This is a genomic window from Enterococcus durans NBRC 100479 = LMG 10746 (genome assembly GCF_001544215.1).
Taxonomy (GTDB): Bacteria; Bacillota; Bacilli; order Lactobacillales; family Enterococcaceae; genus Enterococcus_B; species Enterococcus_B durans.
In genome coordinates, this window is sequence record NZ_BCQB01000006.1 from 57,672 (window position 1) to 99,139 (window position 41,468).

Sequence of the window (41,468 nt, forward strand, 5' to 3'; positions counted from 1 at the left end):
GTTCGCTGAAATTGATTCACCAAGGTCACTTTCATTGTTTCGATCTTATTTTTTTCTGTCTCATCCAACGTCAATTGATGCTCTTGTATGTATGATTGAAGCACACTGTCTATTTTTTCTGTTACCTCCGTTGTTTCACTTATCTTACGTTTGCTCCCTGTATATGTATCATGGATGAATACTTTGATCGACTGTTCGATAAACGCTTGTGGGATCGAAGTAGCGATGACTTCTACATATTCACTTTCTTCCAAATTATCTTCTCGAAAATTTTGACTGATTTCATTTGCAACGAGTTGACTGTACTCTGTTTTTTTCGTTTGTTCGAGCAAAAAAGACTGATTAAAAAAAGTTCCTTTGACAATTCCTAAAGAAATCGTTCCTAATAACGAAACCGTACAAATCAGTAATAAAACACCTAACCTGATACGGGATGTTTTCTCTTCTTCCATCGATTCCCTCCTTTTATGGATATATATTTGATCATAAACGTTATTTTAATAAAACAAATACATCTATCGTACTATTATACTAGCATTAATTTGTTATCTCAATCATAACAAAGTTATTTTAATTATCACTTTCTATTTTGAACAAGCATTTTATTATCAATATGGTCAAGCCTCCTTTAGAATGAAAGTAGATTACACCTAGAAATAATGATTGGTTGCTACCTGTTCTTGATGAGAGGAGATTTTTTTATGAAAGCTGTTACTTGGCAAGGCAAACAAAAAATGGAGATTCGAAATGTTGAGGATCCCAAAATTTTAGAACCCACCGATGCGATTATCCGTATCACCGCTACAGCAATTTGCGGCTCCGATCTGCATCTTTATCATCATGGTGAAGCTGTTTTGGAAAAAGGATATGTCGTAGGTCATGAACCGATGGGCATCGTCGAAGAAGTTGGTTCTGCTGTTACCAAGTTAAAAAAGGGCCAACGTGTGGTCATCCCCTTCAACATCAGTTGTGGCCATTGCCACTTTTGTCTGAACGAGATGGAAAGTCAGTGCGACCGCTCGAACTCTGATCAACTGTATGGTGGATTATTTGGTTTTGGTAGTCTGAATGGCAACCATTGGGGTGGACAAGCAGAATATCTTAGAGTACCTTTTGCAGATACCACTTCTTTTATCGTACCAGACAACGACCTAGCAGATGAAAAAGTTCTTTTCTTATCTGATATTCTTCCTACCGCTTATTGGAGTGTCCAAAATGCGGGTGTGAAACAAGGCGATACAGTGATCGTCTTAGGGTCAGGCCCTGTCGGATTATTTGCACAAAAATTCGCAACGATGGCAGGCGCTTCTCGCGTGATCGCAGTTGACCCTGTACAACATCGAATCGATAAAGCAGGAAGATACAACAATGTAGAAACATTTCTCTTAGAGGATGTTCAAAATGCAGGTACTGACCTCTATGAATTAACAAAAGGCGGTGCGGATGTCATTATAGACTGTGTGGGAATGGATGGATTAGAACCGGTCAAAGAAAAGGCGAAAAATCTAGTTAGCTTACAAAGCGGAACGATTTCACCGATTCAGATTGCTGCAAAAGCAGCGAAAAAATTTGGAACTGTCCAAATCACAGGCGTTTACATGACTCCTGCTTCATCGTATCCTTTACAAGAATTTTTTATGCGAGATATTACTGTGAAACATGGTCAAGCGCCAGTCGTTCACTTGATGCCAAAAATCTACGAGATGATTGCTGATAACCAGTTTGACCCAGCACAAATCATCACACATGCAATGCCATTAGCAGATGCCGCACGCGCATATGAAATCTTTGACAAAAAAGAAGATAAAAATATCAAAGTTGTTTTGAAACCTTAGTTTTAATCAATAGTTAGGTGAGTTAAATGCCAGAAATCAAGCGAAATACGCACGAAATAGATATTGGAAAAGAAGAAGATATCGAGATACGCGGTCAACGATTCCGTCTTTATTTTCAAAATCGTTATACTTTGCTTTCACTCGCAGTCGTTTTTTGACAGGAATCTTCTATATTTTTGGAAGTGTTGCTCTTCTGACAAAGATACCCGATCGTTACAGTACCTACTGCTATCTTGCAGGAGCGGTCTTTTTGACAGCACGCCCTATCTTAAAAATCATCCGTAATGTCTTTATCTACGATGAAAAAAAGAAAGAAAAACTTCAGCAAAATAAAACCTAAGTTTTTATTAGAGGGAAAAGCTGCGTGTCACACTTATCCAGAATGGATAGCTATCGTTCTCTTGTTTAAAAAAAGCACTTCTTTCCTTTATAAACAAGTAGCCGTCTAATCTCGAAAGAGGCTAGGACAGAAGTGTTTAACTCCGAGAAATAAGCCGAAATCCACGAAAATTGCTTTTCAAATTTTTGTGGATTTCGGCTTATTTAAGAAGGAGTTGCTTCTGCTCCCACCGTTTATTTGTTTTTAAAGAATGAGATAAAAGTGTTTCTTACTTTTGTCCCACACCCTACGCGTTTTTTTTAGGCTAAGCTTTGCTATACTTCTTTAGTCTTCGGCAGTATCGATTTGATACATACGCACTGGTATTCCTTCGTTATCTTGAACCATCGCTAAAAAATCCCAATCATATCTTTCATAAAAATCAGTGTGATCCGTCACGAGATACAACCGTTCGATCCCCATATTTTTCATGTCTTTTCTAGCTAACATTAAAATTTCTTGTGCAATCCCCTGATTCCGATACTCTTTTTCTACAAATAAAGCACACAGATTAGGCGTTAAATCCGGACGATCATGAAAATCATTGTCGATGATCCCCGCACCAGCGATGATTTCTTCGTCTTCATTTAATACGATATACCACTGAGGAACTGGTTGTACTTTTGAGATGGCTTCATCAATACTTTCTTCATATACTGAATAGGGCAGATGCCATTTAGAAGCAAACCATTCCGCTGCCTGCTTTTTCCATTCGGGTCGTTCCCTTAACTTTATTAGTTGGTATCCTTTCATATTTCTCCCACTCCCATTCACATTTGCCCTATTATAGCATGCTTATTCGTGAACAACTCCCCTGTTGCTTTTTCCTACTAAAAAGCAAAGAAGATGAGATAAAAGTAAAGATCACTTTTATCTCATCTTCATATAAACTAAGCTATCGTAATGCTCGATAACCAACTATTTAAGCGCTTAATTCTTCTTTTCGTCTTTCTTGGATCGTCGCTACTTTAACGAACGGTAGGTAGATCAAGACCGACAATAGCAAGTTGACTGCGGCTAAGATACCGCCAGAAATACTTTTCGTTGCTAAGACCCCGCCAATGATTGGTGGTGTTACCCATGGTGGCATAACTGTAGCTGCTGGAACTAGACCAGTAGAAGTTGCAAAGTAAGCTACAGATACTAAAACCATTGGTGTCAAGATGAACGGAATGAACATGATCGGGTTCAATACGATCGGCAAACCAAACATTGTTGGTTCATTGATGTTGAAGATACCTGGTGCGATCGACAAGTTCGTCACGACCATGTATGGTTTGTTTCTGCGGCCAACTAAGTAAATCGCTAATAGAAGACCTAAAGTAGCTCCTGTACCACCTAAGTTAACAAAGCTGTCAAAGAAAGGTTTGTTAACGATGAATGGTGCGCTGTGTCCTGCGGCAATTGCATTCACATTTGCTTCAATTGCTGGTGCGTTGATTGTTTGCATCAATGGATCGACCATATTTGCACCATGTAAACCAAAGAACCATAAGAATGGTGTGATGAAAGCTAAAAGTAGTGCTGATGGGTAAGAGTTTGCTAATCCCATGAATGGTTCTTGAACAAGTGTATAGAATGCACCAACGATATCAGCCACGCCGAATGCAGCAAAGATTGCAGCAACCAATGCAAAGAATGAGATCGTGATCATTGCTGGTAATAGTGAAGCAAAAGCTTTCGCAACTGCTGGTGGTACACCATCAGGCATTTTGATGATCAATTTTTCATTTCCACTTAAACGAACAAAGATTTCTGTTGAAATAATCCCAACAATAATAGCAATAAATAAACCATTTGAGCTCATGCCCAAAGCTCCGCCTAGAGCGAAGAATGATCCTAAAGAAATAACACCGGCAGATACGCCGTCTTTACGATAACCGTTTGCTAAATGATAAGCGAGTAAGAAAGCAATCAAAACAGAAAGGATCGCAAAAGTTCCGTTCCAAGCTGATGTTCCGAATCCTTTCCAAGCTTCTCCACCAAAGATGGAATTCATCAATTCTTGGAATCCTGGAATCGGTAAGTTATTGATCATTACCGCCAAAGCACCCAAGATCATTAATGGCATACTAACCATAAATGAGTCACGGATCGCAACTAAATGTCGCTGTGCCCCAATTTTAGATGCGACAGGTATAAAATGTTTCTCCATAAATGCAACAAATTTATCCATGTTTCTTTCCTCTTTTCTATTTTACCATTTCGATTTATGCGTCTAAGCGACGGTATAGATCGATAATTTCTTTTGCTAAATCAGTAAAAGCAATCGAAGTCATCAGGTGATCTTGACTATGAACAGTCAATAATGTTACTTCCACATGATTCCCTTGAGCTTCTTGTGTCAGCATTTCTGTTTGAGAATGATGCGCTTGTACTAATGATTCTTCTGCATCTTTGATTTTTGCATCGGCTAATTCAAAATCGCCTTTTTTCGCAGCGGCAATCGCTTCCATCGCATCGCTTTTTGCATTCCCACCAAACATGATCAAACCCATGATGGCTTCAAGATTTTTTTGATCTTCCATTGTGATTCCTCCCACTCTTCTTATTTATTGATTAATGATTCTGCTTGTTCCAGTACTTTTGCACCATTCATCATTCCGTAATCTTGCATGTTGATAACATCCAAAGGAATACCTTTAGGGGCAAGTTTTTCAGCAAATTGATTTTGCATGAATCGTACTTGTGGGCCTAATAATAAAACGTCTACATTTTTTGATTCTAATTGATTATCTGCATCGGATGCTGATACAGCAAAGATATCCGCTTCGACTCCTTTTTCTTCGGCTGCTTTTTGCATTTTTGTTACGAGTAGACTAGTACTCATTCCTGCTGAACATACTAACATAATTGTTTTCTTTTCCATGTGGAACACTTCCCTTTCTTGTTTCTTACACTTTTATATAAAGCAAGTATCGTGCCAACTTTTAAAGCGCTTCACCATTGATATAATAGCGTTTTCAACATTTTAGAGTGTACGTCCACATCTGTTCTTCCTTTACACACTAAAAATAGTGTGCAAAAAAAGAGATTTAGCCTCTTTTTGCGCCAATCTCCTCACACTATCTATCAATACTTTTCAGCTACATGTGTGTTCTAGTGATGTTTTTCTTTCTATACTCACAAAATCAGTACTCTATGATAGTACTCCGGCAAAAAAATATCGCTAATTCATATAGCACGTTAAATGAAATAAACTACGCCTCGTCAATTTTTTTAAAATTCCACTTCATAACCACGACAAAAAGAGGTTGGGACAGAAGTGTTCAACTCCGAGAAATAAGAAGAAATTCACGAAAATTGCTTTTCAAATTTTTGTGAATTTCGGATTATTTAAGAAGGATTTACTTCTGCTCCCACCGTTTATTCGATTTTAAAGCATGAGACAAATGTATTTCTTACTTTTGTCCCACGCTCAAACTGATTACTTTAGTCCTGTTGTAAAATCGTTTCGATTTTATCCTCTTCTTCTGGTGAAAAATGGAGATTGTCCATCATTCGAACACTTTCTTGTAATTGACTTAGACGACTTGCTCCCACAAGCACGCTCGTCACTGACTCTTGCCTTAAATTCCAAGCTAATGCCATCTGCGCAAGAGACTGATTTCTTGTCTCAGCTAATTCTTGCAACAAAGTGATTTTATGCAAAGTAGGCGTTACTTGATCTTCTGAAAGAAATGGGATCTCTTTACGATGCGCACGAGAATCTTCAGGAATCCCATTCAAGTAACGTTTTGTCAGCAGACCTTGAGCTAATGGGCTAAAAGTGATTGCTCCAAGGCCATTTTCTTCAAGGACAGGGGCTAGATCATCCTCTAGCAATTCTCTTGAAAACATGTTGTAACGCATTTGGTGGATGATAAAAGGCGCCTCTTTTTTTCGAAGAATCTCTGTCATTTTCTGCGTATCTTCTCCATTATAGTTAGAGATCCCAACATACAGCGCTTTTCCTTGGCGAACCAGTTGTATCAATGCTTCTGCAGTCTCTTCCAAAGGTGTTTCAGGATCTGGACGATGGTGGTAAAAGATGTCCACGTAATCAATCCCCATTCGTTGCAAGCTTTGGTCACAACTTGCAATGATGGATTTACGTGAGCCCCACTCACCGTAAGGACCTTCCCACATATGGTACCCTGCTTTATTTGAGATGATCATTTCATCACGGTAAGCAGTAAAGTCTTCTTTGAAGATCCGACCAAAGTTCTTTTCTGCAGCTCCAGCCGGTCCACCATAATTATTTGCTAAATCAAAATGAGTGATCCCCATATCGAACGCGCCTCTTAAAATCTCGCGTTGATTACTGATTGGATCATGATCTCCAAAATTTTGCCATAGCCCTAAGGACAATAGTGGCAGCTTCAATCCAGATTTTCCCGTTCTTCGATACGTCATTTTTTCGTAACGATCCTGTTTTGCTACATACATTGCTATCTCTCCTTTATCTTTTTTAGCATAGCCACTTTAAAAAAGCGCTATCATTTTATTTATTCATCGGTTTTTGATTTACCAATGGCACCTCTGTCAAACAGCGTTCATCACCCTCCTATATAGACTGAGTGATTCTAGTTCAACTGTTACAGTTAATTATACCCTTTGGAACCAAGCATTACTAATTTTTACAGCAACTATCATCTTGTATGCTTGCTATCTGCTGAAAAACTTTTTCCAACAGCATGAATTTCTAGCAACACTCCATTAGTCACTATATATAGTAGGATTCTTTAAAAAAATTCCAGAATTTAAGTAGGTAGGTAAAACTTGATCGGTGCTTTTCAAATGAAGAAGCAGATTTATAATAGAAATTAGTGACTTTGATTCCTTCTCCTTCTGTATCTCATTTTTTCCGTTTAAAGAAAAGATAGAGTTCATGAGAATGCTTCATCTTTTTGTAGCGTTTAGGCTGTTTAAGATAGAAACGTTGATGGTAGTTTTCAGCAGGCCAAAAAGTTGTCGCATCGCGAATCTCAGTGATGATTGGCTGATTGAATCGTCCTGATTGGCTTAATCGTCTTTTTGATTCTTCTGCTTCGGCCCGTTGTTTTTCATTTTCAACAAAAATAATCGAACGATATTGTTTGCCACGATCCTGAAATTGTCCAAACGCATCTGTTGGGTCTGAAATTTGCCAGTAGATGTCCAGTAATTCAGTATAGCTGATCTTTCGTGTATCAAACAGGATTTCCACCGCTTCAACATGTCCTGTGTAGCCTCCGCTGACCTGATCATAACTAGGATGTTCAACCTCTCCACCTGTATAGCCCGATAAAAAAGGAAATGATTCCTTCTCTCGTTTCAAAAGGTTCGACCATACACCAAAAACAACCTCCAGCAAAGATGGCTCTTTCTTGATACGTTGGATCGGTGAGCTGGTGTTTAGAAAAATCATAGATCGTTTCTTCGTCTTGTTCTCCCGTAATTTCCGCATAAAAATCCATGACATCAGGGGTTAAGTTTCTACGAATGGCTAAAGGACGCAAATCAGCCTCTAGTTTTTCTACTTCTTGTTTGACAGAAGCCTTCTCCCCCAGCCGTTCTTTTGTCTGTCGAAGTAGCGTCCTTTCCCATTCCCGCGTGCTAGGGTTCAAGATCAAATTATAAATAGTTGCAATTACTTCTTCTTCATCCAACATCATTCACTCCCCATTTCTGTTATATGCTTTATCACTTTTTTGAAATGATTTTATTGAAATTTAGCATAAAGAACAAGTTTACGCGAATAGTTGGTTTCTATTGGGATTATTGAAAAAGACTTTGGCGATATCCACTCAGGAAATAGCATCAAAGTCTTTTTTATAATAGAATGAATGTCTTATCTAGATAAACGTGCGCCATTCCCATTTTGGGCAACTTGATTGATTTCTGCTTCTGAAACTAAATTCAAATCTCCAGTGATCGTCAACTTCAAGACACTGGCAGCTAAAGCAAATTGGATCATTTTTGCTTCATCAAATCCGCTAACAAGTCCATGGATCAAGCCAGCACCAAATGCATCGCCGGCTGCTACACCTTCCATGACATGCATATTATAAGTCGTAGTTTCGTAAAATTTGCCTTCTGACAACATTAGTGCCGTCCATTGGCTATCTTCTACTGAATAGATATTTCTCAAAATACTTGCAACTTTCTTACAGTTCGGGAATTTTTTTGTCACTTGCACCATTGCTTTTTTAAAGTTTTCTTTTTGATCGATGCCTCGGGAATCATCACCATCGAACGCTTTGATACCTAAAGTTGCTTCAAAATCTTCATCATGTGCAATACAAACAGTGACAAATTCCATGATTTTAGAAATCGTTGCTTGCGCTTGTTCTGGCTCCCACATCTTACGGCGATAGTTCAAATCAGAAATAATCTCAATCCCATGTTCTTTACAATATTGACAAGCTTCTAAGACGATTTGTTCCAACTCTTTAGAAATTGCCGGAGTAATCCCTGAGAAGTAAAAGTAATCGACATCTTTAAAAATTGCTGACCAGTCAAATTCCGTTGCTTTGACCTGCGCAAATGAACTATAAGCCCGATCATAGACAACATTCGTTGAACGGATACTTGCACCTTTTTCAAAGAAATAGATCCCTAAGCGGTCACCGCCTCGCAAACATTTTGCTGTATCTACTCCATATTTTCTCAACGTATTTATAGCGCTCTCCCCTAAAAGATTTTCAGGAAATTTAGATAAGTATTCTACTTTATTGCCTAACAACGCTAAGGAAACGGCTACATTTGCTTCCGCTCCACCGTATGTGGCTTCAAAATTTTGTGTTTGCAGAATTCGTTCATTGGTTGGCGGTTTCAGCCGTAACATCATTTCCCCAAAAGTTAATATTTTCATCTTTCATCCACCTTTTCGCTTTTATAAGTTATACCTTACGAATGCTCTTCAATTTGTCGGCATATTGTGTGGCTACTTCAGTCACTTTTTCGAAATCGCCTGTAGCAGCTGGTGCTAGTAGGTTGCCGCCAACGCCTACAGCAACGACACCTGCAGCAAACCAATCCTGCATATTTGCCAGACTGACGCCACCAGTTGGCATGATATTCAAGTGAGGGAGTGGCGCTTTGAATGCTTTGACAATGCTAGGACCAAAAGCACTGCCTGGAAATAATTTGACGATATCTGCACCATAAGTGAGTGCTGTTTTCATCTCTGTAATGGTCATACACCCTGGTAAGTATGGGATTTGATATAAGTTACAAATTTTAGCTGTTTCTTTGTCAAAACAAGGGCTGACAATGAATTCCGCTCCAGCCATGATAGCTAATCGTGCGGTTACTGCATCAAGTACAGTACCTGCACCAATAACGATCGTGGGATCTTTTTTATAATTTGCAGCTAATTCTGCAATCGCATGATCAGCATTCGGAACTGTAAACGTCAATTCGATCCCAGTGATTCCACCTTTAACAATCGTATTGCTTGCTTTGATTGCTTCTTCCACAGTTTCCCCACGGACAACTGCGATCACTCCGGCATTTTCTAATTTATTTAAAATAGCTGTTTTTTTCATAATTTTCTCTTCTTTCTATTTATCTGTTTGCCACACCAAAACCAATCACTTATTTGCATAAAAAATTCGCCAATACCCACGATCGCGCCTTTAGAAAATACTCTTATTCACTTATTCACAAATCATTTTTAGTACTAAGCCTTAAACTCCCAAAAAGAATACGTTTTTTGAAAGATCAAGGCTCACTATTTTTACTATTTGATATTTATGGTTGTTTACCGATGTATGCCAAAATACCACCGTCTACATATAAAATATGCCCGTTAATAAAATTGGAAGCATCTGAAGCAAGGAAGACTGCAGGACCTTGTAAGTCATCTGTGTTTCCCCAACGTGCAGCTGGTGTTTTAGAGATAATAAATTGATCGAATGGATGACGAGAGCCATCAGCTTGGAGTTCTCTTAATGGTGCAGTTTGCGGTGTAGCAATATAACCAGGACCAATTCCGTTACATTGGATATTCGCATCCCCATATTCAGAACAGATGTTACGAGTCAGCATCTTCAATCCACCTTTTGCAGCAGCATATGCACTTACTGTTTCACGTCCTAACTCACTCATCATCGAACAAATATTGATGATTTTTCCGTGCCCATTTTTGATCATTCCTGGGATGACCGCTTTAGAGACAATAAAAGGCGCATTTAAATCTACATCGATCACTTGTCGGAAATCTTTAGCACTCATTTCTAACATTGGAATTCGTTTGATGATGCCAGCATTATTCACTAAAATATCAATCAAAACAACCTCATCTTCTACTTTCTTGATGAAATCAGTAACTGATTCTTCATCCGTCACATCACAAACATATCCATTTGCAATGATCCCATTTTCCTTATAAGCGGCAATTCCCTTATCAACTAATTCTTGTTTGATATCATTGAATACAATCGTTGCACCTGCTTTTGCAAAAGCTGAAGCAATCGCGAAACCGATTCCATAGGAGGCTCCAGTGACTAATGCTACCTTTCCTTTTAAGCTAAATGAATCTAACGAAAAACTTGACATAAAAATTCCTCCTCTTTTTAAATTTCTTATACAGAAATTATAATTACCTATTAGGAAATCAAATGTTTATTATAGGACTAGGTTTTCCCTTTTGCAATCGCTTTTCAATTAAATAATCGAGGTTACGCTTTTTTTGATTATCCCTCTCCATGAAACCGTTATTCCATTTAAGTTCTTCCTATTCAAAAAAAATATAAAATAACCAAAATCCTTAAACGCTCTTGTTTTTTACCTATCAGAATAAAAAATACACAAAAAAAAGGTTGGGACAGAAGTATTTAACTCCGAAAAATAAGAAGAAATTCACGAAAATTGCTTTTCGAATTTTTGTAAATTTCGGCTTATTTAAGAAGGAGTTGCTTCTGCTCCCACCATTTATTCGTTTTTAAAGAATAAGACAAAAGTGTTTCTTACTTTTATCCCACGCTCTTGGAACAATTCTAAAAATCAGTTCTGCTACAGAGTCTCGAATAAACGGCGTCCAAAAGTCAGGTTTTTCGGAAATTTCAAAAAAAAACGAGCAATACAAAAAGCGTATTGCTCGTTTTTTTCTCCAATTCCTCAAATCGAAATAACTTTTGTCTCGACCTCATTACAAATTTATTTAGTTTGATTCGTTCACTCTTTTTAGCGATTAGATGGTTTCATAAAATGACTTCTCCAAAGTTTTTTCACATCGCTACTTTTACCTCAGAAAAGGCTGCACTGATGATTTCAACAATCCGTTCACTGGCATGACCATCACCGTAAAGATTTTCTTTTTGAGACATTTCTTCCTGGATTTCTGGGTGCAGCAAAATATTTTTTGTTTCTTCATAAACAGATGTTTCATTGGTTCCAATCAGCTTGAGTACACCAGCTGCGACACCTTCTGGTCTTTCCGTAGTATCTCGCAACGCGAATACAGGCACGCCTAATGATGGAGCTTCTTCTTGGACACCGCCAGAATCAGTCAAAACTAAGTAACTATGGGCAGCGAAATTATGAAAATCAAGTACATCCAGAGGTTCGATCAACTCGACATTTTCTAAAGAACCTAAGATTTCTTCAGCTGGTAGGCGTACTTGAGGATTCTTATGCATAGGGAAAATGATCGACACATCAGGAAATTCTCTCACGATCTTAGCCAATCCCCTGAAAACATTGCGCATCGGTTCTCCGATATTTTCGCGGCGATGCATCGTCACTAAAATAATTTTTTCATAATCTTTAGGCAAACGCGCATGCTGATAATCCCCTGTAATCGTATAATTCATTGCGTCAATTGCCGTATTTCCAGTAACAAAAATCTGACTTTCTGGATGATTTTATTTTAGTAAGTTATCCCGACTCAAATTAGTTGGTGTAAAGTAAAAATCGGCTAATACATCTGTCAATTGCCGGTTCATTTCTTCGGGAAAAGGCGCGTATTTCTGCCAAGTACGCAACCCAGCTTCCACAAGACCGATTTTTATTTTTTGATAAAAGGCTGCTGTTGCTGCGGCAAAAGTAGTAGTAGTATCGCCGTGGACTAAAACCAAATCTGGCTTTTTTTTTTAAAAATCGGGAAAAGTTGTCGTAATATTTTAGTAGTGATATTAGTTAATGTCTGGGTGGTACTCATAATATCCAGATCATAATCAGGGGTTATATCAAAAATTTCTAAGACTTGATCCAGCATTTCGCGATGTTGAGCAGTAACTGTGATGAGTGAGTCAAAACGCGGATCATTTTCGAGAGCTTTTACTAATGGGGCCATTTTGATTGCTTCTGGTCGAGTACCAAAAACAGACATTACTTTTATTTTCATAAAATCACTTACTTTCCTACTTGAATAATTTCAAAAATAAACGCTACTGATTATTTTCTAAAAACTTGTACAGTTAAAACTACTAGATCATTACACGATGATAGCAATCGGTCTGATATCAAAGTAAAAACATGGCGTGTAACTCTTATCCTAAACTCACCCTGTTATTCTTCTTTTATTTTTCTCAGGCTGCTGTTTTTTGAATAAAAACCAAGAGCTACAAATGAGGCCAAAGACAAATATAGCGGTACTTGATAACGTGATTGGATTTCCACGATCAGGTAAAAAACGATGATTGCTACATAAAGCATTTCAAAATAAAACAATCCATTGTCATTGTGGGAAGAAAGTCGTGGATGTCTATTCCAAAACAGTCTTTTTAGTAAAGCTAGTAAACTTGCGGCAATGAATAGCAATTGATTGCTAGTGATGATAGCATCCCAGATCTTGACACTCTTTTTTTGAATAAATACTTCATCTGAAGGATATAATTTGATATTTTGATAAATCAAACGTACCCAAGTTTCATCAGTCGCAAAATTTTTCATTTTTGCTTCTAAAAAACCTGTCCATTGTCCGAATGTTTTCCTTTGCGCAAATTGATTGTCACGATACTGGATCAAGTACGTTTGCATCTCATTAAATCGTTTGGCTTGGCTGATTGTTGTATCTTGTTTTATTTTTTCTAGTTGCTCGATGATTTTTTCATTGTACATACCATTTTTGTCACTATTTTGACCTGTAGCGATCGTGTAATCGATCCCTACATTGGCATTAGCCACCGGTAACTGATACCACAAACGATCTAGCTGAGTTTGAAATCCGCTAACCACCAGAAAGGCTCCTAAAATAATCGCGGAGGTAGCGATCCGCTTTTTAGCCGAGTAACGCTGCGATGCTCGATCATTTCCATAACTAAAAATAGCGTATAAAAAGTTCGCAGCAGCAATGATCAACATCATCGGGCGAAATAGATTTCCCACGAGCAGACTAGCAATCACTGCCGCAGTAAACGCCCAATATTGGCGCGTAGTCCGCTCATATTCAGGCCTAAATAGCTTATTGAAGAAGAAGACACTCAATAAAACAAAGGTTAACCAAAGAGGTTCAGCACCGATCAATCCACTGTAGATATAATAATTCGGGATCAAGTAAAAAAGTAGGGCAGCGATGATGCCTGCACGTTTTCCACCCCAAAATTCAATGATGTAGTAAAGTAAGATTGCATCAAGAAATGTCAACGTGATATTTAAGAATTGTAAAACCAAAACATTTTTCATTACTACCCAATAAAAAGCCCCAAACAGCGAACCAATATGCAAAACATGCGGATAAATCAAATCTAGATCCAACATTCCTCGTTTAAGCAATATAGGCCAGCTAAAGCCCGAAGCTCTGAGATCGGCTAACACATTGTAAGACCACATATCTGATACCGGTTCAAGTGGATAGATAAATATCATGATGATTTTAGGTATAGTCAGAAGAAACAATACCAGCAATAGCCAGCCTAAATAGTTTTTCTCTAACACTTTACTGATTTGTATGATCGCGATGAAAACACCAATACTAATTACACCGCCTATCACCAGCCATAGCCAATCAGCACGTGCATTTTCAAAATAAGCTTGCCACACGATCCAAAGAGAATTTCCTAAGACTACAAATGTCAAACACAGACCAAAATAGTGAACGATTTTTTTTAACCCTAATTCTTTTTTCACTTTACTTCCCCCAGTTCTTTGGAAGATTGACTGCCATCGTGACTGGTTTTTTCCCAATTGTTTTTACCTATCACTAAACGGAAAAAAGCGATGTAAGCTACTGGTGACAACAGCCATGTATACAAAAGATTGCCATAAGCAAACTTTAGAATCGATAGTTTATTGTCCAGTGTTTTATCCACTTTTAACACATAGGCAGTCGAATAATACACTGTAAACGCAATGAGTCCGTTGATCAGAAGGATGCCACAAAAAATGAAAAAAGTAGATAACGGATAATGGAAGAATAGAATGATCATTACAATGATCGATACCAATGATGATGGAAAAATCAGCATCGAAAAAAAGGCAGAAATCATAAAAGCCACAATATCCGATTTTAATTGCGGACTGATCATTTTACTTTTGAAAACAGATTTTGTGTACCGAAAAAAGCATTGCATGCCGCCTTGACACCAACGAACGCGTTGCCTGATCAACTTGTGATAACTCAAAACTCCTTCTTGTGGAACCAGTGTTTGGGGTAAGAAACCACCATAATACCCTTTCAATAAACCATTGATAGAAAAATCCAAATCATCTAGCAATGTTCCTCGCCAACGAATTTCACTAGTCATTTTCAATGTCATGAATTGCCCATTTCCACTTGCCAAAGCTGAACCCCAATCGTTACGAATAATCTGTGACAACAAATTGATAATCTCAAATTCAAACTTTTGCATCAATGTTAAAAAGCTGTTGGCATTGACGATTTGAACGCCAGTTTGGATCAAATCATAGTTGGAATGAATAAATGCTTGGTAAACATTTGAAAAGAGTAAAATATCCGGGGTACTGTCACTGTCGATGACCCCAACGATTATTTTATTTTCATCTAGACCTAGCGTTTCGATCCAGTCTAATCCTACATTTAATGCTGCTCCCTTCCCTTCTTGTGCATCAGGTAGTTCTCGTGTAATCACTTTTAAATTGGGATATCCCTGATAATTAGCAAGTACTTCGGCGGTTCCATCTGTTGAGGCGTCATTGATTACCACTAAGGTAATGGGAATCTCATTTTTTAGCTTGTTACTGATTTCCACTAAATTCTCAATCATCGCCCCGATTGTTTCCTTTTCATTTAGCGTAGGTACGAGGACAAACATTTTATCAAACGAACGTAAAACTTCTTTGACATAATGTTCTTTTGAACGTTTGTGGCGCAGGGCTAAAAAAAGCTCCCATATCCCATAACCACTAACGGCAAACAATGAAATAAGCAATGGAATAAACAGATAGTTGACATGTAACTGTGACATAGGTTATTTCCTCCATAATTGAGACATACCATTTTTAACTTTGTGATTATTTCATGGTGCGTTGTGAAAAAATTTATGAAATAAGTTGTCCAGTTAATTCCTCATAAAATCGCCTTCTTATTATGTATATACAATATACTTACTTTGTGTAAGCCATTATAATCCTAGTCACTTTTTTCCGCTAGTAAAAATACTTTTTTCACAAAATCCGGAATATCGGTAGCGTTTCAATAAAATCGATTAGGAAAAATCACCCAAATAAGTGAACTCAAAAGGAAAAAAAGTGAAAGAAAAAAATAGGCAATTTTAATGGACAAACAGTGACAAAAAGCTAATCTTATGTTAAATTTTATGCCGTTTATTTTCCTTGATCTATGACACGTTTTATTACAAGGAGAACAAAATCATTCTTCTCTATATACATGTACAATTTTTCACGATTCGATGCAAAATAGAACCTCCCAAAAATAGTGATCACTACTTTCGGGAGGTCCCATTGACTTTTCGACTTATATTTTTTACAAGCGCACTTGTATATTTATTCTATTTATTGATAATACACTTCATCTAGAAATAGTCCTTGCGCAGGCACTGTTTCACCCGCTTGCTTTCGTATTTTGTTTTCAAAAATCTCATCGATTTCTGTGACTTGCATTTTGCCTGTTCCGATATCCAGCAAAGTTCCCATGATGATCCGCACCATCTTGTACAAGAAACCATCACCTACAAATGTAAAGTGCAACATTTGTCCTTCTTGTTCGATCGATAGTTCTTGAATCGTCCGAACCGTTGATTTTTTCGTCTTTTTCAATGCCGAAAAACCAATAAAATCATGTGTGCCTTCCAATTTTTGGCAAGCTGCCTTCATTTTAGCAAGATCTAACGTTTGGGGAAAATAAAAACTATGATTGCGTTCGAAAACTGTTGGAATTGTTTCATTCCAGACATAATAGCTATATTTCTTACCTTTTGCGTTGTAGCGTGCATGGAAACGTTCAGGCATTTCTTCGATTTGTTTCACCACGATATCTCTTGGCAGATAGCGATTCAAAAAAGCAAGCATTTCCTGTAATGCCATCTCCGAGGAAGTTTTAAAGTTTGCTACTTGTCCCCTCGCATGTGTTCCAGCATCTGTTCTGCCAGAACCAATGATTTCGATTGTTTCACCAGTCATCTTTGCTAACGTTGCTTCGATTTTTCCTTGGATCGTTTTATCGTCATCACCTAGCCGTTGCCAACCAGAGTATCGTTTACCATCATATTCGATCGTTAATTTTATGTTTCTCATCTAAATTTATAAGCTCCCTCATGGAATTTTTTATGCCTTAGTCGATTCATCTTATCATTTTGAAACTCAAAATCAAGGTTTTATTTGCAAGATACTTAATATTCCAATCGGCAAATAATTGAAGAAGAAACTAAGTCGTTGCCAGAAACCTAATTGATTCAACAGTGGCAACCGATTCACCCCAGGTATCCTAGCTAAACCGTACCCACTAGCAACTAAAAAGCTAATGATCGTCAACCCCAAAAAAAGCTGACTGAATTGCGTATTTCCCATTGTACGATAAATGAGAAAAACAATTAAGGGAAAGAGTAGGAAACCAGCATAACCGATCCCTGAACCTATATTGTGGACCCAAGTTGACAGATTCCATGAGGATTCGTTCGTATCCACACTGAATAGTCCAGTAAAAATACAGTCACATACCCCATAAAAACCAATAGCTGCAGCTAGTATCAAAGCCAATGGCCTTGATGCCGCTACAAAAGTCTGATACATGGCAGGGAGTGCTAGAACAAAGAAACAGCCTGAAACAACTGACCAAATCAAAAAAGCTTTTCTAACAGGACTGCCCACATCGCCAAAAACACTGATCACTGTGGTCATTTGATTTAATTGAGGATAGAAAAACCCTAAAATATAGGGTGTCAAAAAATCACTCACGACACCCGCTAACAAAAAATAAAAACCATATCTACGTAAAAACTCCATATTCTCCCTCTTCTCGTATCTAAGAAAAACAATCTCAACCAGTTCATTTAAAGATTGCCTTACCTTACTCTATGGAAATTGTATCTAACTATGGAAAATTAGACAAGTTTCACTATACTCGCTTTTGGTTGCATTTTTTCTTGCACTTATTTCGAAAGAAAGAATATGGAACAAATCTAAAAATCAGTTTTGCTACAGACTCTCGAATAAACGGCGGGAGCAGAAGCAACTCCTTCTTAAATAAGCCGAAACTCACAAAAATTTGAAAAGCAATTTTCATTCATTTCTTCTTATTTCTCGGAGTTAAACACTTCTGTCCCAACCTCTTTTTTTCCAATTTCTCAAACCTAAACGATTTTTGTCTCGATCTCAATCTATGGAGTTGTTCAACCTCGTTCTTCTCGGTAATCTTTTGGAGATTTGCCTACGATCTTTTTGAATAGTTTAGAGAAATAAGTCGTGTTATTATAACCTATCTCAGCAGATATCTCATTGATATTCTGATTGCTGTGGAGGAGCAGCCACTTTGCCTGTTCGATACGCAAATGATTGAGGTAGGCAGAAAAACTTTTTTTCGTTTCTTTCTTGAATAATTGTCCAAGATACATGACATTCAAATGCAAGTTCTCGGAGACATCTTTCAAGGTCAATGGTTCTTTGAACTGTTCATGTAAAATCGAGATCACTCGCTCAACATTCTCACTATATTTTTTTTGTTTTTGTTGGGCTTTGATCAGAGACAGCAATAATTCATGGAGTTCTTGCACTGTTTTAGCCTGATTGATGTACTGTATCCCTTTGAAGTATTCCTCATCTTCTAAACTGATCAATTCTCTTTGGATATCCATGAACAGTAAGAAGCTAAAATGCCGGATATCTTCTGGCGTCATGACGGCTGTCTGAAACTGCTCAAAAAAATCGGTCACCATCTGTTGTGCTACGTCCAGTTGACCACTTTGAAGTGAGCGGCTAAACGAAGAAAAGTCAATGGCCTGTTCTTCCGCTGCGGCTTGCTCTGCAAAAAAGATTTGTTGGTCTTTCTCCCCATAAAACTGGTGCAACTGTAGATTATCCTTTGCATGTTGGTAACTTTCAGGTATCTTATCTGGATCTGCTGTTTCATCCCCTATACTGATGAACCACTCTTGATCGGTACACTGGTTTTGGATAAAACGACAAAATCTTGAAATAGCTGTTTCATTCAGCAACAGTGTAAACAGAAGCATCTCACCGAAATTTCGTTGTGAATAAAAGGATTCTTGCTGATTTCTCAGCCACTCATAGACTGGTTTTTCCATCGTCCGTGGGAGCTGGGCCAATAAAATACGTCTTTGCTCTCCCCCTATTTTTGCTAACAGCTCTTCTTCGCTTGATTCATCAAGTTCCTCATTGAGCCATTGACTAAAAAGGACTTCTTGATAAATCTCTTGCTGGTTTTTTTGCTCATTTTGTTGATCTAACCGTTGCTTCACTTTTCTCAGGCTGTCACTTAGTTCTGCTTTATTGACTGGCTTCATCAGGTAATTGACCGCACCTAGTTGCATCCCGCTCTTTAGATAATCAAATTCCTGATAACCAGAAAGTATCATAAATTCAAATGTATGGTGTTCTTTTTGTGCCGCTTCGATAAATTCAAGACCATTCATCTCAGGCATCGTCACATCTGTTATGACTAAATCGATTTTCTGGTTTTCTAGTATTGATAGTCCTTGCATAGCATTTTCGGCAGTTGCTACCACTTGAAATCCTAGACTTGGCCAGTCAATGATCTTTTTTAGTCCAGTCAAAATCATATATTCATCATCTACTAATAACACTCGATACATCTTTCTTCCCCTTTTCCTTGAATGTGATAGTAACCGTTAGACCTCCTTCTTTATTTTTTGTCAATCTCATTTGATAACTACTGCCAAAGCTAGCACGTAACCGTTCATTGACATTTTGCAAACCAATCGATTGGTAAAGTTCGACTTTGGGTTGTGCCAGTCTAGCTTCGATCTCTTCAATGCGTTCTGGTGTGATCCCTTTACCGTTATCTTTGACGACGATCATTACTCGCTGCCCTTCATGAAAGACTTTGACACTCAATGCATTATCAAAACGAGTAAAGTCGATCCCGTGTTTGAAATAATTTTCGATCAAAGGTTGGATCACAAACTTGGGCACTTCGATTTTTTCTAGCTCGGGAGCAAGAGAAAAATGATAGGCAATGCGGTTCGGATAACGCATTTGATATAAATAGACATACTTTTCACAAAAATCCAGCTCTTCTTTTAAACTGATCGTTTTTTCCTGGTTTGTATTGTTCCGTAACAACGCCGAAAATGCGTAAACTACATCAGCTAGTTCTTCGCTTCCTTCACTTAGGGCATACATTCGGATATATTCCAGTGTATTATATAAAAAATGTGGGTTGATCTGCGCTTGCAGTGCACGCATATGCGCATCTTGTTGTTTGATTTCCAATTTATAGATGTCTTCCACAAACTGATTGATACTATCTAGCATTTCATTGATACCGACCGACAGATCCTTCAATTCATATTCTGTCAAAGTAGTATCGATGCGTGTATCCAGATTTCCTTTCGCAGTTTCATCCATTGCGGACATCACGATATCCACTTGTTGCGAATAACGTTTGAACGTGCGGTACAAAAAGTAAAGGAGGACGCCATCTAAAATGATCACTCCAACCACTAAAGGTGCAAGATTTCTGGCAATTGCCTGCCAAACGGACTGGCGATCCAAAGTAGCTAATACTCGATAATCATCTGGCAATCGCTGATAGCGGACAAAGTTGCGCTGATTCAACTCTTCGATCGGCAATGTAGAATTTTTTTGGAGGCTCTTTAGGATCGTCTGCTCTTGCATCGTCAATACTGTTTTAGGCATACCCTTGTCATGGAAAGTATAGAGCCGATTCGTCGTTCCTGAAATCATATACAACGACAACCCGTTGAAAGAATTCAGGCTTTCCAAGGTAGCGTCCAGTTCTTGTTTATCAAAGCCAACAAAGATACTCCCTACTTCACTCCCACCTTGTGTGATGGACAGTTTAATATAAAATGCATCTGAAAGCTTTGGCGTACCACTGTGAATAGTACCTCCTTTGTTCTCCCTTGATGATTCAAAGTATTCAGGCAGTTGGCTAAAAACGACATACAAAGTACTGACTTCTTCATAATTCACATAGATATCCCGCATTTGATTGGGAAAGGATTGAAAATCTGCTATGTTTTGCTGTTGGTCATAGGCATACATCAAATACTGATCGATGGGTTTGGTCAAGTAAGTGGTCGCATTCTCGATTTTTTCTGAATTTCCGAATAACTGATCTTTGATGATTTTACTTAGGGTAGTTTTGTCGTTCAGTGTCCGACTTGTGCTTTGCAGTGCTTCATTCGTCATTTGTTCTGCTTGTGCTTGTGTTTGCATCCAAGTATGGACACTAATGATCCCTGTCGCTAACATCGTCAATAAGATCATGACCAGCGCATACTTTCTCAGCAACCGATTCAACAATGTCCCCTTCGCAAATAAGATACTTAGCTTACTCATAACTTTCCAATTGCGTGTCTAACTTTTCCCGCCACTGTTTGGTCACCAAGCCGTTCCAAACGGTGAGCAGTCCGATCAAACCGAAAAGAATCAATCCCTTGTAATTCCAAGTGATCCAGAAAATGATGCCCCCGCCGATCAGTAATTTTAAAAATGCGGGAAAACTAGAGAAACTAGAGACAAAACTTAATTTTAGTAAATTAGGTAGCGAGATTTCATATTCACTATCTAAGATCAAACTATATTGATACGTTGCATAAGCATAAAGCAAGGCAAAAATAAGTACAAAATCGATCACTAAAAACAAGATTCCCTTGATTTGAACGGATAGATACAAATTATAACCAAGCAAAAGTGCAACGACTAAAAATAAACCAAACAACAGATTTCCTCGCTTAAACGATTGCTTGAAAATTTGCCATCCTCGTTTAAACGTAATTTCTTTATACTCAAACTCGTACGTATAAAATAGTTCATTCACAGCCTTGCATGCTGGACCAATCCCTAGAACGATCCCTCCAAGTACTGTGTATGCCCAAAAATATAACGTCAGTTTCATAACGACCCAGACTCTGATAAATAATGTTTCCAATGCTTTCCCTAACATAACTATCCCCTCCAAGAACGACTTGTATTCCTTTTCATTATACAAGAGCAACGTATAAGTAAACCACACTTTTTCTACGATACCCTAATTTATTTTTCTTTTTATAAACGTTTACTTTACTAAAAAATAAGCAGAATCAACCAAAAATCTGAAGTGCAATTTTCGGAAAAATTCTGCTTATCTTTAGGAGCTTAGCACTTTGACTTAGCTTCTTATTTATTTACTTTCTTTTTGAAATGCATCGTATTGTTTTTGCATTTCCGTCAACACTTTGTCATAACCTGCTTTATCTAAAGCATCCATCAATTTAGGTAATGTTTCATCTGGATCAACTGTTCCTGTATTCAAGCCATCCAAATATTGGTTCATGACATTTGAAATGTTACTCATTTCTGTTTTCACGTTATCTGTATTGAAGCTGAATCCTAAGATTGGTGATACTTCTGCATCCGCAATCGATTGATCTCTTTTAGCGATCATTTCATCTGTGATCGTGTCTTGTGTGTAAAGGATCTTGTTGTTTCCTGTATTCCAAGCAGACATATGCATATTTGGTTGGTAGCCATCTAGCAATTTGATCTTGTCATTGCCATCTTTCTCCCATGCATCGCCTTCGATTCCCCATACTAAGCCATTCAACAGTTCTGGATCACTGTTTAGTAATCCCAAGAATTCAACTGCTTTTTCTTTGTTCTTAGAGGTATTAGAAACAACGAAGTTTGCCATTTGTGCTTGTGCTGTTGATTTCAATGGTACAGTGATTGCTTTTGAAACCAATTCTTGTTTTGCTGCATTCGTTAAGATCGTATCGCCATAATCGTAAGGTCCTTGTGTTTCTCCACGCATCAACCAAGTGTTTCCTTCTAAAGGATAATCTTTGTTGCTTGTTGCAGCATCACTTGGGATCAATCCTTGTTTGTACCAGCTGTGCATCGTACGTAACATTTCGACAAATGATTCATTTTCATATTGATTGATGATTTTTGTTTTATCTCCGTTCAAGTCAACAGCAAACGGTGATACATTTCCTAATGGATAATCGAAATCTCCTTGGACTCTGAACCCTTGTCCAATCGCAAACGCTGCTGTGTTTGGTTCTTTTTCGTGGAATTCTTTCAAGACTTTTTCTGCATCTGCATATGTTTCAATTCCATCAATAGATAAATTGTATTTATCAAGCAACGGTTTATTGAATGTCAATACTTGTTGGGCAAAGACATTCCCGTTAACTGGCATGGCATACAATTTCCCATTGACTAAGTTTCCTTTTATATATGCCTCATCTAAAGAGTCATACGCTTCTTTTGCATATTTTGGTGCTAGATCTGTTAAATCGGTGAATGCGCCTTTTTGAGCGTTCGATACATAGTTATTGGCATAAGCAATATCATAATTTTCACCTGACGAGATGATGACGTTCATTTTTTTCTCGTAATCGCCCCAACCAATGTAGTTGATATTCACTTTCACACCGATTTTATCTTCAATTCTCTTATTTGCGACATCCATCAATTGATCAAAATTATCTGGTTTGTCCCCAATTTGATACATTTGTAGCGTGGTTGAGTCACTTGCATCGGCCTTATCTTTTGAACCTGATCCGCAAGCTACCAACGTTCCTACCATCAGTGCGGAAACCCCTGTAAAGGCTAGTTTCTTCCATAACTTCATTTTTCTTCCTCCTAAATAAGTTTTTATTTTTTGTTGCATTATTCTTTTACTCCACCAATCGTTAAACCCTTAACAAAATGTTTCTGGAAGAATGGATAGCTGATTGCGATCGGCAATGTTGAGATAACGACGATAGCCATTCGAGCTGATTCTCCCGGAACAGAAGCAAGTCCGCCTGATAATTGACTCCCCGCTCCTGAATTTTGTGTCAAATATTGAATGTTGCTTTGGATCTTCATCAATAAATACTGTAAAGGAACTAATTTATCATCTTGGATGTAAAGCAAGGCATTAAACCAGTCGTTCCAATACCCTAGGGCTGCGAATAAACTAATGGTCGCAATCCCTGGAATCGCTAAAGGTAAAACAATCTGAACGAAAATCCTTAATTCAGTCGCCCCATCGATCCTAGCTGATTCAATGATCGAATCAGAGACTGAACGCTTGAAGAAGGTACGCATCACAATAATATTGAATGGGCTGACCGCCATCGGTAAAATCAATGCCCAGATGGTATCTTTTAATTGTAAAAGGTTCGTCATGACCAAGTAGTTCGCTACCATCCCTGGTGAAAACAGCATGGTGATCAAACAAAAAACGGTAAAGAAGCGACGGAATGGAAAGTTCGATCGTGAAATCGCATATGCGTATAACGAAGTTGCGGTACTGTTGATCAACGTTCCTAGTACCGTTACGAGAATCGTCACGAACAAGGCTTGGAAAATCTTATCTTGCATTTGCCCGAAAAGATAGGTATAGCCAAATGTACTGAATTTTTCTGGCCAAAAACTATATCCATTTGTGGATAGTGCTGATTCGTCGGTAAAAGAAATAGCAACAACAAACAGAAATGGCAAGATACAAGAAAGAGCAAAAATTGCAATCAATATATTGGAGAAGAAATTCGCTGTTTTATTAAATGAGCGAATTTGGACTCGTTCAACTTTCTTTTTTTTCATTTTTTCTCCCCCTTAGAACAATGCAGATTCGCTATCGAAGCGACGTGCAATCGTATTTGTGATCATCAATAAGACAAACCCTACAACCGATTGATACAGGCCAGCTGCGGCAGTCATCCCAAAGTCACCTGTAGAGGTCAAGCCATTATAAATATAAGTATCCAACACTTGTGTTACATCATAAAGTGCCCCCGAATTTCTCGGAATATTGTAGAACAAACCAAAGTCTGCACGGAAAATGTTTCCGACAGCTAAGATCGTCAGGATCGTCATTAATGGTACTAATTGAGGCAGTGTCACATGCTTGATCTGCTGCCATTTGCTTGCGCCATCGACCATCGCTGCTTCATAGTAAGTTGGATCGATCCCCATTACTGAAGCAAAGTAAATGATACTGTTATATCCGATACCTTTCCATGTTCCAATAAAGACTAAGATGAATGGCCAATACTTCGGTTCGTTATACCAATTGATTGCTTCGCCACCATGTCCCGTGATCCATTGGTTGAAGATCCCTTTATCCGGACTCAAGAAAGCGTAAACAAAATAGCTGATAATGACCCACGATAAGAAATATGGAAGTAACGACATCGTTTGATAGACTTTTACTAAACGTTTATTTCTCAACTCACTCATGATGATAGCAAATACAACGGAAATCAATAAGTTTAATAGAATAAATGTCACATTATATAGAACGGTGTTTTTAGTAATCAAGAAAGCTTGATCCGAAGAGAATAAAAATTTGAAATTGTCCCAACCGACCCACGGACTCTCTCGCAAACTAGCTAAAAATCCGTCAGCTGAAATATGGAAGTTCTTGAAAGCTACAACATTGGCTAATACGGGGATATAAAAGAAAAAAATCATCCAGAGCATACCCGGGATCGCCATAAAAACTAATGCTTTATATCTCCATAAATTAGCAAAAAAATGATTTAACCCCTTTCTCTTTTTCATCTTAAAACTCCTTTCATGTCATTCACAACGCAATTATAGCGCTTACAAAAGCAAGAATAAATAAACAAACTATAGATAAAATGAAACAAATTATAGAGAAGCTGTCGGATAGACGTGTTTCACTCTGAGAAATAAGAAGGGATTTATGGGAATTGTTGCTGAACGAATACTTGCTAAAACCGATGGATGTGACAACATAGCTAAGTTGATGGTAAAAAAGCAGAACACCAACGATAGCGCTGACATCCTGCTTTTCTCACTTTATTTATTCTGTTCTTGCAACTGGAGCAATTCAGTTTCTGTCAGTTCCCGATATTCGCCGTTGTCTAATGACTCTGGCAATAGGAAACCACCCATGCGAAGCCGTTTTAAGTAGGTCACTTCTTTGCCGACTGCCTGTACCATTCTTTTTACCTGATGGAATTTTCCTTCATGGAGGATCAAGCGGATCGCTGATGTTTCTTCTTCATGATCGATGGAATCAATGAATAGTTGTGCAGGTAATGTTTGCTCCCCTTTGTCAATGACTAGTCCACGTGCGAAACTGTCAATATCTTCTTCTGTCATCACACCTTTGACCTTCGCAAAGTATTCTTTTTCTACATGTTTTTTAGGCGAGAGCAACCGATGGGCCAATTTTCCATCATTGGTGAGGATCAATAATCCTTCGGTATCTTTATCCAAACGCCCTACAGGAAAAAGATCTTCTCGATAATCCTCATCGCTTAACAGATCCATAACTGTTTGTTCATAGTTGTCTTGTGTCGCTGAAATGACACCTGCTGGCTTGTTTAAAACATAATAAAAATCTTTTTGATAGACTAACGGTTCATCCAGATAAGTGATTTGATCGTCAAATTCCTTCACTTGGAATTTATCACTTTTGATGACTTCTTCATTGACTTTTATTTGTCCTTTTTTGATAAGCACTTTTACTTCTTTGCGACTGCCGATGCCGACTTCTGCTAAAAATTTATCTAAACGCATAGACTCACTTCCATTCTTTCATTGAAAAAGGAGTTAACGATAATGACACGCATGATCTTTAACTCCTTTGATTGTTTATTTGATTCTTAAACGATGACGTAACCGGATCATGCTTGGTCCTAATAAGCGTTCTGCTAATCGAAGTTTAAGGGCAAGGTAGGCATAGACAAAACCACCTACTCCTGCAACCAGTAAGATCAACAACAGGGATTGGAACTTGCTTTCTTGGCTCAAGAAGAGGCCGAAAAACAATTTTGTGATCCAGGCTACAAGTAACATCATCATTGTCAGGATAAAGATCAGTAAGGTTCTTCGCCAAACGAAACTTGGTTTAAAATGAGCGACTTGGTGGATTTTTTTCAAAATCAACGTACATGATACGGCAAAGCCGATCATCGTTGCAAATAAAGGACCGTAGACTTCGAATAGACGAATCATTGGGTACTGCAAGACCAGTTTTACGACAAAGCCGATCGCTAAGTAACGGATAGCAGCCGCATTTTCAAACATTCCTTGTAGCATATTGGAAACAAGCATATAAAGCCCTAAGAACAGACCGGCAAAACTTGCTTGGATCAATACATGACTTCCTAATCGATCTGGGGTATAAAACAAAGTATTCAGCGGGTAAGATAAAAGCATTACCCCAAACGTCGCGGGAAACATAAAGAAAGAGAAGAGTTGGAGGTTCCCACTCGTTAGTTTGGCTAGTCCTCGGTGGTCTTTCAATGTCACCGCTTCTGTGATCAATGGTAATCCAGTAGCTGCAATCGATGTCGCTAATGCGATCACGACCATTGTCAGCTTATCGGGGTTTGCACTAAAGATCGAAAAAAGATCCAACAACTGTTCTTTAGAGTACTCGGTAGTGGCAGACATGATTTTGATAAACGTAAACTGATCCACTAATTTAAAAATCGTCACACCAGAACCAACGATGATAAATGGGATCGCTTCTTTGATCGTATCTACCAGTAATTCTTTCGTTGCGATATTTACTTGATTATTGCTGTACTGCACACGGGCAGAGGAATAGCGTTGGTGTTTTTTCAAAAAATAAAGCAGGACGAGGATACTTGCCACCATTCCGATAAATGCGGCAAATGTCGATTGCGTAACTGCAGTGACATAATCCCCCTTCATGACCTTCATGATGATAAACGTCGTGAGTAACAAATAAAAGATCCGCGCCACTTGTTCAACGATTTGTGAGAGCGCATACGGCATCATTTCCTGATTGCCTTGGAAATATCCACGGATCACACTCATACAAGGAAAGACGAGGATAGCTATACTGAGCGAACGCATCGTCGGAATCAGGTCTTCCCCACCGCCAGAAGCATGTGCCAACCAAGGAGAAGCCACATACATAAATACGGAAAATATGATACCTAAGACACCCATCATCTGTAACGCTCGAATAAACAACTTCCGAGAAGTACCATATTCATTCAATGAGTTGTAGCGAGCCGTTTGTTTGGCGATTGCGGCCGGTATCCCAGCCGTAGAAATCAGTAAGAACAATGCATAGATATTGTAGCCCATATTGAATAATCCATTGGCAGCTTTCGCATTTTCGCCCATCCAGGCATACCATGGAATAATATACACAGCCCCAAGTAAGCGAGAAATGATATTGCTAGCAGTCATCCAAGCAGAACCTCTTGCCATCTTCTCTTGTGGGGACAAATCTTCAGTTGCTGATTTTCGTTGAGTATTCATCGATTCGATTCCAACTTTCTACAAAGCATTACCACTATTTTAATTGCAAAAAGCAAAACTAGCAATCTTTTTTGTATGGATTTCCTGACAGCACCTTCAAAATAGATAGCGTTTTCTTATGTCTCTGCTTTTTTATTTTTATATGAAGGGGCTAAAATGGAACGTCCGAAAAATCATCTTGCAAAATTTTGAGAACTCCTCGCTGCTTTCCTGAAAATACTTCGACCCTCTCGCTTGATTTAGCAGGAGATACAAGTGACTAGTATGCCTCCCTCTCCTACTGTTTCTCATCTATCTAGAGAAACTCACTTATTTTTTCTTGCGGCTACCGTTCGCTATTCGCTACATCCAGTGAATTTTCCTACCTGACTTTCGTCATTCTAGCAAGTTGCCTTGAATGTGCTATAATGAATCAAGAAATCCAACGAAAATGAAGTGAGGGATGATCCAGTGAACTTCTCTTTAGAAGATGTCCGCAACTTATTATTGAAAGAAAACCTATTAAAAGAATTTGTTTCTGAAAAAGGGTGGCATTTAGACGCCCCTGATCAGTTTACCTTTAGAAAATTAAGCTATGATTCCCGGCAAGTCGATGCCGAGACTTTATTTTTCTGTAAAGGATTAAACTTTAAAGAAGACTATCTAACAAGTGCCGTCTCACAAGGATTGCTGTATTATGTAGCAGAACAACCTTACGAACAGTCGGCAGTCGGCATCATCGTGACCGATATCCGGAAAGCAATGGCGATCCTTTCTATGGCGTTCTACGGCTATCCACAAAATGATCTGCAAGTGATCGGCTATACTGGGACAAAAGGCAAAACCACTGCTGCCTACTTTACTAAAGCGATCCTAGACTATACAACAGCAAACAAAACAGCGCTGCTTTCCACGATGAATACAACACTGGATGGAAAAACGTATTTCAAATCTCATTTAACAACGCCGGAATCCTTAGATCTATATCGTATGATGGCCGAAGCTGTAAATAATGGGATGACCCATTTGGTGATGGAGGTTTCTTCTCAAGCTTACAAGACACAACGTGTTTATGGACTGACTTTAGATGTTGGGATCTTTTTGAATATTTCACCTGACCATATCAGCCCAATCGAACACCCGACATTCGATGATTATTTTTATTGCAAACGTCAGTTGATCTTAAATTCAAAGCAAGTGATCTTGAACCATGAAAGTGATCATTTTGATTTGCTGAAAGAAACAGCTAATGTCTATGGTATTCCTGCCATTGTTTATGGTCGTTCCACACAAGCAGATTACGAAGTCAAAAGTTTAAATAACGGGACCCATGCCTTCCAAGTAATCAATCATCATGGTAACTTAGCGATCGATACGACTTACACGATCAAATTAGCTGGTGATTTCAATCAAGAGAATGCGACTAGCGCGATCATTGCGGCAGCATTGACTGGTGCCTCTGCCACAGATGCGCAACAAGGTCTAAAAGAAGCCCGTGTTCCTGGACGAATGGATCAACTTGTACAAAAAAACGGCGCCCACGTTTATGTAGACTACGCCCATAACTATCTAAGTTTGAAAACCTTGCTCGAATTTGCTAAAAAGGAACATCCTAAAGGGAAAGTCATTGTCGTACTGGGAAGTCCAGGCAATAAAGCCATTTCTCGCCGGCATGATTTTGGAAAAGTTCTATCTGAAACAGCAGATATCGTCTTCTTGACCGCAGATGATCCTGCATTTGAAGATCCACAAAAGATCGCAGAAGAAATCAATGAGGCAATCACTAATCCTGATTTGGATGTCCATTATGAAATGGACCGCCCAACAGCAATCAAAAAAGCCCTAGCGAAAAGTACCTCCGCAGATTCAGTTGTCATTGCTGGGAAAGGTGTTGATCCCTATCAAAAAATCAATGGGGTCGATGTTCCGTATGAAGGAGATTACGAGGTCGTCAAACGATTGCTTGAAGAGTAAAAAAAGAGAATGGCAACCCTAAAAATCAGGTTTGCTACAAACTCTCGAATAAACGAAAGTCCAAAAGTCAGGTTTTTCGGAAATTTCAAAAAAAAAACGAGCGTGGGACAAAACTAAAAATCAGTTTTGCCACAGACTCTAACTCCGAATAAACGGTGGGAGCAGAAGCAACTCCTTCGGAAATAAGCCGAAATTAACAAAAATTTGAAAAGCAATTTTCGTTAATTTCTTCTTATTTATCGGAGTTAAACACTTCTGTCCCAACCTCTTTTTACAAAATTTGTTATTCAGCTGCTGCTAATTCAGCAGCTTTTTCTCTTTCTTCTGTCAACAATTTGTTGTCGTAGAATTTGATGAATGGCAACCAGATAAAGAAAGCAAGGATTGCACATAGTACAGCTAACACAGCCGCTTTCCAGTCACCACCACTACCAACGAAGGCTCCGATACCAACTGGTGAAGGCCAAGGCATTTGTGCTAACATTGGTTTTACGATCTCAAATTTGATTGCGAAATAAGCAAGTGAAGCAGATGCCATCGGTGCTAAGAAAAATGGCACAGCTAAATATGGGTTATACACGATTGGCATCCCGAAAATAATCGGTTCGTTGATATTAAAGATTCCTGGCACCAGTGAAGCTTTCCCTAACACTTTTAATTGATCGGATTTTGCTAAGAAAGCAATGAAAATGATCAATCCTAATGTCGCTCCTGAACCGCCGACTGTTACATAAGAGTTGTTGAACTCTCCAGCTAGTGGGAAGTTAGCACCTTGTGCATTCGCTGCCATATTCGCTAACACGATTGGGGTCAAGAAGGAAGTGATGATATTTGCCCCATGGATCCCCACGATCCATAACGCATGGATCAAGAAATAGATGACCATGATCCCTAGCCAAGTATTTGTCAACTGCGTAACGAAACCAAATGGGATCGAGATCATTTTAAAGATATCTGTGCCTAATACAATCAAAAGTCCGTTAACGATCATTACAGCAAATGCAATGACAAAAGTAGGAATCAATGCAGTAAATGAACGAGATACACCTGGCGGAACAACATCGGGCATCTTGATGACCCAATTACGTTTGACACACATACAATAAAGTTCAACAGCAATGATCGACATGATGATCGCTGTAAAGATACCTGAAGTGCCTAAACGTTCAACAAATGCGCCCATCCGTATACCACTGACTACAGTTTCAGTATCTGTCACACTTGCAAGCAAGCGAACTTTTCCATCGCTCAAGCCCATTTCAGGAATACACATGAAGAAGGCGAAGACGGATAATAATGCACCTGTCAGCGGATTGACATTCAATCCTTGTTCTTCTTTTTCAATCGAAGTCAGTTCATAAGCAAAAACAATAGCAAAATAAATGGATAAGATCCCCATCGTCATTGTATTAACGATCATATATAAATCACTGACTTTGAAAAAGGTACTATTGAAAAAACCTTCAAGAAACGGAAATGGCAACGGTAAAATATTCAAAACCAAAAACATGGAACCTACGATCGTGAATGGGATAGACGCCATCCCAGCCGCCATGACAGCACGAACGATTTTAAACTGAGCGATTTTCCCCATTGGACCCATTAAGTACTTCTGCAAAAAATTAAACATTAGTTACTCTCCTTTCCTAAATACGCTGCTTGTTCAAATGTTTTGATCCTTTGATACTGACGATCTTTGTTTACTTGGATGCTTTCCAAACGTTTATGACATAGAGCACAAATCAGGCACCCACTCCCTAAAAATACGATCATCCCTAATTTCCCATATAGATTATCGACCATAAACGGAAACATTGAAGTATAAAACGGCGTAAATAATAGACCGCAGAGTAGCCCGTTCATGATCCCTTGCCACTTAAAGTACCGTTTTGTTCGTGGCACAGTGTTTTGATGTTGTCGATAGAGCCGGATTTGTTCACCCACAGCAGGCAAGATCAAACCGATTAGTCCAATCGGAACAATCAGAAAAATACTTTTGCTGACTAATAGAATAATCAACCAGTAAAGATTCATAAAAAAGAAGCCCGCTGTTAGATAACGAATGATCAGATAACGATTGAAATACATGATTTTCAAACTAAACTGTTTTTTCTCTATTTCCAATTGTTTTTTTTCTGCATCTCCCATCTTACTTACCCCTTTATGAATGTTTTTGATACAGATACGCCATCTCAGTTGCCACTTCCAGTAAGGTCATCGTTGTCATCAAGTGGTCTTGTGCATGAACCATGATGATCTCCATTTCGATTTTTTGTCCACTGGCGTATTCCTTCAATAAGTTCGTTTGTGCTTTGTGCGCCTGTAAAATCTCCTCATTGGCTTTAGTCAGCTGTTCATCTGCCTCTTCAAATTTTTCCTGACGCATGTCTTTGAACCCTTCATGAATCAGCGTTCTTGCATTTCCGCTATGAAGAATGATATCGAAAGCGGTTACTTGCAACTCTTCACTACTGATAGTTTCAGACATTTTTTCTCCCCCTTACTCGACCATTTGGCTAAATTGATCATTAAAATTGTGAAATGTAGGTGTTGCTAAAATATGGTGCTGTAAATCAGTCCGATCGATAAAACGGACGATTGCTTTGGTCACTACAGTAATCCCTTCGTTTTCAATAAAAGAAGGTGAGACTAAAAATACAAACTGGATACCTTCATGTTCATCCCAAGTCATGCCTCCTGGAATAAGGGCAACCGCGATTTTAGTAGTTGCTCCGATAGGAATCGCAGGATGAGGAACGACGATATTCTCACTAAAGATGATCTGCCCCATCTTCTCCCGTCTCTTTATTTGTTCCGTCATTTCAAAAAGATATTCATTTGCTTCTTCTTGTCCTAAAAGTTGGAGCAATTCTTGGATCACTTCTTCTTTTGTTGGTTGTTGTGCATAGACAGTGAACCATTTTTCCGAAAGCAACTGTTGGTAGTAGTGTTGCTTTTTCTCAGCTGGTAAACTGATGCTTTCCTTCTTTATACTCTGACAAGGCAGACATTCAGCAATCGTTTCACGAATTTTCTGAATATCTTGGCTATTCAAAAAGACACTGACATGCAAAACTGGTATTTTGAAAAACATGGTAGATAAATCAATCGAAGAGATGATCATATCGGCTTCTTTCAATACAGCTTCATTGATTTCGTAATATCCTTTTACATTCGTTACGACAATCGTTTCACCAAATTCGGACAACACTCGATTTTTGAGTAATTGGGCACTGCCGTAGCCAGTTGCACAAATGATCAATGCATGGATTTTATGCGTGGACTTGATTTTTTCCAATGCTGCCATGATATGCAGCGTTAGATATGCCCACTCATCGTCATTGATTTCATAATTACTTAGTAACGGCATTTGGCTAAAAAGCTGTTTTGTTTGTTCAAACGCTTGCCGATCTTCTTTCATTATTTCTTCTTTCAACGGATTTTCTAGCGTGATTCCTCGTTCTAGTCGGACGAGCATGGGTGCCAAGTGATTCAGCAAGCCGTTTTTCAGTTGATGGTCTTCATTCAACGGACGATGAAAAAATTGAGCGAATTGATTCAATGTAACGGTTAACTCCGCTAGAAGTTCTTGATCGGTCACCTTTTCCTCTCGATTCGATTTTGCCATCAAATGTAGCGCTAGATAAAACACCTCTTCTTCTGGAAATACTACTTGCATTACTCGTTCGATTCGCTCCATTATATTTTTCGATACCTGAAATTCTAAGCGACTCGCAATATCTTCGGTCAATGGGATTCCTTCGATATGAAACCCTTCTCTGACACGCTTGATCGCTAATGCTAAATGCAGTGTTAAATTTTGGATGATAAAATCCGATACTTTTAGATTCACTTCTCTTATCTCATCCAAAATGATGATCACTAACTCTTCAATATTGATTTCTTTAAAAAAGTGACTCGTTCCCAAATATTCTTTGAGTGAATTGGTATAATGGTTCCCAAAAAATATATCCATGATAAAATGACGTTTGTCTTGCTCATGCCCCTCGATCCACATTCCCTGATGCGGTTTCGAATTGATTCTCAATGCATAGGGCAGTAATTTTTTCTTGATTTCATGAATATCATTGACTAGACTTGAACGACTGATGAATAATTCATCTTCTAAGTCTTCAATGAAGATGGCTTCATCTTCCAGCAATAACTTATTCAAAAGATACTTTTGTCGATCTTCTGATTCAAAAAATTCTGTGACTTGCAAATCACTACGAAAAGCAACTTCCCTTTGCTTCAAAAAACGAGAAAATTCCAAGTGATCAAAGATTTCTAGTTGGTAGCCCTGTCCCTGTTTTGCAGATAGTTTTCCGCCATGCTCTTCCACTTCATCTTTGATCACTTTCATGTAATTACGGATCGTTCGATCAGATAAAGACAATTCAGATGCGAGACTCCGACTGGTGACATATTCTCCTTGGTGGTCGATCAACTGTCTCAATAATAATTTTTCTATCTGTTTCATCTTTACCCACTCCTAATTAAATATTCTCCTCAATTAGCCCTGCCAAATTTTGGATGCCAGATGGAATAGGTACATAAGCTTGAAATGGGATGCTTACTACTGGTTTATCCACCGTTTTACCTAGTTTAACAAATTTATCCAGAAACATTGTGGTTTGAGGGCTAATCAAGAATAAATCAAAGTCACTGTTCTTGATCATTTTATCACCTTCGGTAGCAGAAACAGCATCCACCATAATGTCTTCGCCTTTGTCTTTAAATAGTTCTGTTGCCTTTGACGCCATCATAGAAGATGACATCCCTGCTGCGCAAATAATCAATGCTTTTTTCATTGTTCTCCACTCCTTATGTTTTATTCTTTCTATCTAAGAGTTTACAGAGTAAGCGTTTGCTTTTCAAAATAAAAACTTCCGTATCATTAAGGAAAGGAAATACATTTTCTTGAACGTACAAATGAACGTACAAAAAAAGCGTGTGACCACAAGTGATCACACACCTTTTAACAATGTTAGTTTATCGCAAAATTGAATTGTAAAGCATACTGCGGCTTCAACGGATCAGTCAAACTATCAAAATCAAAGTTTTGTCCTACTGTACCGTAAAGTGAAAAGGCAAAGGAACTTGTCTTTTTCGGTAAAGTCACTAACTCTGTTTTCTGTGATAGATTTTGACCGTTCTCAATCAAAGGAATCGTAGCATCGCTGTAGTTATTCGACATTAAAAGATCGATGTCTGTTAGCTTCTCTGTTTGAGACTGACTTGTCATAGACGCCACTGACACAGTCAGTTCTTCATTAGAGTTGTTTTGGATTTGATATTTTGGTGATACGATTCCACCACTTTCTTTACTTTCAGCAAAAGAAATACGTGCTGGGATCGTCACATCGATATATCCTTTCAAATTCATTTGGATCTCTAACTCACCTGAAAGATCTGTTGTATTCCCATATTCATCCGCTAAAGTAAGGACAAATTTATGCGTTCCTACTGTTAAATCAGTGAAATCCGCATTATTTTCATAGGCTACCGTTACTTTGATTGCTTCAGGTGCCGTCCAGTTATCGGAAGGTTCCCCATCTAAATAATCTCTTGCATTTGGTTCTGCACTCCCTTTTTGGAAGGCTAAATTTTCTTTCAGTTTTCCTTGTGGCCCTGTTGTGTCCACAATGTTTGCTGATATCTTCATTGGTGAAGACTTGTTGCCTGCTTCGTCCTCCAGTTGGATATACGCATCAAGCGAAGTTCCTGGATTCATCCCTGCAATAGATGTTGCTGATCCGTCTGCATTGACTAAATGGAATCTTATATCCTTAGATAATGTCCAGTTGTCATTTACGGACGCAAAAAATTGGCGAAGTTCATCTTGGCTTAAATCGCCAGTTCTACGAGCTTCGATATCCATATGCTCATTTTTTACAGTTCCCGTTGGCGCTTTTGTGTCGTTGATCCGAACCAATGCTCTTTCAAAACGTTTGCTATTTTTTTCTTCATCCGTTGCTGTGATTGCTAATATATAATGGTTATTTGCAGTATTTGGACCTAGTGAAGATAAACTACCTGAGCTCTTCAAAGTGATGTCTTCGAGATAGCTCCAGTTATCTGATAACTCTTCAAAAAATTGACGCAATTCTTCTTGCGTGAAATTCCTCGATCGATCTGCTTCCATCGTCACTCTGGCTGTTTTAACTCTTCCTTCTGGGGATTGCGTATCAACGACCGTATAGTTTGTTGTTGTCTGCTGTGTTGCATTTGTTACTTTGTTACGGATCGTAACATTTGCTTGACCTGCTTTCCCTGGTTCCCAGCCATTCGCTGATTCTGGTGTGGAAAAATCATAATGCTCATCGACCATACTAGGTAACCCTTGGAACCATGATTTGATCGTCTCTTTCGATAGTGCAGGCATCCGTTGTGCTTGGATAAGTACATTAGGTTCAATCACAAAAGACGTCAAGAAAAATTGAACAGGATAAGACCGCTTGTTTCCTGCCTCGTCGGTCAATGTCAATGTTGCTTGTTGCAAGCTGACACTTGGTGAAAAATCTACGATGGATCGATCCATTGTAGCTGTGATGTTTTTATGTTCTGACCAGTTATCGGAAAGTTCACCACTAAAGAACGTCAACAATTCTTCTCGGCTCCAATCGCCTTGGGTACGATACTCAAAAGTAGGTATCACAGTGTTCAATGTGCCTGTTGGTGCTTGGGTATCCACGATTTTGAATTCTGCATATCTACTATATTTATTTCCAGCTTCATCATAGATATCGATGTACGCCCAGTTATCACCAGGACCTCTTCCAGCAAGTTGTATGATGCCATGATTATCAGTTGCTTCAATTCGAATATCTTCCGGCAAGCTCCAGTTGTCCTGCAAATCGCCATCAATGAATTTCAACAAATCTTCGCGTGTCCATTCGCCCGTTCTTCGTGCTTCGATTTCCACGCCCTTCGTTTTGATTGTCGCAGTTGGTGCTTGGGTGTCGACAATGCGTATCAAGCTTCCAATTGGAAATGACTGATTTCCTGCTTCGTCTTTTAATCGAAATACGCCCGTTACTGTTTTTCCTGGTGCTATGCCAGCAACAGTTGTTATCCCATCATAGAAGGATAACTGAACCTTCATATCTTCTGGCAACGTCCAATTGTCATTCATCGTCGTGTACATTTTCCGTAACTCTGCTTGGCTAAGGTCTCCGCTTCTACGAGCTTCAACCTCGATATTATCTTTCATGGTTCCTGTAGGGCGTTGTGTATCTACAATGCGTATCAATACACTCATCACTAATGACTTATTCCCCGCTTCATCTTCTAGTTGAAGGTGGAAATTATGCGTACCTGGCGCTTTACCCGCCACGGTTGTTGCTACGCCGTTTGCATCGACTAAATGTATTTTTACATTATTTGTTAATGTCCAGTTGTCACTTATCAACATGACATGCCAACGTAGCTCTGCTTGGCTGAGATTGCCACTTCTACGGGCTTCTGCTTCCACATTATCTCTTGCAATTCCCGTTGGTGCTTGGGTATCTACAATACGGATCGATGTACTCATCCCTAATGACTTGTTCCCTGCTTCATCTTCTAATTGGAGATAAAAAGTGTGCGTACCTGGCGCCTTACCGGCAACAGTTGCTACTGCTCCATTTGCATCAACTAAGTGAACTTTTATATTCCCTTGTGACGTCCAATTATCACTCATTGTTGTGAGAAATCCTCGTAGTTCCGCTTGGCTAAGATCGCCACTTCTGCGAACCTCAATCTCCACCTCACCTTTTACAGTTCCTGTTGGCGCTTGCGTATCGCGAATGTTTAAACTTACTTGATTCTTTGGACCAGGGATCGTTTGATTTCCGAATTCATCCGTCAATAATAAATGTCCTGTAATGACTGTTCCTGGTTTTTGATTGACATCCACCGCAACATAACCAGTTCCTTGAGGTACGACTACTGCCAATGAAATATCAGCAGGGAGTGACCAGTTATCCGAAAGACCGCCATCTACAAATCGAAGAAGTTCTTCACGCGTCAATCCACCAGTTCTGCGAGCTTCGACAGCGATTGTTTCTCCTTTGATTGTTGCAGTTGGTGCTTGCGTATCCTCAATCACAACGGCAACTCTCTCAAAAACGTTACTGTTCTTCTCTTCATCAGTCGCAGTAATGTTTAATATATAATGATTCCCTGAATGATTGGGACTTAACATAGACAAATTACTTGTTTTCAGTTTAATATTCTCAAGCAGACTCCAATTATCCGACAAACTTTGAAAAATCTGACGCAATTCTTCTTGTGTGAAATCCCGTGATCGGTTTGCTTCAAATGTCTGTCTGTATTTTACTGTTCCTTCAGGTGCCTGCGTATCAACGACTGTATAGTTTGTTGCTTTCTGTTGTGTTGCATTGGTTAATTTGCTACGGATCGTAACATTTGCTTGACCCGTTTTTCCTGGTTCCCAGCCATTCGCTGATTCAGGTGTGGAAAAATCATAATGATCATCAACCATACTTGGTAATCCTTGAAACCACGACTTGATCGTCTCTTTCGATAGTGCTGGGAGCCGTTGTGCTTGGATAAGTACGTTGGGTTCAATCACAAAAGACGTCAATAAAAATTGAACAGGATAAGCTTGCTTGTTTCCAGCCTCATCGGTCAAAGTCAATGTTGCTTGTTGCAAGTTGACACTTGGTGAAAAATCTACGATGAATCGATCCATTGTAGCTGTGATATTTTTATGCTCTGACCAGTTATCAGAAAGTTCACCACTAAAGAAAGTCAACAGTTCTTCTCTGCTCCAATCGCCTTGGGTACGATACTCAAAGGTAGGCACTACGGTGTTCAATGTTCCTGTCGGTGCTTGGGTGTCTACGATTTTGAATTCTGCATAGTTGCCATTTTTATTTCCAGCTTCGTCATAAATATCAATATAAGCCCAAGTATTACCAGGTGCTTTTCCTGCAAGCAGATAAATCCCATTGTTATCTGTTGCTTCGATCCGAATATTTTCTGGCAAACTCCAGTTATCCTGTAAATCGCCATCAATGAATTTCAATAAATCGGCTCGTGTCCAATCTCCAATTCTGCGGGCTTCAATTTCAACTCCTTGAGTTTTGACTGTAGCTGTCGGTGCTTGGGTGTCTACAATCCTTATCGTCACACTCGTTCGTGCTGACTTATTCCCGGCTTCATCTTCTAATTGAAGGTAAAAATCATGTGTACCTGGTGCTCTACCTGCAATTGTTGTTGCCGTTCCGTTTCCATCAAGGAAATGTACTTTCATATTTTCTGACAATGTCCAATTATCGCTCATCGTAGAGAAAAATCCTCGTAACTCTGCTTGACTAAGATCGCCACTTCTGCGAGCTTCAATTGTAATATCGCTTTTTACGGTTCCTGTCGGTGCTTGGGTGTCCACAATACGTATCGTTGTGCCCACGCCAATATTTGATGACTTATTCCCTGCTTCATCCTCCAAACGTATGCGGACGTGTACATTAGAAGAAAATGGTGCCCTACCGACAATGGATACTGGGTTACCAGAAGAAGCACCGAATAAATGAATTTTCAAGTTCTCTGGTAATGTCCAGTTGTCGCTCATGTTTGTAACGAATTGACGTAGCTCTGCTTGGCTAAGTTCTCCACTTCTACGAGCTTCAACCTCAACATCAGTTTTTGCAGTTACTTTTGGTGCTTGTTTATCCACTATCTTAAATTCTACATATTCACCATATTTATTTCCAGCTTCATCATAAATATCTACGTAAGCCCAAGTATCCCGAGGGGATCTTCCTGCAAGTGGATAAATCCCATCATTATCTGTTGCTTCGATCCGGATATTTTCTGGCAAGCTCCAGTTATCCTGTAAATTTCCATCAATGAATTTCAATAAATCTTCTCGTGTCCACCCCCCAGTTCTTCGTGCTTCAATTTCAGCATTTTTGAATTTAGCGGTTGGCTTTTGCGTGTCTCTAACAGTGTACCGAGTAGTGAATGTTTGTGTCGAACCATTCGAATTATGTTTCATAACCACTGTAGCAGTTCCTGTTGCGCCAGGTGCCCAACTAGCTGGACCTGTTGCGGAAAACGTGTAGTCATTCGAATTAGACGGCAGTGTAGTAAACCATGATTTGATCGTATCTTGAGACAAAGCGTTCCTAGTAGCTTCTACATCAACGCTGTCTTTGATCGCAGCAGATGGCTTTGGATTTTTCACGATGATCTCTCCGATAACTGCATCAGGATAATTCACATCTGCGATTTTTTTGGAGTAGTTATTGACCTGTGGTGCAACAGCAGTTGTCCCCATTGTTAAATTTCCTAAAAGACGTATAGTATCCTTTTCATTCGTATCAACAGTGGTAGTTTTCATCCTTATGATCAGCACATCGATTGTCACTTGACGACCACTAATAGTAGGTGTTGCCGTAACAGACAAATAAGACGGCACACCGGACCCCCTCAGATTATTCAACGTATATGGATTTGAGAAGGATGGATGATTTCCATAATACATCTGCTGAAAATAAAAATCAGGCGCAGTGCTCAAATTACTAGCAATCCAAGAGATCCAACCATTTCCCGGAGCTTGCACCATCGTATACGCATCAAAAGTGACTGTAAATCTTTGAACTGCTCCTGCTCCTTCTCCTAAAGTCAATTCTCTATTCGTAACTCTCTGCATCTTACCCTCAATATAAGCACTTCTTCCATTATCGACTAAATGATGGCGATATTCGTTAAGGTTAGGTAACGAGTAAGTGCTCATCCGCATCGCTTCTGGCAAGACCATCAGCTGTTCTGTTTCCTCCTCTTTTGGCAAAACTGGCGAAGGTAGTCCATTTCCTTCACTACTTTCTTTCCCGTCTTCTGCAGAAGGAGTGGTCGTCTCTACTGTTTCTTCAGATGTTTCCGGAATAGGTGGTTCCGTAGTCTCTACTGTTTCTGGTTGTTCTGGTTGTTCTGGATTCGAATCCTCTGTAGTTGGTACTTCAGCAGGTTCCGTATGTACAGGTTCTTCTGCGGTCGATTCAGTCGTTGGAGGGTTGCTTTCGATCGTTGGTAGTTCATTTTGCTCTTGTAAACGCTGAACCAATTCCGTGTCAATTTCAACTGGTGCCTCTTCTGCAAAAATGGTGACTGGAAAAAGGCAGTGTTGGAATAATAAGAGCGAAGTGGCTATTGTTCTAAAATTTTTCATTTGCAAATGTTCTGTCCCCCTTTCTAGTTCTAACATCATGAGCCTATCTAAAATCATCTTATCTTAAGGCATTGTTTTTTCTTATTCATTCAAGTGCAGCCACTCATCGAAACGATGACTTACAAAAATCAACGGTTCTCTTATTTTTCATACATCCCCCCAAACATCATAAAATCCCCACACTAAAATTATCCATGATTCTATTATTAGAAGAAAACCTTTTTTTACCGATAGATTGGTAAAATAATACCTTGAGAAGCAAAAAAGAGCAGGAAAAAGTATGGATACTTTTTCCTGCTCTAAATGGCGGGATATCATCTTTTTTTATTTT

The 41,468-nt window shown here is 38.9% G+C and carries 29 protein-coding genes and 5 pseudogenes (1 of these 34 only partly in view); 4 read left to right on the forward strand and 30 right to left on the reverse strand.

The window, feature by feature from the left end; translation table 11 throughout:
• Window positions 1–452, reverse strand: partial view of a hypothetical protein gene (locus ED2_RS02980; protein WP_005877896.1) — the 5' portion only. Its footprint begins 403 nt before the window's first position; only the first 452 of its 855 coding nucleotides appear in the window; the start codon lies at window positions 450–452; the stop codon falls past the left edge of the window.
• A 249-nt stretch (window positions 453–701) separates the two neighbouring features.
• On the opposite strand from ED2_RS02980, the gene ED2_RS02985 reads away from it, so the two are divergent.
• The 3 genes and pseudogenes from ED2_RS02985 to ED2_RS16270 all read left to right on the forward strand — a co-directional run.
• On the forward strand, window positions 702–1,835 hold the full coding sequence (locus ED2_RS02985) for an alcohol dehydrogenase catalytic domain-containing protein (RefSeq protein WP_005877898.1): 1,134 nt from the start codon (window positions 702–704) through the stop codon (window positions 1,833–1,835).
• Window positions 1,836–1,861: 26 nt separating this feature from the next.
• Window positions 1,862–2,175 (forward strand): annotated as a pseudogene (locus tag ED2_RS02990) (YrhK family protein).
• A gap of 112 nt (window positions 2,176–2,287) precedes the next feature.
• Window positions 2,288–2,422 (forward strand): annotated as a pseudogene (locus ED2_RS16270) (DUF3788 family protein); the annotation flags it as partial.
• Window positions 2,423–2,499: 77 nt separating this feature from the next.
• On the opposite strand, the gene ED2_RS02995 reads toward ED2_RS16270, so the two are convergent.
• The 23 genes and pseudogenes from ED2_RS02995 to ED2_RS03105 all read right to left on the reverse strand — a co-directional run bounded on the left by ED2_RS02995 (window position 2,500) and on the right by ED2_RS03105 (window position 28,008).
• A complete protein-coding gene (locus tag ED2_RS02995; protein WP_005877902.1) occupies window positions 2,500–2,967 on the reverse strand; it encodes a GNAT family N-acetyltransferase in 468 nt (155 codons plus the stop codon).
• Window positions 2,968–3,136: 169 nt separating this feature from the next.
• The gene (locus ED2_RS03000) at window positions 3,137–4,390 is read right to left on the reverse strand and encodes a PTS sugar transporter subunit IIC (protein WP_005877904.1); all 1,254 of its coding nucleotides are present in this window, start codon (window positions 4,388–4,390) and stop codon (window positions 3,137–3,139) included.
• Window positions 4,391–4,424: 34 nt separating this feature from the next.
• Window positions 4,425–4,742: a PTS lactose/cellobiose transporter subunit IIA gene (locus ED2_RS03005; protein ID WP_005877906.1), complete on the reverse strand. Its 318-nt coding sequence runs from the start codon at window positions 4,740–4,742 to the stop codon at window positions 4,425–4,427.
• A 20-nt stretch (window positions 4,743–4,762) separates the two neighbouring features.
• Window positions 4,763–5,083 (reverse strand): PTS sugar transporter subunit IIB, encoded by a 321-nt coding sequence (locus ED2_RS03010; protein WP_005877911.1) that lies wholly within the window; start codon window positions 5,081–5,083, stop codon window positions 4,763–4,765.
• Window positions 5,084–5,646: 563 nt separating this feature from the next.
• Window positions 5,647–6,642, reverse strand: a complete 996-nt coding sequence (locus ED2_RS03015; protein ID WP_016177822.1) for an aldo/keto reductase — start codon at window positions 6,640–6,642, stop codon at window positions 5,647–5,649.
• 409 nt (window positions 6,643–7,051) lie between these two features.
• Window positions 7,052–7,844, reverse strand: a pseudogene (gene msrA, locus ED2_RS03020) (peptide-methionine (S)-S-oxide reductase MsrA).
• A gap of 182 nt (window positions 7,845–8,026) precedes the next feature.
• On the reverse strand, window positions 8,027–9,049 hold the full coding sequence (locus ED2_RS03025) for a sugar kinase (protein WP_005877917.1): 1,023 nt from the start codon (window positions 9,047–9,049) through the stop codon (window positions 8,027–8,029).
• 28 nt (window positions 9,050–9,077) lie between these two features.
• Window positions 9,078–9,725, reverse strand: coding sequence for a bifunctional 4-hydroxy-2-oxoglutarate aldolase/2-dehydro-3-deoxy-phosphogluconate aldolase (locus ED2_RS03030; protein ID WP_016177821.1), 648 nt, complete (start codon window positions 9,723–9,725; stop codon window positions 9,078–9,080).
• 205 nt (window positions 9,726–9,930) lie between these two features.
• Entirely contained in the window at window positions 9,931–10,737 is an 807-nt protein-coding gene (locus tag ED2_RS03035; RefSeq protein ID WP_016177820.1) for a gluconate 5-dehydrogenase, read from the reverse strand.
• A 671-nt stretch (window positions 10,738–11,408) separates the two neighbouring features.
• Window positions 11,409–12,526 (reverse strand): annotated as a pseudogene (gene wecB / locus ED2_RS03040) (non-hydrolyzing UDP-N-acetylglucosamine 2-epimerase).
• 164 nt (window positions 12,527–12,690) lie between these two features.
• Window positions 12,691–14,250, reverse strand: a complete 1,560-nt coding sequence (locus ED2_RS03045) for a phospholipid carrier-dependent glycosyltransferase (protein ID WP_016177817.1) — start codon at window positions 14,248–14,250, stop codon at window positions 12,691–12,693.
• Entirely contained in the window at window positions 14,247–15,548 is a 1,302-nt protein-coding gene (locus ED2_RS03050; RefSeq protein WP_005877924.1) for a glycosyltransferase, read from the reverse strand. The genes ED2_RS03045 and ED2_RS03050 overlap by 4 nt, the downstream gene beginning before the upstream one ends.
• A gap of 547 nt (window positions 15,549–16,095) precedes the next feature.
• Window positions 16,096–16,836 (reverse strand): tRNA pseudouridine(38-40) synthase TruA, encoded by a 741-nt coding sequence (truA, locus tag ED2_RS03055; protein ID WP_016177816.1) that lies wholly within the window; start codon window positions 16,834–16,836, stop codon window positions 16,096–16,098.
• A 72-nt stretch (window positions 16,837–16,908) separates the two neighbouring features.
• A complete protein-coding gene (locus tag ED2_RS03060; RefSeq protein WP_005877936.1) occupies window positions 16,909–17,544 on the reverse strand; it encodes a DUF998 domain-containing protein in 636 nt (211 codons plus the stop codon).
• Between the two features lie 202 nt (window positions 17,545–17,746).
• Window positions 17,747–17,881 (reverse strand): annotated as a pseudogene (locus ED2_RS16275) (DUF3788 family protein); the annotation flags it as partial.
• A gap of 49 nt (window positions 17,882–17,930) precedes the next feature.
• The gene (locus tag ED2_RS03070) at window positions 17,931–19,370 is read right to left on the reverse strand and encodes a response regulator transcription factor (protein WP_016177815.1); all 1,440 of its coding nucleotides are present in this window, start codon (window positions 19,368–19,370) and stop codon (window positions 17,931–17,933) included.
• On the reverse strand, window positions 19,345–21,102 hold the full coding sequence (locus ED2_RS03075; RefSeq protein WP_016177814.1) for a sensor histidine kinase: 1,758 nt from the start codon (window positions 21,100–21,102) through the stop codon (window positions 19,345–19,347). Before ED2_RS03075 ends, ED2_RS03070 begins: the two co-directional genes overlap by 26 nt.
• Window positions 21,095–21,709 (reverse strand): YesL family protein, encoded by a 615-nt coding sequence (locus ED2_RS03080; protein WP_005877942.1) that lies wholly within the window; start codon window positions 21,707–21,709, stop codon window positions 21,095–21,097. The genes ED2_RS03075 and ED2_RS03080 overlap by 8 nt, the downstream gene beginning before the upstream one ends.
• Before the next feature lie 216 nt (window positions 21,710–21,925).
• Window positions 21,926–23,380: an ABC transporter substrate-binding protein gene (locus ED2_RS03085; protein WP_016177812.1), complete on the reverse strand. Its 1,455-nt coding sequence runs from the start codon at window positions 23,378–23,380 to the stop codon at window positions 21,926–21,928.
• Between the two features lie 38 nt (window positions 23,381–23,418).
• A complete protein-coding gene (locus ED2_RS03090; RefSeq protein ID WP_005877946.1) occupies window positions 23,419–24,339 on the reverse strand; it encodes a carbohydrate ABC transporter permease in 921 nt (306 codons plus the stop codon).
• A 12-nt stretch (window positions 24,340–24,351) separates the two neighbouring features.
• Window positions 24,352–25,299 (reverse strand): ABC transporter permease, encoded by a 948-nt coding sequence (locus tag ED2_RS03095; protein WP_005877947.1) that lies wholly within the window; start codon window positions 25,297–25,299, stop codon window positions 24,352–24,354.
• Window positions 25,300–25,560: 261 nt separating this feature from the next.
• Window positions 25,561–26,286, reverse strand: a complete 726-nt coding sequence (locus tag ED2_RS03100) for a pseudouridine synthase (protein ID WP_005877953.1) — start codon at window positions 26,284–26,286, stop codon at window positions 25,561–25,563.
• Between the two features lie 75 nt (window positions 26,287–26,361).
• Window positions 26,362–28,008 (reverse strand): putative polysaccharide biosynthesis protein, encoded by a 1,647-nt coding sequence (locus ED2_RS03105; protein WP_016177811.1) that lies wholly within the window; start codon window positions 28,006–28,008, stop codon window positions 26,362–26,364.
• Window positions 28,009–28,458: 450 nt separating this feature from the next.
• Here ED2_RS03105 and ED2_RS03110 point away from each other — a divergent pair, with 450 nt between their 5' ends.
• Window positions 28,459–29,961 (forward strand): UDP-N-acetylmuramoyl-L-alanyl-D-glutamate--L-lysine ligase, encoded by a 1,503-nt coding sequence (locus ED2_RS03110; RefSeq protein WP_005877958.1) that lies wholly within the window; start codon window positions 28,459–28,461, stop codon window positions 29,959–29,961.
• A gap of 283 nt (window positions 29,962–30,244) precedes the next feature.
• Here ED2_RS03110 and celB read toward each other — a convergent pair whose 3' ends face one another.
• The 6 genes from celB to ED2_RS03140 all read right to left on the reverse strand — a co-directional run bounded on the left by celB (window position 30,245) and on the right by ED2_RS03140 (window position 41,137).
• Window positions 30,245–31,591, reverse strand: a complete 1,347-nt coding sequence (gene celB / locus ED2_RS03115; RefSeq protein ID WP_005877960.1) for a PTS cellobiose transporter subunit IIC — start codon at window positions 31,589–31,591, stop codon at window positions 30,245–30,247.
• Window positions 31,591–32,109, reverse strand: a complete 519-nt coding sequence (locus ED2_RS03120) for a hypothetical protein (RefSeq protein ID WP_005877962.1) — start codon at window positions 32,107–32,109, stop codon at window positions 31,591–31,593. The genes celB and ED2_RS03120 overlap by 1 nt, the downstream gene beginning before the upstream one ends.
• A 13-nt stretch (window positions 32,110–32,122) precedes the next feature.
• Complete coding sequence (locus ED2_RS03125; protein WP_005877965.1) at window positions 32,123–32,449, reverse strand: PTS cellobiose transporter subunit IIA; 327 nt, start codon at window positions 32,447–32,449, stop codon at window positions 32,123–32,125.
• A gap of 12 nt (window positions 32,450–32,461) precedes the next feature.
• Complete coding sequence (locus ED2_RS03130) at window positions 32,462–34,441, reverse strand: BglG family transcription antiterminator (RefSeq protein WP_005877970.1); 1,980 nt, start codon at window positions 34,439–34,441, stop codon at window positions 32,462–32,464.
• Window positions 34,442–34,457: 16 nt separating this feature from the next.
• The gene (locus tag ED2_RS03135) at window positions 34,458–34,772 is read right to left on the reverse strand and encodes a PTS cellobiose transporter subunit IIB (RefSeq protein WP_005877971.1); all 315 of its coding nucleotides are present in this window, start codon (window positions 34,770–34,772) and stop codon (window positions 34,458–34,460) included.
• A 176-nt stretch (window positions 34,773–34,948) separates the two neighbouring features.
• Window positions 34,949–41,137, reverse strand: coding sequence for an ICP22 family protein (locus ED2_RS03140; RefSeq protein WP_231369437.1), 6,189 nt, complete (start codon window positions 41,135–41,137; stop codon window positions 34,949–34,951).
• Window positions 41,138–41,468 lie beyond the last annotated feature (331 nt).

Bases quoted from the DNA above. Each gene is read 5' to 3' on its own strand.
- ED2_RS02985 (WP_005877898.1), top strand. From the start codon at position 702: ATGAAAGCTGTTACTTGGCAAGGCAAACAAAAAATGGAGATTCGAAAT.
- ED2_RS02995 (WP_005877902.1), bottom strand. From the start codon at position 2,967: ATGAAAGGATACCAACTAATAAAGTTAAGGGAACGACCCGAATGGAAA.
- ED2_RS03000 (WP_005877904.1), bottom strand. From the start codon at position 4,390: ATGGATAAATTTGTTGCATTTATGGAGAAACATTTTATACCTGTCGCA.
- ED2_RS03005 (WP_005877906.1), bottom strand. From the start codon at position 4,742: ATGGAAGATCAAAAAAATCTTGAAGCCATCATGGGTTTGATCATGTTT.
- ED2_RS03010 (WP_005877911.1), bottom strand. From the start codon at position 5,083: ATGGAAAAGAAAACAATTATGTTAGTATGTTCAGCAGGAATGAGTACT.
- ED2_RS03015 (WP_016177822.1), bottom strand. From the start codon at position 6,642: ATGTATGTAGCAAAACAGGATCGTTACGAAAAAATGACGTATCGAAGA.
- ED2_RS03025 (WP_005877917.1), bottom strand. From the start codon at position 9,049: ATGAAAATATTAACTTTTGGGGAAATGATGTTACGGCTGAAACCGCCA.
- ED2_RS03030 (WP_016177821.1), bottom strand. From the start codon at position 9,725: ATGAAAAAAACAGCTATTTTAAATAAATTAGAAAATGCCGGAGTGATC.
- ED2_RS03035 (WP_016177820.1), bottom strand. From the start codon at position 10,737: ATGTCAAGTTTTTCGTTAGATTCATTTAGCTTAAAAGGAAAGGTAGCA.
- ED2_RS03050 (WP_005877924.1), bottom strand. From the start codon at position 15,548: ATGTCACAGTTACATGTCAACTATCTGTTTATTCCATTGCTTATTTCA.
- truA (WP_016177816.1), bottom strand. From the start codon at position 16,836: ATGAGAAACATAAAATTAACGATCGAATATGATGGTAAACGATACTCT.
- ED2_RS03060 (WP_005877936.1), bottom strand. From the start codon at position 17,544: ATGGAGTTTTTACGTAGATATGGTTTTTATTTTTTGTTAGCGGGTGTC.
- ED2_RS03070 (WP_016177815.1), bottom strand. From the start codon at position 19,370: ATGTATCGAGTGTTATTAGTAGATGATGAATATATGATTTTGACTGGA.
- ED2_RS03075 (WP_016177814.1), bottom strand. From the start codon at position 21,102: ATGAGTAAGCTAAGTATCTTATTTGCGAAGGGGACATTGTTGAATCGG.
- ED2_RS03080 (WP_005877942.1), bottom strand. From the start codon at position 21,709: ATGTTAGGGAAAGCATTGGAAACATTATTTATCAGAGTCTGGGTCGTT.
- ED2_RS03085 (WP_016177812.1), bottom strand. From the start codon at position 23,380: ATGAAGTTATGGAAGAAACTAGCCTTTACAGGGGTTTCCGCACTGATG.
- ED2_RS03090 (WP_005877946.1), bottom strand. From the start codon at position 24,339: ATGAAAAAAAAGAAAGTTGAACGAGTCCAAATTCGCTCATTTAATAAA.
- ED2_RS03095 (WP_005877947.1), bottom strand. From the start codon at position 25,299: ATGAAAAAGAGAAAGGGGTTAAATCATTTTTTTGCTAATTTATGGAGA.
- ED2_RS03100 (WP_005877953.1), bottom strand. From the start codon at position 26,286: ATGCGTTTAGATAAATTTTTAGCAGAAGTCGGCATCGGCAGTCGCAAA.
- ED2_RS03105 (WP_016177811.1), bottom strand. From the start codon at position 28,008: ATGAATACTCAACGAAAATCAGCAACTGAAGATTTGTCCCCACAAGAG.
- celB (WP_005877960.1), bottom strand. From the start codon at position 31,591: ATGTTTAATTTTTTGCAGAAGTACTTAATGGGTCCAATGGGGAAAATC.
- ED2_RS03120 (WP_005877962.1), bottom strand. From the start codon at position 32,109: ATGGGAGATGCAGAAAAAAAACAATTGGAAATAGAGAAAAAACAGTTT.
- ED2_RS03125 (WP_005877965.1), bottom strand. From the start codon at position 32,449: ATGTCTGAAACTATCAGTAGTGAAGAGTTGCAAGTAACCGCTTTCGAT.
- ED2_RS03130 (WP_005877970.1), bottom strand. From the start codon at position 34,441: ATGAAACAGATAGAAAAATTATTATTGAGACAGTTGATCGACCACCAA.
- ED2_RS03135 (WP_005877971.1), bottom strand. From the start codon at position 34,772: ATGAAAAAAGCATTGATTATTTGCGCAGCAGGGATGTCATCTTCTATG.
- ED2_RS03140 (WP_231369437.1), bottom strand. From the start codon at position 41,137: ATGAAAAATTTTAGAACAATAGCCACTTCGCTCTTATTATTCCAACAC.